This is a genomic window from Phocaeicola faecium, assembly GCF_014837055.1.
In the GTDB taxonomy this organism is placed as follows: domain Bacteria; phylum Bacteroidota; class Bacteroidia; order Bacteroidales; family Bacteroidaceae; genus Phocaeicola; species Phocaeicola gallinarum.
In genome coordinates, this window is sequence record NZ_JACSPQ010000005.1 from 128,735 (window position 1) to 186,405 (window position 57,671).

The 57,671-nt window shown below is 45.4% G+C and carries 48 protein-coding genes (1 of these 48 cut by a window edge); 26 read left to right on the top strand and 22 right to left on the bottom strand.

Annotation, left to right across the window (positions count from 1 at the left end; translation table 11 throughout):
* Nucleotides 1-231 precede the first annotated feature (231 nt).
* Nucleotides 232-1,371 carry a hypothetical protein gene (locus H9626_RS07310; protein WP_191710073.1) on the top strand — a complete coding sequence of 380 codons (1,140 nt, stop codon included), beginning with the start codon at nucleotides 232-234 and terminating at the stop codon, nucleotides 1,369-1,371.
* A gap of 21 nt (nucleotides 1,372-1,392) precedes the next feature.
* On the opposite strand, the gene H9626_RS07315 is transcribed toward H9626_RS07310, so the two are convergent.
* Nucleotides 1,393-2,592: an MFS transporter gene (locus tag H9626_RS07315; RefSeq protein WP_178257609.1), complete on the bottom strand. Its 1,200-nt coding sequence runs from the start codon at nucleotides 2,590-2,592 to the stop codon at nucleotides 1,393-1,395.
* A gap of 65 nt (nucleotides 2,593-2,657) precedes the next feature.
* Nucleotides 2,658-3,677: a phenylalanine--tRNA ligase subunit alpha gene (gene pheS, locus H9626_RS07320; RefSeq protein WP_178257608.1), complete on the bottom strand. Its 1,020-nt coding sequence runs from the start codon at nucleotides 3,675-3,677 to the stop codon at nucleotides 2,658-2,660.
* Between the two features lie 147 nt (nucleotides 3,678-3,824).
* On the opposite strand from pheS, the gene H9626_RS07325 reads away from it, so the two are divergent.
* From H9626_RS07325 to H9626_RS07335, 3 genes are read left to right on the top strand one after another with little or no spacing between them, the layout of a single operon-like run.
* On the top strand, nucleotides 3,825-4,691 hold the full coding sequence (locus tag H9626_RS07325; RefSeq protein ID WP_178257607.1) for a DUF4348 domain-containing protein: 867 nt from the start codon (nucleotides 3,825-3,827) through the stop codon (nucleotides 4,689-4,691).
* 11 nt (nucleotides 4,692-4,702) lie between these two features.
* Entirely contained in the window at nucleotides 4,703-5,716 is a 1,014-nt protein-coding gene (gene murB / locus H9626_RS07330; protein WP_191710074.1) for a UDP-N-acetylmuramate dehydrogenase, read from the top strand.
* The gene (locus H9626_RS07335) at nucleotides 5,713-6,489 is read left to right on the top strand and encodes an MBL fold metallo-hydrolase (protein WP_191710075.1); all 777 of its coding nucleotides are present in this window, start codon (nucleotides 5,713-5,715) and stop codon (nucleotides 6,487-6,489) included. The genes murB and H9626_RS07335 overlap by 4 nt, the downstream gene beginning before the upstream one ends.
* A gap of 5 nt (nucleotides 6,490-6,494) precedes the next feature.
* Here the strand turns inward: H9626_RS07335 and crcB are convergent, their stop codons facing one another.
* The 3 genes from crcB to H9626_RS07350 all read right to left on the bottom strand — a co-directional run bounded on the left by crcB (nucleotide 6,495) and on the right by H9626_RS07350 (nucleotide 9,144).
* Entirely contained in the window at nucleotides 6,495-6,857 is a 363-nt protein-coding gene (gene crcB, locus H9626_RS07340; protein WP_178257604.1) for a fluoride efflux transporter CrcB, read from the bottom strand.
* Nucleotides 6,858-6,868: 11 nt separating this feature from the next.
* Nucleotides 6,869-7,765 (bottom strand): helix-turn-helix domain-containing protein, encoded by an 897-nt coding sequence (locus H9626_RS07345; protein WP_191710076.1) that lies wholly within the window; start codon nucleotides 7,763-7,765, stop codon nucleotides 6,869-6,871.
* 479 nt (nucleotides 7,766-8,244) lie between these two features.
* Nucleotides 8,245-9,144: a helix-turn-helix domain-containing protein gene (locus H9626_RS07350; RefSeq protein ID WP_191710077.1), complete on the bottom strand. Its 900-nt coding sequence runs from the start codon at nucleotides 9,142-9,144 to the stop codon at nucleotides 8,245-8,247.
* Between the two features lie 135 nt (nucleotides 9,145-9,279).
* Here H9626_RS07350 and H9626_RS07355 point away from each other — a divergent pair, with 135 nt between their 5' ends.
* Genes H9626_RS07355 through H9626_RS07365 form a run of 3 tightly spaced genes read left to right on the top strand, consistent with a single transcriptional unit; the run spans nucleotide 9,280 to nucleotide 11,593 of the window.
* A complete protein-coding gene (locus H9626_RS07355) occupies nucleotides 9,280-10,056 on the top strand; it encodes an MBL fold metallo-hydrolase (RefSeq protein ID WP_191710078.1) in 777 nt (258 codons plus the stop codon).
* On the top strand, nucleotides 10,053-10,721 hold the full coding sequence (locus H9626_RS07360; RefSeq protein ID WP_087428939.1) for a radical SAM mobile pair protein A: 669 nt from the start codon (nucleotides 10,053-10,055) through the stop codon (nucleotides 10,719-10,721). Before H9626_RS07355 ends, H9626_RS07360 begins: the two co-directional genes overlap by 4 nt.
* The gene (locus H9626_RS07365; protein WP_021847023.1) at nucleotides 10,718-11,593 is read left to right on the top strand and encodes a radical SAM mobile pair protein B; all 876 of its coding nucleotides are present in this window, start codon (nucleotides 10,718-10,720) and stop codon (nucleotides 11,591-11,593) included. Before H9626_RS07360 ends, H9626_RS07365 begins: the two co-directional genes overlap by 4 nt.
* A 742-nt stretch (nucleotides 11,594-12,335) precedes the next feature.
* Here H9626_RS07365 and H9626_RS07375 read toward each other — a convergent pair.
* Nucleotides 12,336-12,698, bottom strand: a complete 363-nt coding sequence (locus H9626_RS07375) for a virulence RhuM family protein (protein ID WP_149942414.1) — start codon at nucleotides 12,696-12,698, stop codon at nucleotides 12,336-12,338.
* A gap of 10 nt (nucleotides 12,699-12,708) precedes the next feature.
* On the bottom strand, nucleotides 12,709-13,920 hold the full coding sequence (locus tag H9626_RS07380) for a site-specific integrase (protein ID WP_191710106.1): 1,212 nt from the start codon (nucleotides 13,918-13,920) through the stop codon (nucleotides 12,709-12,711).
* 386 nt (nucleotides 13,921-14,306) lie between these two features.
* Here H9626_RS07380 and H9626_RS07385 point away from each other — a divergent pair, with 386 nt between their 5' ends.
* From H9626_RS07385 to rprY, 7 genes are all read left to right on the top strand, one after another.
* Complete coding sequence (locus H9626_RS07385; RefSeq protein WP_225230920.1) at nucleotides 14,307-15,731, top strand: MATE family efflux transporter; 1,425 nt, start codon at nucleotides 14,307-14,309, stop codon at nucleotides 15,729-15,731.
* A gap of 136 nt (nucleotides 15,732-15,867) precedes the next feature.
* A complete protein-coding gene (locus H9626_RS07390) occupies nucleotides 15,868-16,716 on the top strand; it encodes a DUF3737 family protein (protein ID WP_178257428.1) in 849 nt (282 codons plus the stop codon).
* A gap of 16 nt (nucleotides 16,717-16,732) precedes the next feature.
* The gene (locus H9626_RS07395; protein WP_191710079.1) at nucleotides 16,733-17,896 is read left to right on the top strand and encodes a MalY/PatB family protein; all 1,164 of its coding nucleotides are present in this window, start codon (nucleotides 16,733-16,735) and stop codon (nucleotides 17,894-17,896) included.
* Nucleotides 17,897-17,993: 97 nt separating this feature from the next.
* Nucleotides 17,994-18,779 (top strand): DnaJ domain-containing protein, encoded by a 786-nt coding sequence (locus H9626_RS07400; RefSeq protein ID WP_191710080.1) that lies wholly within the window; start codon nucleotides 17,994-17,996, stop codon nucleotides 18,777-18,779.
* Between the two features lie 323 nt (nucleotides 18,780-19,102).
* The gene (gene fusA2, locus H9626_RS07405) at nucleotides 19,103-21,262 is read left to right on the top strand and encodes an elongation factor G2 (RefSeq protein WP_178257431.1); all 2,160 of its coding nucleotides are present in this window, start codon (nucleotides 19,103-19,105) and stop codon (nucleotides 21,260-21,262) included.
* Between the two features lie 349 nt (nucleotides 21,263-21,611).
* The gene (locus H9626_RS07410) at nucleotides 21,612-23,159 is read left to right on the top strand and encodes a sensor histidine kinase (protein WP_178257432.1); all 1,548 of its coding nucleotides are present in this window, start codon (nucleotides 21,612-21,614) and stop codon (nucleotides 23,157-23,159) included.
* Between the two features lies 1 nt (nucleotide 23,160).
* Nucleotides 23,161-23,856: a response regulator transcription factor RprY gene (gene rprY / locus H9626_RS07415; protein ID WP_178257433.1), complete on the top strand. Its 696-nt coding sequence runs from the start codon at nucleotides 23,161-23,163 to the stop codon at nucleotides 23,854-23,856.
* 87 nt (nucleotides 23,857-23,943) lie between these two features.
* On the opposite strand, the gene H9626_RS07420 is transcribed toward rprY, so the two are convergent.
* Both H9626_RS07420 and H9626_RS07425 read right to left on the bottom strand, forming a co-directional pair.
* Nucleotides 23,944-24,120, bottom strand: coding sequence for a hypothetical protein (locus H9626_RS07420; RefSeq protein WP_178257434.1), 177 nt, complete (start codon nucleotides 24,118-24,120; stop codon nucleotides 23,944-23,946).
* A 546-nt stretch (nucleotides 24,121-24,666) separates the two neighbouring features.
* A complete protein-coding gene (locus H9626_RS07425) occupies nucleotides 24,667-25,113 on the bottom strand; it encodes a MarR family winged helix-turn-helix transcriptional regulator (protein WP_178257435.1) in 447 nt (148 codons plus the stop codon).
* A gap of 171 nt (nucleotides 25,114-25,284) precedes the next feature.
* Here H9626_RS07425 and rpsF point away from each other — a divergent pair, with 171 nt between their 5' ends.
* From rpsF to rplI, 3 genes are read left to right on the top strand one after another with little or no spacing between them, the layout of a single operon-like run.
* Complete coding sequence (gene rpsF, locus H9626_RS07430; RefSeq protein ID WP_178257436.1) at nucleotides 25,285-25,632, top strand: 30S ribosomal protein S6; 348 nt, start codon at nucleotides 25,285-25,287, stop codon at nucleotides 25,630-25,632.
* Between the two features lie 2 nt (nucleotides 25,633-25,634).
* Complete coding sequence (gene rpsR, locus H9626_RS07435; RefSeq protein WP_191710081.1) at nucleotides 25,635-25,904, top strand: 30S ribosomal protein S18; 270 nt, start codon at nucleotides 25,635-25,637, stop codon at nucleotides 25,902-25,904.
* 19 nt (nucleotides 25,905-25,923) lie between these two features.
* Nucleotides 25,924-26,373, top strand: coding sequence for a 50S ribosomal protein L9 (gene rplI / locus H9626_RS07440; protein WP_191710082.1), 450 nt, complete (start codon nucleotides 25,924-25,926; stop codon nucleotides 26,371-26,373).
* A 248-nt stretch (nucleotides 26,374-26,621) separates the two neighbouring features.
* Here rplI and H9626_RS07445 read toward each other — a convergent pair whose 3' ends face one another.
* On the bottom strand, nucleotides 26,622-26,813 hold the full coding sequence (locus H9626_RS07445) for a PG1828 family lipoprotein (protein WP_178257672.1): 192 nt from the start codon (nucleotides 26,811-26,813) through the stop codon (nucleotides 26,622-26,624).
* A 334-nt stretch (nucleotides 26,814-27,147) separates the two neighbouring features.
* Here H9626_RS07445 and mtaB point away from each other — a divergent pair, with 334 nt between their 5' ends.
* Both mtaB and H9626_RS07455 read left to right on the top strand, forming a co-directional pair.
* The gene (mtaB, locus tag H9626_RS07450) at nucleotides 27,148-28,467 is read left to right on the top strand and encodes a tRNA (N(6)-L-threonylcarbamoyladenosine(37)-C(2))-methylthiotransferase MtaB (protein WP_191710083.1); all 1,320 of its coding nucleotides are present in this window, start codon (nucleotides 27,148-27,150) and stop codon (nucleotides 28,465-28,467) included.
* On the top strand, nucleotides 28,464-29,486 hold the full coding sequence (locus H9626_RS07455) for a glycosyltransferase family 2 protein (RefSeq protein WP_178257670.1): 1,023 nt from the start codon (nucleotides 28,464-28,466) through the stop codon (nucleotides 29,484-29,486). The genes mtaB and H9626_RS07455 overlap by 4 nt, the downstream gene beginning before the upstream one ends.
* 151 nt (nucleotides 29,487-29,637) lie before the next feature.
* Here H9626_RS07455 and miaA read toward each other — a convergent pair whose 3' ends face one another.
* From miaA to H9626_RS07515, 12 genes are all read right to left on the bottom strand, one after another.
* On the bottom strand, nucleotides 29,638-30,546 hold the full coding sequence (miaA, locus tag H9626_RS07460) for a tRNA (adenosine(37)-N6)-dimethylallyltransferase MiaA (protein WP_191710084.1): 909 nt from the start codon (nucleotides 30,544-30,546) through the stop codon (nucleotides 29,638-29,640).
* A 102-nt stretch (nucleotides 30,547-30,648) separates the two neighbouring features.
* Entirely contained in the window at nucleotides 30,649-31,203 is a 555-nt protein-coding gene (locus tag H9626_RS07465; RefSeq protein WP_178257668.1) for an IS1096 element passenger TnpR family protein, read from the bottom strand.
* Nucleotides 31,204-31,255: 52 nt separating this feature from the next.
* Nucleotides 31,256-32,023 carry an acyl-ACP--UDP-N-acetylglucosamine O-acyltransferase gene (gene lpxA, locus H9626_RS07470; RefSeq protein ID WP_178257667.1) on the bottom strand — a complete coding sequence of 256 codons (768 nt, stop codon included), beginning with the start codon at nucleotides 32,021-32,023 and terminating at the stop codon, nucleotides 31,256-31,258.
* A 116-nt stretch (nucleotides 32,024-32,139) separates the two neighbouring features.
* The gene (locus tag H9626_RS07475) at nucleotides 32,140-33,525 is read right to left on the bottom strand and encodes a bifunctional UDP-3-O-[3-hydroxymyristoyl] N-acetylglucosamine deacetylase/3-hydroxyacyl-ACP dehydratase (protein WP_191710085.1); all 1,386 of its coding nucleotides are present in this window, start codon (nucleotides 33,523-33,525) and stop codon (nucleotides 32,140-32,142) included.
* A gap of 4 nt (nucleotides 33,526-33,529) precedes the next feature.
* Nucleotides 33,530-34,570, bottom strand: coding sequence for a UDP-3-O-(3-hydroxymyristoyl)glucosamine N-acyltransferase (gene lpxD / locus H9626_RS07480; RefSeq protein ID WP_191710086.1), 1,041 nt, complete (start codon nucleotides 34,568-34,570; stop codon nucleotides 33,530-33,532).
* A 180-nt stretch (nucleotides 34,571-34,750) separates the two neighbouring features.
* On the bottom strand, nucleotides 34,751-35,575 hold the full coding sequence (pyrF, locus tag H9626_RS07485) for an orotidine-5'-phosphate decarboxylase (protein WP_191710087.1): 825 nt from the start codon (nucleotides 35,573-35,575) through the stop codon (nucleotides 34,751-34,753).
* Between the two features lie 11 nt (nucleotides 35,576-35,586).
* Complete coding sequence (locus H9626_RS07490) at nucleotides 35,587-37,293, bottom strand: DUF4153 domain-containing protein (protein ID WP_191710088.1); 1,707 nt, start codon at nucleotides 37,291-37,293, stop codon at nucleotides 35,587-35,589.
* 19 nt (nucleotides 37,294-37,312) lie between these two features.
* Entirely contained in the window at nucleotides 37,313-38,422 is a 1,110-nt protein-coding gene (gene prfA / locus H9626_RS07495; RefSeq protein ID WP_178257662.1) for a peptide chain release factor 1, read from the bottom strand.
* 65 nt (nucleotides 38,423-38,487) lie between these two features.
* On the bottom strand, nucleotides 38,488-39,657 hold the full coding sequence (locus H9626_RS07500) for an AIR synthase-related protein (RefSeq protein WP_178257661.1): 1,170 nt from the start codon (nucleotides 39,655-39,657) through the stop codon (nucleotides 38,488-38,490).
* Nucleotides 39,658-39,876: 219 nt separating this feature from the next.
* Nucleotides 39,877-41,904, bottom strand: a complete 2,028-nt coding sequence (locus H9626_RS07505) for a RagB/SusD family nutrient uptake outer membrane protein (protein ID WP_191710089.1) — start codon at nucleotides 41,902-41,904, stop codon at nucleotides 39,877-39,879.
* Between the two features lie 14 nt (nucleotides 41,905-41,918).
* A complete protein-coding gene (locus H9626_RS07510; RefSeq protein ID WP_191710090.1) occupies nucleotides 41,919-45,113 on the bottom strand; it encodes a SusC/RagA family TonB-linked outer membrane protein in 3,195 nt (1,064 codons plus the stop codon).
* Nucleotides 45,114-45,490: 377 nt separating this feature from the next.
* Nucleotides 45,491-47,155, bottom strand: coding sequence for a glycoside hydrolase family 10-like protein (locus tag H9626_RS07515; RefSeq protein ID WP_191710091.1), 1,665 nt, complete (start codon nucleotides 47,153-47,155; stop codon nucleotides 45,491-45,493).
* Between the two features lie 86 nt (nucleotides 47,156-47,241).
* On the opposite strand from H9626_RS07515, the gene H9626_RS07520 reads away from it, so the two are divergent.
* The 7 genes from H9626_RS07520 to H9626_RS07550 form a co-directional block, all read left to right on the top strand.
* Nucleotides 47,242-48,483, top strand: coding sequence for a DcaP family trimeric outer membrane transporter (locus H9626_RS07520; protein ID WP_191710092.1), 1,242 nt, complete (start codon nucleotides 47,242-47,244; stop codon nucleotides 48,481-48,483).
* Between the two features lie 16 nt (nucleotides 48,484-48,499).
* Entirely contained in the window at nucleotides 48,500-50,458 is a 1,959-nt protein-coding gene (locus H9626_RS07525) for a DUF3857 domain-containing protein (protein WP_191710093.1), read from the top strand.
* A 31-nt stretch (nucleotides 50,459-50,489) separates the two neighbouring features.
* Nucleotides 50,490-52,127 (top strand): DUF3857 domain-containing protein, encoded by a 1,638-nt coding sequence (locus tag H9626_RS07530; RefSeq protein WP_191710094.1) that lies wholly within the window; start codon nucleotides 50,490-50,492, stop codon nucleotides 52,125-52,127.
* Between the two features lie 323 nt (nucleotides 52,128-52,450).
* A complete protein-coding gene (locus H9626_RS07535; protein ID WP_191710095.1) occupies nucleotides 52,451-55,024 on the top strand; it encodes a glycoside hydrolase family 2 TIM barrel-domain containing protein in 2,574 nt (857 codons plus the stop codon).
* A gap of 11 nt (nucleotides 55,025-55,035) precedes the next feature.
* Entirely contained in the window at nucleotides 55,036-55,596 is a 561-nt protein-coding gene (locus H9626_RS07540; protein ID WP_191710096.1) for a flavin reductase family protein, read from the top strand.
* A gap of 53 nt (nucleotides 55,597-55,649) precedes the next feature.
* Complete coding sequence (locus H9626_RS07545; protein WP_178257652.1) at nucleotides 55,650-56,144, top strand: 3'-5' exonuclease; 495 nt, start codon at nucleotides 55,650-55,652, stop codon at nucleotides 56,142-56,144.
* A 117-nt stretch (nucleotides 56,145-56,261) separates the two neighbouring features.
* Nucleotides 56,262-57,671 carry the 5' portion of a TonB-dependent receptor gene (locus H9626_RS07550; RefSeq protein WP_191710108.1) on the top strand. It continues 813 nt past the right edge of the window, so only the first 1,410 of its 2,223 coding nucleotides appear in the window; the start codon lies at nucleotides 56,262-56,264; its stop codon lies beyond the right edge, outside the window.

Genomic DNA, 57,671 nt, shown 5'->3' on the forward strand with positions numbered 1-57,671 from the left:
CCCGAAGGAGAGGAATTTCAGCGATGAATTCCTCTTTTTTTGTTGTAATCATTTCGTGTTTTCCAGCGGCTTTGCAAGAACCGTGAGACATCTTTGAAAACAATCGTCACACCCCAACGGAGAGATATTTGAACAAGCAAATCTTTCGAGAAGAGAAGACGAATAAATGTATTGTTTTTTTGTATTATTTAAAAAGAATTTGCTATATTTGCATCAAATACTTCTGATGACATGAAATTTCGCACGGTGGCAAAGTTGGGTATCATTCTTTCCGTTATTCTGTTTTGTATCGGAATAGGGCTTTATGGCTTTGCCCAATTAAGTGCTACGGATAAGGGACAAGATGTAGATGTACTGTCGTTTGTTCCGCAAAATAGCGTAGGAGTGCTTGAAACCGATAATCTGGAATTTTTTATGAATGAAATCCCGCAGACTGCATACGCCTCCCAGATGGATACGTTAAGTAGGGCGGGGATAACAGACGCCATATTCAGCGACTTGAGCAGGTATGCTGTTCGTAGTGCACACGGCTTGAGCGGACAAATGAACCACGTACTGATAAGTTTTCATGCACCCAGTACGGCCCAAGACATCGTGGTTTATTTCCGTGTAGGCAAAGGCGGCAAGGAAAAAGTGGTAGATGCTATTTGTGAGAAATACGGAGTAAACTTTACACCGAAGAAAGAAACTTACCGGGGCGAGAAAATAGAAATATATCCGATAGGCGCATCGAATTTTGTTGCCGTTTATGAAGAAAGCGGTTTCTTGGCGGTAAGTTACCAAAAACGTTTGATTGAAGACGTTATTGATGCAAAGCGAGACAATCTTTCTTTGCGCAACGATTCGATTTTTAATGCAGTTTATCGGGATAAGTCGACTAATTTCATGACTTTATACGGGCGTGTGCCTTCGCTTCCGTTACTTGCTTCTGCTGAAGACAGACAGCACTGCTGGAGTGAGTTCGATATTCATCTTAACAGTGATGTGTTTTATTTGAGCGGGGGAATGTATGAGCCTGATTCCTGCATACAGAAATCGGTTGATTTATTGCATGGCATCAATGAAATAAAAGAAGATAGTTTATTGGTTCTGTCAGGAACAGATAAAATAGCTTCTTATATATCCGGAGTGATAGCTTTGCCTTCTCACTCGCTGTTTGACGAATGCGTGTCTAACTTGTCGCGTGATGCCTCTTTTATTATGGTGGCGGATATGGATAAAGTATCTCGTTCGCCCGAACTTTATAGTGCTTATTTATCTCCATTTATATTGGCTCACCCTAATTTATTCCGTTCTTTCATCTTGTCTGTACAAATAACCGAAGTAGAAAACAGGTTATCTCATATTTTTGTTTTTACTTATAAAGATTGATGTCGGATAAGGCTAAGTCACTTATCTTAGTTTATACTTTTGAAAATGTGGAGTCACTTTCAAATGAAAGTATAACAGTGAAACAACCGTAAGGGTTGCTCCGAACATATAGGCAATGCGGAATGATGCTATTTCGGCAATATATCCTCCGGTTAACATTCCTATACCGATGCCTACATCCCATGAAGTCAGGTAAGTGCTGGTAGCTGTGCCGCGTTGGTTATTGGGAGCAAGGTTGACAAACAAGGTGTTGTAAGCCGGAAACATAGTCCCGAATCCTATTCCGAGCAAGAGGGCGATTGCGAAGAAAGAGCAGGTAGTAAAACTGTAACTCCAATCAATCAGCCACCCACATGCCGTTAGTCCGAAATAACAGAAGCACACCAAGTAAAGTCCGGCAGCGATAACCTGCGTAACCATGCCCTTGTCTACCAAACGTCCGCTGAATAATCGGCTGATAGCCATACCCATTGCCATACAAGTGAAAAAGAATCCGGTTTCGGCAGTGATGCCGATCTGCCGGGCATACATGGCTACATAATTGGTTGTCATTCCGTAAGGGATGGAAAGCAGCAACAAACTGAATCCGGCAGGAAGTCCTTTTAGTAAAATAAAGCGGTCGAGAGAAATCGGTTCGCGCTTTACCGGAGGTTTATATGGCGTTTTTACCAAGCAAGCGCAAAGAAATCCCAATACGCAAGAGCCTAACGCATAAGAGAAGATAGTAATATACGAAGCCCCTCCGCTGTGTAAGAATAATCCGAACATAGGGCCGATAGACATGGCTATGTTGTTTGCCAATCCGTAATACCCCAATCCCTCTCCGCGTCGTGAAGACGGCATGATGTCGATTACAATGGTATTCCCGCCCACGGTAACCATTCCGAACGAAATACCATGTATGATGCGGAAGATGATAAACATCGTCAGCATACCTGCCACCATATAGCCGGCGAATATCAGTGTGAATGTGAAATAAGCCAGCAGGTAAAGAGGTTTTCGTGCAAAAGCATCGAGCAGATAGCCGGAAAAAGGCCGGATACACAACGATGAAATGGTGTAACAAGACAGTACGATACCTATCGTAGTGTTGGACGAATGAAATATTTCAGATAAATAAAAAGGAAGTACAGGGGTAAGTAGCCAGAATCCAAAGTATAGTAAGAAATTGGCTGCCAGAATAAAGCAGTAGCTTGGAGTGACAAGTCTATCTTTTCTCATGGCGCAAAATAGTTTAAATGCGGATTAACACCGTTTTCTATTCTGTGTTAATCCGCATTTTGTTATTAATTTGCTGATTCGAATTCTTTCAGGAAGCGAGTGTCGTTTTCAGAGAACATACGCAAATCTTTTACTTTGTATTTCAGATTTGTAATACGTTCTACACCCATTCCGAAAGCATATCCGGTATAAACTTTGCTGTCGATACCGTTGGCTTCGAGTACGGCGGGGTCAACCATTCCGCAACCTAAGATTTCCACCCAGCCGGTATATTTACAGAAAGCACAACCCTTTCCGCCGCAAATGTCGCAACTGATGTCCATTTCTGCGCTCGGTTCGGTAAACGGGAAATAAGACGGGCGCAAGCGAATTTTGGTTTCAGGGCCGAACATCTCTTGTGCAAATTGAAGCAACACTTGTTTGAGGTCGGTAAACGATACATTTTTATCAATGTATAATCCTTCCACCTGATGGAAGAAACAGTGGGCACGGTAACTGATGGCTTCGTTTCGGTAAACACGTCCCGGACAAATAACGCGGATGGGAGGCTGTGAAACTTCCATGACACGGCTTTGCACAGACGAAGTGTGTGTACGAAGAATAATATCGGGATGGCTTTCGATGAAAAAAGTATCTTGCATGTCGCGTGCCGGATGGTCTTCTGCAAAGTTCATAGACGAGAAAACATGCCAGTCATCTTCTACTTCCGGACCGTCGGCAATGGTGAATCCCATTCGGCCGAATATGTCAATAATTTCGTTACGAACGATGTTCAGAGGATGGCGAGTTCCCAATTCGATCGGGTAAGCCGTGCGTGTCAAATCCAATTCTGCCGCTCCGGTATCTTTGCTGTCGAAAGCATCTTTAAGTTCGGCAATACGCTCTTGTGCGCGATTTTTCAATTCATTCAGTTTCATACCCACTTCTTTCTTTTGTTCGGCGGGTACATTGCGGAAATCTGCCATCAGCGCATTAATGGCTCCCTTTTTGCTCAAATATTTGATGCGCAAAGCTTCCAGTTCATCGGCGTTGCTGGCAGTGATATTCTCTACCTCTTGAAGCAGTTGTTCTATTTTTGCTAACATATTTCTTGTGTTTATTATCGTTAGGTGCAAAGGTAAGGATTAAAACCGAAATATCTTGTTTTTTGTTAGATAAAAAAGAAAACTTGTATTTTATGGCATAGCGAAACGAAAAAAACGGTATTTTTGCTCCGAATTATTCAGTAAGAAATGAGAGAATTAATCATCGGGTGTCTTTTGCTTGTGCTAATGGCATCCTGTGGGGGTAAGAAAAAGCAAGTTGACCCCTTTGAGACGTTGACAGAGCAAATTGATTCGGCAATGACGATACATTCGGATTCGGTTTGTGAAAAGGTAGATGCGGAAGAAGAAGCTGTCCCTGTCGCCGCTGACGAGAGTTTTGCCGATTTCTTTTATAATTTTGCTTCGGATGAAAGTTTCCAGCGTAAGCGTGTGGTGTTTCCTTGTCCATTTTATGTGGGCGAGGTGGTGAAGCGTATTGCCCGCGATGAATGGAAATATGACCCCTTGTTCAGTTGCGAACCTGTCTATACGGTTTTGTTCGATAGTGAAGAAGAAATGGAGGTAGAAAAAGATACTTCTATCCACAGTGTGCAGGTCGATTGGATTTATTTGTCGGAAGAGAAAGTCCAACGCTATTATTTCGAGCGTAAAGACAATCGCTGGTATCTGGAAGCTGTGGATATTCACCATTCAAAGGCTGTAAGTAAAGACAGTACGAAAGAAGATTTCCTTACGTTTTATGAGAACTTCTCCCGCGATTCGGTGTTCCAGCGCAGCCGTTTGCATAATCCGTTGACGTTTGTGACTTCCGATCCGGAAGATGAATTCCAGATTCTTGAAACAACTCTTGATGAAGGTCAGTGGTTTGCTTTTCGTCCTCCGATGATGAAAGACCGATTGACGAATGTGCATTACGGTCAGTCAGAGAATAAAGATTCGGATACAAAGATTGTTGAGTTCAAAGGGTTCGGCAATGGCTTCAATAATACATTATATTTTAAACGTCGTCATGGCATTTGGAAGTTAATGGAATTTGAAGATTTGAGCGATTGAAAAACAAGATTATGAAAGAATATAATAACTATTCTCTGCTTCCTTATAATACATTTGGGATAAATGTTCAGGCTGCCCGGTTCGTGGAATATGTTTCGGTAGACGAACTGGTAGCTTTTCTTTCGGCTAATGAGAAAGAGCGTTCTTCTTTTTTGCAGATAGGAGGGGGCAGTAATTTGCTTTTTACATCAGATTATTCAGGTACTATTCTTCATTCTGCCATCAAAGGGTATGAAATAACCGGGCAGACTAAAGACTATGTGGAAGTTTGCGTTGGTGCCAGTGAGGTCTGGGACGACTTTGTATCTTATGCCGTGTCGTGCGGATGGTATGGAGCCGAAAATCTTTCTTTGATACCGGGCGAGGTTGGTGCGTCGGCTGTTCAGAATATCGGTGCATACGGCGTGGAAGTAAAAGATTTAATCCGTTTTGTTGATGCGGTTTGCATTGAGACCGGAGACGTAAGACGTTTCAGTGCTGAAGAATGTCAGTATGCCTATCGTTCAAGTGTGTTTAAGAAAGAACTGAAAAACAAATATATCGTTACTCATGTAACTTATCGGTTAAGCAAGCATCCTTTATACCGGTTGGATTACGGGAATATCCGTACAGAGCTGGAAAAGGAAAAGTGTGAGCTGACGCTCGATAATATTCGCCGGCTGATTATAAAGATTCGCGAAGCAAAATTACCCGATCCGAAACGGATAGGCAATGCCGGAAGTTTCTTCATGAATCCCTTTATTGAGAAATCGCAGTACGAAGTATTGTTGAAGGCTTATCCCGATATGCCCTGCTATCCGGCTGCCGACGGACTTGTTAAGGTTCCGGCGGGGTGGCTGATAGAACGTTGCGGGTGGAAAGGTAAATCGCTCGGGCGTGCTGGTGTATATGAGAAACAGGCTTTGGTGTTAGTGAACAGGGGAGGAGCGACAGGAGAAGAAATTGTTCGGTTGGCAAAAGAAATCATCCGTTCCGTGGAAGAAAAATTTGGTATCACAATAAAACCTGAGGTCAATATTATATGAAGATTACAATATTAGGAAGTGGTACATCGGTAGGGGTTCCGCAGATAGGTTGTACTTGTAAGGTCTGCACGAGTAGCGACCCGTGCGACAAGCGGTTGCGCTGTTCGGGACTGGTGGAAACAAACGGTGTGCGTGTATTGATAGACTGCGGACCTGATTTTCGTGAACAGATGCTTCGGCTGAATGATTTCCGCCCCATCGACGGTGTACTGGTTACTCACGAGCACTACGACCATGTGGGTGGTCTGGATGATTTGCGCCCTTTCTGTTCGTTCCGTGAAATACCTGTTTGCGCCGAAGATTACGTAGCCGACCGTCTGCAAAGCCGTATGCCCTATTGTTTTGTCAAGCATCCCTATCCGGGGATTCCTCATATTCCTTTGACCCGCTTGCGTGCAGGCGAATCTTTTGCGTTGTCGAACGGCGAGGGGCGACGGGTAGAGATTATGCCTTTCCGCGTACTGCATGGCCAGCTTCCCATATTGGGTTATCGTATCGGGCAGATGGCTTGGATTACGGACATGCTTACCCTGCCCGAAGAATCCTATTCTTATTTGCAAGGGCTGGATTGCTTGATAATGAACGCACTTCGTTTTGAGAAACATTGGACGCACCAATCTTTGTCCGAGGCATTGGAAAAGGCAAAACGGATCGGGGCACGTGAAACCTATTTTATTCACATGAGCCATGATATAGGCTTACACGCTGAAACGTCGGCATTGCTTCCTGACCACATTCATTTGGCTTACGACGGTATGGAAATCATGCTGTAATCGGGCTATTTCAAGAATTTCCCGCCGATGTAAAGTCCGAGTCCTACGAAAATCAGCGCACATATTACGCTGGCGGCGATGTATATAATCCCCTCTATGCGCTGTCCGTTTTGAAACAGTTGTATGGTTTGGGCGGAAAAGGTAGAAAATGTGGTAAAGCCTCCGCAAAATCCGATGGCAGCGAAAAGATAAACTTCTCCTTTGGTACTTGCAATTAGCAGCCCGATTATGAACGAGCCGATAACATTTGCAGTGAAAGTTGCTATTTCGGATGCTATGGCAAGGTGTGCCGACAGTAAGGTCAACAGATACCTTGCTATGCTTCCCGTAGCCCCTCCAAGAGCTACTAAAAGACATTCTTTTATCATATTCAGGTAGTTTAGTTTTGTGAAACCTTATAAACGTTAGGCGTGAATCCTGTTATTTTCTTAAACCAGACATTAAATTGTTGTACGTTGGCAAATCCCAGCAGGGCAGCTACCGAAGCCGGAGTGCTTTCTTTTTCCAATAAAATTCTTTTTGCGGTTTCCAGCAGTTTTATTTGAAAAAATTCTTTTAGCGTTTTTCCGGTTTCAAACTTCAGCAAATCCTCAAAATAACAAGGAGACAGTTTTAATAAGTCAGCGCAATAGTCGGTTGTAGGATAATTTCCCCGCCGAAGCATTCCTGAACTTATGTATTTGTCTAATATTGCATCGGTTTGTTTTATTATCAGTTTGTTCTTGTTTTCCCGCGTGATAAATTGGCGTTCGTAAAACCGTGTACAATAGTCTAACAGTAGTTCTATATATCTTACTATTAAAGTTTGGCTATGCCGGTCTATCGGGTGATGCAGTTCGGCATCCATTTCTTGTAAACACTCGGTTATTTTATTTTTTTCTTTGACAGACAGGTGCAATGCTTCTTCTTTGCGGTATTGGAAAAAAGTATAACGTTTGATACCCTCTTTTAAGTGTGTACCGCACAGTAAGTCGGGGTGAAAGGCAAGCAGCCATCCCTGTTGAGGTAAAACTCGTTTATACGTCATGTCGAAAGTTTGTTCGGGCGGTAAAAACACCATCGTGGCATACGAAAAATCGTAAGGTTTGCGGCCACAGCAACAAATGTGTTCTTTCTCATTTTCTATCAGTAAAATGGCATAGAAATCGAAACGGACGCCATGTTCTTTCACGTCCGTATTGTCCAGCCGGATAACGCTTGCTAACGGATGGAGCGTTTGACAGCCGAGACATCTGTTACATTGATGCACCGTTTTGATGTCCAGAATTTCTTTCATGAAGTTAATTTGTGTTTACGGATGCAAAGGTAAGAATAAAATTAGTACCTTGTTTGCTCCGTTTATATGAATCTGTAATTTGGGTTATTATCTCTGTAATTAAGGTAAAGCGGGAGGTGAGTAAAGGTGCTGAATATCCGTGGTTTAGGTGCCTTTTTGAATCATTCAAGGCTTGCTTCCGAAGCATGGGAAAATTCTACCCGTAGCGTAGGTGTGTCTTCCGAATAGAACCGGTCAACTTATCCGCATGAAATGACCAACGCTAACGGTAGTGTTTTCAAATAAAATTCGATACACAAATAAGAATCTGTTAGAAACAAGCTATTTATAAGCTTTTCTCAAAGAGTGAGGTAATGACTTGGCAACGGTTGCTAATTCTGTGATATGCGGTGTATTTCCACCTAAAAACTCTCGCCGACTGCAAAAATACAAAAAAAAGAGGATAGGAGTGCAAGTCTTATAAAGTTTTTTCTTGCTTTTCATTCGTATATTCCATTTTGGTAGTCCGTGATATATTGCGTAAACGTCTTTCCCGTCTGTTGCTTGAAGAAACGCATCAGATGGCTGGGGTCGGAAAAGTGGAACTCGTCCGCCAACTGGCTCACGTTGCGGTCGGAGAACAACAACTCGTTTTTCAATTCCTCCAACAGGCGTTGTTTGAGCAAATGGGTGGCGGACACGCCGAACTGCGCCACGACGGAGTTGTTCAGCGTGATGCGACTCACACGGAGCATATCGGCATATTCCTGAACACGCTGCACGGTGCGGATATGCTTTTCGAGCAAGTCCTTGAACTGGAATGCATAATTGTTCTTCGGCACTTCGACCGGCAGACGGTAAGTTTTGGCGTATGCCCGGTTGATAACCACCAACAGATAGTAAAGCACAGATACGATAAGGTTGTAAGTGTCTGCCACAGGATGCAGCAGCTCCTGTTTTATCTTCCCCAAGAGGCGCATATATTCCGCCAGTTCTTCCGGCGCGGCAAACAGGTACGGTGGCGTGTCGGTCTGATAATAATACAGCAGGCGATAGACGAAGAACTTGTCGGCGATGAACGTGTGCATAAAGTCCTCGCGGAAGATAAGGAAAGTGTAGTCCAGTTCCGCTTCATCCACGTGCCATTCCTGTTGCTGGTGCGGCGACAGGAGGAGCACCATATCGTCCCGTAACTCTATTTTGCGGAAGTTTAACAGCACATAGCCATTGGCGCGGCGAAAGAAATAGAAACTGAAAAAATCCGTCTTGAACGTCCGGTGCTCGGTCAAGACACCACAGATGTCCTTGCTCTCGCCTGTGTTGATGTAGAAGTCCACGCCGCAACGTGTCTTGCTGAACGGGACGCTGACCAGTCTTTCGGGGTTGGTTATCGTTTTCATCGCTCTTGTTCTTTGCTTTCTGCAAATATACATCATTCTTTTATCAAAATGGCATATATTCCTCTTTTTAAGGCATAGAGGCATCAGGGGAATCTTCCGAACTTTGCACCCGACAAATCATAAAAGCGTAACATTATGAACGAGAAAGCTATTATCCGGTTGGTGCGCAGCGCCACCTTGAAAATCAATTATGCAGGACACACCATCCTTGTTGACCCCGTATTTGCCGACAAAGGAACCCTGCAATCCGCTCTCGGCGTGTATAAAAGTCCGAGGGTGCATCTGGTAATGCCCATCAGCGAAATCACCGAGGGCGTGGATATGGTACTGCTCACACACAACCACATTGACCATTATGAACCGAGCGTGAAACAACATTTGCCGAAAGACATCCCTTTCTACACCCAGCCGCAAGACAAGGAAACCCTCGTGCAAGATGGTTTTACAAATGTAGAAGCAATTGAAAAGAGCAAGATAATAGGCAACCTGACCATCCACCGCACCACGGGTCATCACGGTTTCGGTCAGATAGGCCAGATGATGGGACCCGTGTCGGGCTATGTGCTGATGGCGGAGGGACTTCCGACCATTTATATAATGGGCGACTGCAAATGGGAACCGTGCATCCTTGAAACCGTGGAAAAATACCGCCCTGATTATATCGTTGTAAACAGCGGCGGTGCGGTGTTCCCCGAATTTTCCAAGACAGACGGCTGCATCATCCCCGACGAACAGGAAGTGATGGCGATGCTCGACACGCTCCCCGCACAAATCAAACTGATAGCCGTACACATGGATGCTATTGACCATTGCCAGACAACACGCGAAATCCTGCGAAACGAAGCCCGCCACCACGGAGTGGATATGAACCGACTGATTATGCCGGGAGATGGGGAGAGCATTACGTTATGAGTGTTTGCATCAAATCGCTGATAAAGAATATGAACATAGTGATAGGCTGCTCAATAGGGTGCAGCTACTGCTATGCCCGTAATAACTGTCGCCGCTTCCATATCACGGACGATTTTTCTGTACCCGAATATATGGGGCGCAAGCTACACATCATCGACACTCCAAAACCTCACGTATGGCTGATGACCGGAATGAGCGACTTCTCCGATTGGAAGCCTGAATGGAACGCGGAGATTTTCGGAAGAATGAAAAGCAATCCGCAACACGCTTATATCTTTCTTACGAAACGTCCGGATAAGGTCTGTTTTTCTACGGATGACGAAAATGTCTGGATGGGCGTGACCGTCACGCGCAGTTCCGAGAAAAAAAGGTTAGAAGATTTGAAAAGAAATATCAAGGCCAAACATTACCACGTCACCTTTGAACCTATCTTTGACGAAATCGGAGAGATAGACTTCGCGGGTATCGATTGGGTTGTCATAGGCACGGAAACGGGACATCGGAAAGGCAAAGTGGATTCCCGTCTCGAATGGGTGCTTCACATTGCCGACCAAGCCAAAGCGCAAGGAATCCCCGTATTTATGAAAGAGGATTTGCTGCTTATAATGGGTGAAGAAAGGATGATTCAGGAACTGCCGGAACAATTTATCAAACGCATACAATGAATACTGAAACAATCAAGGAAATAGACGTACAGAGCGTTATGACCAAATCCGCACTGCCAGTCGGAGGATATTCGGTCAATCCTTACGTGGGATGCCCTCACGCCTGCAAGTATTGCTACGCATCGTTTATGAAACGCTTCACCGGGCATACAGAACCGTGGGGCGCGTTTCTGGACGTGAAGAACTGGAAACCGATAGCCAATCCGCACAAATATGACGGTGAGCGCATCGTGATAGGTTCCGTGACGGACGGTTACAACCCCTATGAGGAACAATTCCGCCGTACCCGCAGGCTGCTCGAAGAACTGCGCGGAAGCAACGCCGAGATTATGGTATGTACGAAGTCCGACCTCGTCCTTCGCGACCTCGACCTGTTGAAACGTTTTCCCAAAGTAACAGTGTCTTGGTCAATCAATACGCTTAACGAACAGTTTCGTGCGGATATGGACAACGCCGTGAGCATAGAACGCCGCCTGAAAGCAATGCGCCAAGTCTATGAGGCAGGCATCCGTACCGTGTGTTTCGTTTCGCCCATATTTCCGGGAATAACCGATGTAAAGACGATTATCAAGGAAGTGAAAGGATATGCCGATTTGATATGGCTTGAAAATCTGAACCTGCGCGGACAATTCAAAGGAGAGATAATGGCATATATCCGTGAGAAGCATCCCGAACTCTTCCCATTATACGATGAGATTTACAACAAGAAAAGGCTTGATTACTGGCAGGCATTGGAGCAGGACATATCCCAATATGCACAGACGCAAGGATTTCCCTATCGGGTGAACGATTTGCCCTACGGACGCTCGGAAAAAGGAAAGCCGGTCATCGTAAATTATTTCTATCACGAAAAAATCAGGCTCAAAAAATAAGATGTATATAAATTCCCGCTATGGGATGATAGCAAACAGCTTCGGTATGCCCGAAACACAAACTTGCTACCATAAAAACAGAGTTCAGACTTTAAAACAACTCATAAACTTTGGGCAACTCAAAGGACTGCTCGCAGCTTCTTTCGGAAGCAAACGGGGGCGTTCAGGGGGCAACCCCACTGGCTCATTGGGGAGTTTTTAGCATGAGCGTCAGCGGTGCGTGAAGAAAACGCCATAATGAGCTATGGCTTTTGTTCCCAAAAGCCTGCGGCGGTGTCGGTTTTCCCTTGTCGGTCGGCAGAACGGAAGTCCGTCTGGCCAGCCTGCGGATGGCGATACTCACCTCCGTTGCTTCCACAGCAGGCTTGATGATGAATGAAAATCCGATGAATTGATGAATGGGCGACTTAACATACTAAAAGTCATAGCGATACATGCTCAACATTCTTTCATCAAACCGCTTGTCAAAAGAAAAGCGATGAGTAAGGCTGTGTCCGTTTTCTCTTTTCATCAGCCATATCCTTTTGTTGAGAGTTTGATGAGGATGTAAACCGCTGTTATTCTTTATGTTTATATATACTTTCATCAATTCATCAAAATAATAAATAGCACTCATGCAAATTACCATGCCGTATTCCGGCAGACTTGCAGGCAAGTCTGAAAGTTTTGAATTATTGAGAAGTGAAGATAACGCATTGATGTTCTGTAAGATACGACCTAAACAACTGTTCAACAAACCCGTTCACAAAACATTTGGCGACGAAAAGAAAAATAGCACTTGTCTGTCTTTTCGCAAGCACAGCCTTTCCAACAGGGCGTTGCGTACCCTTGCGGCATTGGGTGTGTTGATACGGAAAGCGATTGCCACGACCATTGGTAGGGCATACGCCTCCGCACAATAACCGTTGGGAAGCCTGATGCGCCTTTCCACATCGCAAGGCTTCAGCACTCCGCTTTTGTACACGGCTCGGATGGCGGCACGGAGTGTCGGGGCGATTACATCGAACAGCCTTACCAACTCCATTTCGTTCATCCACACGTTGGCGGCATCGGACGGCACGGCAATCCTGCCGCACCCGTCCATCGTGATTGTTGTCCGTTCCATAGACTGTGCGTTATAGGACGAAACGTCCGCTTATCTTGCTCTCAAAGGCGGATATGTCGTTTTCAAGTTTAGCGTTGGTCACCTTCGCGTAAATTTGCGTGGTGGTTATATTCGTATGCCCCAAAATCTTGCTCACGCTCTCTATCGGCATACCGTAATTCAATGCCAAAACAGCGAATGAATGGCGGCTCAAATGGAATGAAACCGGCTTTTCTATCCCGCATTTCTTCGCCACAGCTTTGATGCGTTTGTTCACCATGTCAAGCGAGCCGATGTTGAAAAGTCGCTTGTCTCTTCTGAACGGCTCGTAACGCCTGATTATCTGCATGGGGATGTCCATCAGCTTGATTTGGAACGGTACGCCCGTCTTTTGGCGTTTCGACACAATCCATGATGCGCCATTCATCTCAACGATGTTGTCGGTGGTCAGGTTCTTGATGTCCGTGAACGAGATGCCAGTCCAGCAACCGAACAGGAACAAATCCCTCGCCAATGCGAAGTTGGGATTGTCCAAACTGATTGTACTCAACGCCTGAATTTCATCTTCCGTGAGAAAGCCTCGTTCCTTGTGGTCGGGGTCAACGTGGTACATCGCAAACGGGTTTCTCGGTATCTTGCCATTGTAGTGCGCCGTGGTGACGATGTGTTTCAACGGTATGGAGTATATCCACACGGACGATTGCGCCAGCCCGACCTCGTTTCGCAGGTACAGGCAGTAGTCACGGATGAAATCCTCCGTCAATTCGTTCATCGCCATGTCCGTCCGCTTGTACTGCCTCTTAATAAACTCCGCTACGTATTTGCGGACGGTCAGGTACTTCTGGTACGTACGCTTGGAGCGGTCTTTGCCCACCCGCTTGGCAAACGCCTCATTCTCCTTGTCAAGGGCCCGTAACAATGTTTCATACTCCGTGCCGATGCCTTGATAGGCGTTGCGTACCATTTCAGCCGTGACAAATGCCTCACGGTCGGAAAGCCGCTGGTAGTGCTTCGTTATCTGCGCCTTGATGTTGTCAAGCGCATAGTTCACCGTCACCGCCTCGCGGCTCTTGCCTTTCGCCCTGTTGCCTTTAGCATCCCACAAATCCTTGGAGATACGCTGCTTGCAACTGAACTGTGCGATAGTCCCGTTGATTGTAACCCGTCCCATGATGGGGACAATTCCATTCTTTTCCTTGCTTCCGTTTACATAGAAGACGGTCTTGAAAGTACTTCTCATAATCCTTGCTTTTTGTTTGGTGCAAAATTAGTTTATGGGAGTTGTAAAGGCAGAATGTAAACCTACGCAGAACGCAGAAATAGAGACCGTTAGTGTTAAATGTGCATCAGGTGTTGGGTAATGATTTGGAAGTGCATCTATTGCTGTAATCCGCCCAAATCCGTTTTTCCGCCCTTATGTCATTCCGTGCCACCCGAAGCCAAACCCTCTGACCGTCAGTGAGAATGCTCAAATTCGCTTTATTCTGCGTTTTATCCTATTATTTTCAAGAATAAACCGGCTGTGTTTGGAAGGGATGTTTTTTGTTGATTCGGAAAACTTAAACAGGAATTTAGGTTATCGGAATTTCTTTTTTCGTTTTTATCTTTGCAGCCTGTAATTATGATGATATGGAAGGCAGAGAAAAAACTAATACAGACTTATTATTGGCGTTGATACGCGAGGGGCGTCCGATGACGCTCGGACAACAATTAAAACTGACCATACAGCTTAGTATTCCGGCCGTGGTTGCACAGTTTTCTTCCATCGCGATGCAATATATCGATGCTGCGATGGTGGGGAGCTTGGGTGCTGAGGCTTCGGCTTCCATCGGCTTGGTGTCGACTACTACATGGTTGTTCAGCGGGCTTTGTGTGGCGTGTGCCACGGGGTTTTCTGTCCAAGTGGCACACGCCATCGGTGCAGGTGATATGCGTCTGGCGCGTGCTGTGCTTCGTCAGTCATTCGTGGCTACACAGGTTTTTGTTTGCCTGTTGGCTGCTGCCGGTATGCTGATCAGCGGTTCGTTGCCCCGCTGGTTAGGCGGAGAAGATGAAATTTGCGGTGATTCGTCCCTATACTTCTTCATTTATGCGGCTTTCTTACCCATGCTTCAACTCAATTTCCTTTCGGGCAGTATGTTGCGGTGTAGCGGAAACATGCGCGTGCCCAGCATGTTGAGCATGTTGATGTGTCTGCTCGATGTGATATTTAATTTCTTTCTTATTTTCCCTTCCCGTGAAGTGAGTTGGTTCGGGCTGTCGTTCTTTATGCCGGGAGCCGGAATGGAAGTGGCGGGAGCTGCGCTCGGTACCGGATTGGCAGAAATGGTAACCGCCGGTTTGGTTACGTGGTATCTTTGTACACGGTCCTCTAACTTAAAGTTATCCGGCGAGCGGGGCAGTTTCCGTATCAAGTCTGCCACCCTGAAAAAAGCGCTTCGCATCGGGCTGCCCATGGGGATAGAACATGCCGTGATATGTGGCGCTCAGATTATGACCACCGTTATCGTCGCCCCGTTGGGTATTTTCTCGATTGCAGCCAATTCGTTTGCCATTACAGCCGAAAGTCTGTGTTACATGCCCGGTTATGGTATAGCCGATGCCGCCACCACGCTGGTAGGACAGAGTTTGGGTGCGGGACGTAAAGATTTGACCCGCCGTTTTGCCCGGATAACGGTATTCATGGGCATGGCGATAATGGGTGTCATGGGAGTGATAATGTATGTGGCAGCTCCTCTTATTATCGGTTCGATGACCCCGGATGCCGAAGTGCTCTCATTGGGAGTAATGGCATTGCGCATCGAAGCGTTTGCCGAACCCATGTTTGCCGCCGCCATTGTAGCCTACGGTGTTTTTGTAGGGGCAGGAAGCACGATAATCCCTTGTTTAATGAACTTCTTCAGCATCTGGGCTGTTAGGTTGACGCTGGCTGCTGCTTTGGCTCCTTTGATGGGCTTGAAAGGGGTCTGGCTGGCAATGTGCATCGAACTGTGTTTCCGGGGAATCATATTCTTGTTCCGGATGGAAAAAGGAAATTGGATGAATAAGATATAGCAAAAGTATTGCCGGGCAGTGAATCCGTAATCAAGGTAATAACGTCAGTAATTTATGCACATCTGCATTAGGGTGAACGGTATATCTTTGCAACATGATAAAAAGGTAAGATTAATAATTTAAAAGTAAAGATTTTATGGAACATATATCAGGAAAAGAATACGGAGGCGAACGCCCCTTGTTTGCATCTCATGACTTGTATTTGGAAAACGTAACCATCCATGCCGGTGAATCTGCATTAAAAGAATGTACGAACATTGAGGCAGTAGGATGTCGGTTTGAAGGGAAATATCCTTTTTGGCACGTTGACGGCTTTGTGGTGAAAAACTGTTTGTTTACCGAAGGCGCCCGTGCCGCTCTGTGGTATTCGCGTAATCTGGAAATGACAGATACTTTGGTTGAAGCGCCGAAAATGTTTCGTGAAATGGATGGTATCCGGCTGGAGCGGGTACGCATTCCGGATGCACAGGAAACGCTTTGGCACTGCCGGAACGTGGAATTGAAAAACGTGGAAGTGGCCCATGCAGACTATCTGTTTATGCACAGCGAAAATATACGTATCGAAGATTATCGCCAGCAGGGAAACTATTCTTTCCAGTATTGTAAGAATGTAGAAATACGTAATGCCGTAATCGACTCGAAAGATGCGTTCTGGAATACCGAAAATGTAACCGTTTACGATTCGGAACTGGAGGGTGAATACTTGGGATGGCATTCTAAGAATTTGCGTTTGGTTAATTGTAAGATTTCAGGGACGCAACCCTTGTGTTATGCCCATAACCTGATATTGGAGAACTGTACGATGGCAGACGACTGCGATTTGGCTTTTGAGTACAGCAGTGTGGAGGCAAGTGTAAAAAGTCCGGTCCGCAGCGTGAAAAACCCGCGTACGGGAAGCATTACGGCAGAAAGTTATGGTGAAATTATCTTGGACGAAAACATCAAAGCTCCTGCCGACTGCAAGATAAAAGTATGGAACGAATAAATTCGGATGTATTAAAATGAAGTATGATTTCGATGAAGTGATTTCCCGCCGGGGGACGCTTTCTTATAAATGGGACAGTGCGACGGACGCAGAGGTATTGCCCCTGTGGGTGGCTGATATGGATTTCCGTACGTCGCCTGCCATCATCGAGGCTTTGCAGCGGCGTGTTGCTCACGGTATATTCGGATATACGCGCGTTCCGGATGCTTATTATCAGGCGGTGACGAACTGGTTTGCTCGGCGTCACGGATGGAACATACAGCGTGAGTGGATGATTTATACCTCAGGGGTAGTGCCGGCTGTGTCGGCAGTAATTAAAGCATTGACCGTTCCCGGTGATAAGGTACTGGTACAGACACCGGTGTATAACTGTTTCTTTTCTTCTATCCGTAATAATGGATGTACGTTGGCAGCTAGTCCCTTGCTCCGTGTCGGTAATACGTGGCAGATGGACTTTGAGGATCTGGAACGGAAAGCGTCCGATCCGGATGTAAAAGTCTTCTTGCTCTGTAATCCCCACAATCCGGTGGGACGGGTTTGGACGCGCGAAGAATTACTGAAAGCAGGAGAAATCTGTTCCCGTCACGGCGTAACGGTTGTGTCGGACGAGATTCATTGCGAATTGGTTTATCCGGGACATGCATATACTCCTTTTGCTTCCATATCCGATGACTTCTCTGCACGCGCTATCGTCTGCATCTCGCCCAGCAAGGCGTTTAACATAGCCGGATTACAGATTGCAAACATCGTAGTTCCGGACGAAGAAGTCCGGCGGAAAATAGATAAGGCGATAAACATCAATGAGGTGTGCGATGTAAATCCTTTCGGTGTAACGGCTACCATCGCTGCTTATACCGAAGGTGAGGAATGGTTGAACCAGTTGCTCGTTTACCTTCAGGCTAATTATAAATGGATGCAAGATTATTGTCGTACCCATTTGCCTGATTTCCCGATAAGCGATTTGGAAGGCACGTATTTGGTATGGATGGATTGTTCGATACTCCATAAGACCTCTGACGTGCTGGAACAAGAACTGCTGGACGAAAGTAAGCTGTGGCTGAATGCCGGAACCATGTACGGGGCAGAGGGCGAAGGGTTCATGCGGTGGAATATAGCTTGTCCGCGCTCGGTATTGGCAGAGGGGCTGGAGCGATTCCGCAGTTATGTGTATGGCAAATAGTTCTTAACTGTTGGTTTTGAAGCAGAATGCCTCTTGTGTTGATTTGCTTTTTTAGAAGGGATTCTTTATTTTTGCTGCAAATTAAATAAAGATAGTTATGGGATTTGGAAAATGGATTGGCGGAATCATGGGATTTATGGCTGGAGGCCCTTTAGGTGCGTTGGCGGGCTTTGCCTTAGGTTCTTGGTTTGATAAAGCAACCGACCTTTCCGGGCAGGCTGCCGAAGGGACGGGCAATAACAACGGTTATGGAGGATACGCCGGACAGCGGAACAGTTTCCTTTTTTCGATGTTGGTGATGGCTTCATATATTATCCGTGCCGACGGGCGTGTAATGCACAGCGAAATGGAGTTTGTCCGACAGTTTTTACGGGTGAACTTCGGTGAAGCTGCCGTGGCGGAAGGCGAGCAAATCTTATTAAACCTTTTTGAAGAGCGTAAACGCATAGAACAGACCGATGCGATGGCGTTTAAGAGAACCATTCGCGATTGCGGGGCTCAGATTGCAGCCAACCTGACTTACGAAGAACGCTTGCAGTTGTTAGGCTTTTTGGTGAAGATAGCCCAAAGTGATGGAAACGTCTGTCAGGCAGAAATCGATGCACTGAAAGAAGTAACGCTGGCGATAGGACTTTCGCTGAAAGAGGTTGAATCGATGCTCAGTTTAAGAGGCGATTCGCTGGAGGATGCTTACAAAGTTCTTGAAATTGAACCTACAGCAACGAACGACGAGGTGCGTGCCGCTTATCGTCGCTTGGCGCTGAAACATCATCCTGACCGCGTGGCTACACTTGGAGAAGATATCCGTAAGGCGGCAGAAGAGAAATTCCAGCTAATCAACAATGCTAAAGAACGGATTTACAAGGCAAGAGGCATGAAGTGACAGTTACATGCCGGATAACGGAATTTATAGCCCGTATACTTTGAAAGATAAAAGCTGTTGTTTCAAAGTATATGGGCATTTTTATGTACACCCGTCGGTAAAAACCGTGCTACGTCCGGTGTTCAGCCAATCATATCCCATAGAAGAATCGTTTCTGTTGATAACTTTTTTAGACAGGATATAGAATGTTTCTGCCTAAAAACATAGTTTAGTAACACGAAACTTTTTGTTGCTTTTCCCGATTATAATCCTTAATTTGCGCCTCGTTAAATTTGAGATATGAAAAGCATATCCTTTCGTTACTAACTAATTTATGAAATACCATGAAAGTATATCAAACCAATGAAATTAAAAACATTGCCCTTCTCGGTAATGATGGCGCAGGTAAAACCACCCTCACAGAGGCTTTACTCTATGAGAGTGGTATTATAAAACGTCGCGGCAGAATTACTGCCAAAAATACGGTAAGCGATTATTTCCCGGTAGAACAAGAATATGGTTACTCGGTTTTTTCTACGGTTTATCATGTAGAGTGGAACGGTAAAAAACTGAACATTATCGACTGTCCGGGAAGTGACGATTTTGTGGGAGCGGCTATTACGGCGCTGAACGTTACGGATACTGCCATTTTGTTGCTTAATGGTCAGTATGGTCCGGAAGTCGGTACTCAAAATCATTTCCGATATACAGAGAAATTGGGTAAACCGGTTATTTTCCTTGTTAACCAGTTGGATAGCGAGAAGTGTGACTTCGATAATGTGCTTGAACGGTTAAAAGAAAATTACGGTTCTAAAGTTGTTCCGGTTCAGTATCCGCTGGCTACGGGTCCGGACTTCAATTCATTGATTGATGTACTTTTGATGAAAAAATATTCATGGGGTCCCGAAGGAGGTGCTCCTACCATCGAACCGGTTCCGGAAGAGGAAATGGAAAAAGCACAGGCTTGGCATAAAGTGCTTGTTGAAGCTGCTGCCGAACACGATGAAACGCTGATGGAGAAATTCTTCGAATCAGAATCGCTTACCGAAGATGAAATGCGCGAAGGAATCCGTAAAGGGCTGGCTGCGCGCGGTATGTTCCCCGTATTCTGCGTGTGTGCAGGCAAGGATATGGGTGTTCGCCGGTTGATGGAATTTTTAGGCAATGTGGTTCCGTTTGTCGATGAGATGCCTACGGTTTTCAATACACGCGGTATCCCCGTTCCGCCTGATGCCAACGGACCTACTTCGCTGTATTTCTTCAAAACAGCGGTTGAACCGCATATCGGCGATGTTCAGTATTTCAAGGTGATGAGTGGAACTGTTCACGAAGGGGACGATTTGACTAATGCCGATAGAGGTTCGAAGGAACGCATGGCACAGCTTTATGTATGCGCCGGAGCTAATCGTGAAAAAGTAGACGAACTGCGTGCCGGAGACATCGGTTGTACAGTGAAGCTGAAAGACGTAAAAACAGGAAATACCCTGAACGGAAAAGATTGCGATAACCGTTTCAACTTTATTAAATATCCTAACTCGAAATATACTCGCGCAATCAAACCAGTCAATGAAGCCGATACGGAAAAGATGATGGCGGTATTGAACCGTATGCGTGAGGAAGACCCGACGTGGGTAGTAGAACAATCAAAAGAACTGAAGCAGATTTTAGTTCACGGACAGGGAGAATTCCACTTGCGTACTTTGAAATGGCGTTTGGAAAACAATGAAAAGTTGCAAGTACAGTTCTATGAACCCAAAATCCCTTATCGTGAAACAATTACCAAAGCAGCACGTGCAGACTATCGTCATAAGAAACAGTCGGGAGGTGCAGGACAGTTCGGCGAAGTTCATCTTATTGTAGAACCTTACTACGAAGGAATGCCCGCTCCGGAAGTATATAAGTTTAATGGACAGGAATTTAAGATGAACGTAAAAAGTACCGAAACCATTGATTTGGAATGGGGCGGCAAGTTGGTATTTGTTAACAGTGTAGTAGGTGGAGCCATTGATACACGCTTTATGCCGGCTATCCTGAAAGGTATTATGAGCCGCATGGAGCAAGGTCCGCTTACCGGTTCGTATGCCCGCGATGTTCGCGTAATCGTTTACGACGGAAAGATGCACCCCGTAGACTCTAACGAAATTTCGTTCATGCTGGCAGGTCGTCATGCTTTCAGTGATGCCTTTAAAAACGCAGGACCGAAGATTCTGGAACCGATTTACGATGTGGAAGTGTTCTGTCCGAGCGACAAGTTGGGCGATGTAATGAGCGATATGCAAGGACGCCGAGGCATGATTATGGGTATGAGCAGCGAAAAAGGCTATGAAAAGCTGGTTGCAAAAGTTCCGTTGAAAGAAATGTCTAATTATTCAACGTCATTAAGCTCACTCACAGGAGGCCGTGCATCTTTCATTATGAAATTTGCCAGCTACGAACTTGTTCCGGCAGACGTTCAGGCTAAACTGATAAAAGAGTTTGAAGAACAAGAAAAAGAAGAAGCATGATTTAGAAAAATTATATCTGTCAGATTAGTTTGAGAAAAAGGTATTGTCGTACGCAGTCAAACGGCAATACCTTTATTTGCTATATATAGAGCTGGCATTTGAAAGAATAAGGGCGTGTTAATTTGTGGTCAGGACAGAACATATCTTGTTTAACCGATCTTAAACAAATGCGCCATTCTTTTGCTTTTGTTTAATTTTTTATTATTTTTGCACGAAAACAAGGCTGTGAGGACTTTTAAGTTTGTAAAATCTAATGTTAGAAGGAATATTCAGTTAATATTAGAAAATCGTGGATTAAAACTTGTTAAGTCCGGTATCAGTTAGGAATTAGGCTGTTAATTTTGCCTGCATGAAAAAGTCTACTATTTGGATATTAGGAATTGTAATGGGACTGTCTTTTCTCAGTTTGCTTTACTTGCAAGTGAGTTATATTGAAGAGATGGTCAAAATGCGGCGTGGACAGTTCGAAGAGAATGTAAACCGTAGTTTAGGAAAGGCTGTACATAATCTGGAACTGGTAGAAACAAAGAAGTATTTAGAGAAAGACGTGGCTGCTCAAGAAAGAGCAATGCAACTGTCACAACAGTTGGAACAGCAGAGTAACAATCGGGTGATTGAACACCGGCAATATACCGTAACTTCTCCCGACGGAACAATGCTCTCTTCTTTCGAAATGAAAACAGTAACCAACAGCCGTCCTTCTAACGTGCCGAAAGTAACATTTTCGACAGGGAAAAATATAGCACAGACTTCACGTGCCTTGCAAGAGATACTGAAAGAACGTTATGTGTACCAACGCGCGTTGCTCGATGAAGTCGTATATAACATTCTTTATACAGCAAGCGATAAGCCCTTGAAAGAACGCATTAACTTTAAGCAGTTAGACCATTTCCTGAAATCGGAACTGTTTAATAACGGGATAGACCTTCCTTATCATTTCTCGGTGACCGACCGCGATGGAAAAGAAGTATACCGCTGTTCGGATTACATTTATAATGATGAAAAGGTTTATTCACGTTTGCTGTTCGAAAAAGACCCACCGGCAAAAATGGGGTTTGTGAACATCTTCTTTCCCACGATGGATGATTATATCTTCAGCTCGGTTCGGTTTATGATTCCGTCTTTGATTTTTACATTGGTGTTATTGGTAACGTTTATCTTTACCATTTATATTATTTTCCGTCAGAAGAAGCTGACCGAAATAAAAAACGATTTCATCAATAACATGACACATGAGTTTAAGACTCCTATATCTACAATATCTTTGGCAGCTCAGATGTTGAACGACCCCGCTGTGGCAAAGTCGCCGGTGATGTTTAAACACATTTCGGGCGTGATAAATGACGAAACAAAACGTTTGCGCTTTCAGGTAGAAAAAGTATTGCAGATGTCGATGTTTGAACGGCAGAGTGTGACCCTGAAGAAAAAAGAAGTCGACGCCAATGAGTTGATAAATGGGGTAGTAAATACATTCCGTTTGAAAGTTGAAAAATGCGGAGGAACACTTGAAGCCGAACTAAATGCCGAAGATCCTGTTATCTTTGTAGACGAAATGCATTTTACAAACGTTATATTTAATTTGCTGGATAACGCGGTAAAATACAAAAAGCCGGAGGGCGATATAGCCTTGAAGGTGAAAACATGGAATGAATCAGGCAAACTGTACATAAGTATAGAAGATAACGGAATCGGTATCAAGAAAGAAAACCTGAAAAAGATATTTGATAAGTTCTACCGTGTTCATACCGGAAACCGTCACGATGTGAAAGGATTCGGACTTGGACTGGCGTATGTGAAGAAAATCATTACAGACCACAAAGGTACGATTCGCGCCGAGAGTGAGCTGAATGTAGGAACTAAGTTTATTATTGTATTACCTTTATTTAAAGACGAATAGTATGGACGAAAAATTACGTATTTTATTATGCGAAGACGATGAAAATCTTGGCATGTTATTGAGAGAATATTTGCAGGCAAAGGGGTATGCTGCCGACCTTTGTCCGGATGGGGAAGTGGGCTATAAAACTTTCTTGAAGAACAAATATGATTTGTGTGTGCTTGATGTAATGATGCCGCGCAAAGACGGCTTTACGCTGGCTCAGGAAATCCGTCAGGCAAATGCGGAAATTCCTATTATTTTCCTGACGGCAAAAACGCTGAAAGAAGATATTCTGGAAGGTTTTAAAATCGGTGCAGACGATTACATCACGAAACCATTCAGTATGGAAGAGCTGACTTTCCGTATCGAAGCTATTCTGCGCCGTGTACGTGGAAAACGGAACAAGGAAAGCAACATTTATAAGATAGGACGTTTCACGTTTGATACACAAAAACAGATTCTTTCTATCGGCGATAAGCAGACCAAGTTGACAACAAAAGAATCAGAATTGTTAGGACTGTTGTGTGCACATGCAAACGAAATCTTGCAGCGCGACTTTGCCTTGAAAACCATTTGGATTGACGACAATTACTTCAATGCAAGAAGTATGGATGTGTATATCACTAAACTGCGTAAGCATTTGAAAGAAGATGATTCAATCGAAATCATCAATATTCACGGAAAGGGATATAAGTTGATTACTCCCGAAGAATAATGGATTTCTGGCTGTAAGCGGAAATAAAAAAGCCCGGTACACGAACATACCGGGCTTTTTTATTGCTCTGAAACTTTACTTGATAAGTTACTCTGTAATGCGTTTATTGATAATGATATGAGCAAGTAATCCGACAACAACTAATAACAGCGATGTGCCCAACGTTGTATTGTCATTAACATTACCATTAACGAAGCAGAGGATCAGGATGATTGCACCCACTATCACCAAAATCACTCCTAAATTCTTTAACAAGGTTTTCATGTGTGTTTTCTATTTTATGGTTTAATTTATTCATTATTACAAATTAAAGCATAATTCTTTAATGAACGAAATTATTTCATGAAAAAAACAGAATATTAAGCAAATATCTTTCTTCTGAAACGATCTTCTGTAAGAGTCTGCTTAAAATTTCCGGCTAAATTTCAAGGGGAGGAGGCATAAACTCCTCCGTCTGCCATGAAAAAATGCAACATCGGCTTTATTGTTTCAATCCGGTGCGTCGCCCGATATGATTCGGGAGGATTGTTCGTTTATGCCGCTTGCTCAAACGTTGTGCGCCTTGTTCGGAAGCCTGAAAACACTACCCGAAAAGCGGGTCGGTTCTATGGGTAGAACCGGGCAACTCATCCGTTAGAAATGACCAACACTAACGGTAGCGTTTGGACCGGCATAACAGAAGGGATTTTCTCCCCTGTGTTTCCGCAAACAAGAGGCATTATGGAGTTCCGGTGTCCGACATAAAGCGGATGGAGTGAAATAAGTACAGATAAAGATACTTAATCGGAAAATTTAAACAGGCTCTAAGTTTTATTCTTTTGTGTTGGTAAATATTTTGCGTAGAACTTCTTGGCTGACTTTCAGTTCTTCAATCGTTAATCCGTGTAACGCCTCCCGCAGGGTTTTGTTGGCAATGTGGCGCGCTTTCCCCTCCAGTCCTTTCCCTTTTTGGGTCAAATGGATTTTGTTGGTACGCCGGTCTTTGGGATTTGCCGTGCGCACCACCAACTGTTGGCGTTCCATGTTGTCAATAAGTCGAGTCATGCTCGGCTTGTCTTTAAACGTGGCATTACATAACTCTTGCTGGGGAACGCCATCTTTTTCCCATAAATAAAGTAAAACAGTCCATTGTTCAGGGGTAATGTCAAGTCCGTTTTGGCGGAAGTTGCGGTTTAGTTTTCGGTTGATAGCAGCAGAGACCTTGCCATTAAGGATGGCGAAAATAAGCTGTATGTCGAAATTGAATTGTTCAATCATTCGTCTTTGTCATTTAAATAATTACAAAGATACATATCTTTCATAAAAGCCCCCTTGTTTTAAGATTCTTTTTGCATAAAAAGTGGATAAAGGTTTGTTTGTTAGAGAAAAAGTCGTACCTTTGCGCCGCAAATAAAATTTTAATATTAATAATTTAATTAACGAATAAGTATGAATCAATACGAAACCGTTTTCATTTTAACTCCCGTTTTGTCTGACGCTCAGATGAAGGAAGCGGTAGAGAAGTTCAAAGCAATCCTGACTCAGGAAGGTGCTGAGATCATCAATGAAGAAAACTGGGGATTGAAGAAGTTGGCTTATCCTATCCAGAAGAAAACTACCGGTTTTTATCAACTGATTGAGTTTAAGGCAGAACCGTCTGTTATTGCAAAATTGGAAGTAAACTTCCGTCGTGACGAACGTGTAATCCGTTTCTTGACATTCAGAATGGATAAGTACGCTGCAGAATATGCTGCTAAGAGAAGAAATGTAAAATCAACTAAAAAGGAGGAAAACTAATCATGGCACAGCAACAATCAGAAATCAGATATTTAACTCCGCCCTCAGTAGACGTTAAAAAGAAGAAATACTGCCGTTTTAAAAAGAACGGTATCAAGTATATCGATTATAAAGATCCTGAATTCTTGAAGAAATTCTTGAATGAACAAGGTAAAATCCTTCCGCGCCGTATTACCGGTACTTCATTGAAGTTCCAACGTCGTATTGCGCAAGCTGTGAAGAGAGCACGTCACTTGGCGTTGCTGCCTTACGTAACTGATATGATGAAATAATTAAAGGAGGAATAAGAGTATGGAAATTATTTTGAAAGAAGACGTAGTTAACTTGGGCTACAAGAATGATATTGTAACCGTTAAGTCTGGTTATGGTCGTAACTATCTTATTCCGACGGGAAAAGCAGTTATCGCATCTCCGGCTGCCAAGAAAATGTTGGCTGAAGAATTGAAGCAACGCGCACACAAGTTGGAAAAAATTAAGAAAGATGCTGAAGCAGTGGCTGAATCACTGAAAGGCGTTTCTTTGAAAATTGCTACCAAAGTTAGTGCAACAGGCGTTATCTATGGTTCTGTAAGCAATATCCAAATTGCTGACGAATTGGCTAAATTGGGTCACAACATCGATCGTAAGATTATCGTTGTGAAAGGTCAAGTGAAGGAAGTTGGTCAATACACCGCAACCGTTAAACTTCATAAGGAAGTTTCTGTTGAAATTCCGTTTGAAGTTGTTGCAGAAGAAGCTTAATTTGCTATCTGTAAATACTTGATAAAAAATCCCGATCGGAAATCATATTTCGGTCGGGATTCTTTTTTTTGTCTCTATGTGCAGGTGAAATCTGGACCTGAATCTTTTATGTGATGAATGGAGATAACGTTTGCCGGTTGCCGGTTCTTGGTTTGTTTTATTCAATTAGGGGGAGACGTACGGACATAAAAAAAAGTCTGGCAGTGCTTTCGCACCCAGACTTTCAATTCTCTCTAATGTTCGTTAGATTATTCAGCTACAACAGCAGAGTCAGTAGCTGCTGAATCAACAACTGCTGCTGAGTCAGTTGCAACCGGAGCAACTTCTTCTACAGTAGTTGCAGTTGAATCTACGTTAGCTTCAGTGTTAGCTGCTTGGTTACCGCAAGATGCGAAAGAAATAGCAGCAAATGCTACGAACAAAAATACTAATTTTTTCATTTTCTTTGCTTTTTTAAATCTGTAATACTTATGTTGTTCTCTTAAAACGTTGCAAAGATACAGACTTTTAGAATACGTTGTTCTTTTAAAGCCTACTTTTTTTCAAAAAAATATGTTTTTAAATATAAATTTCTTTATCTCTGCCGTTTGGACGCAAGTAAATGCGTATGTAAAGCCGTATAGGGCGGTTTGTTGACGGATGGTTTTGTGGCATGGATAAAAGGATTATTTAATAATTATTGAGTATTAATGCAGGGAGTAGGTGCTTAACGCGGGAGAATCCGATAAAAATGTGTAACTTTGTAGCATCTACCAATCGAGACTAAAATTATATATGATAGATACAAATGTTTTTCAGGATAAAAAAGCTGTTTATTACACTTTAGGATGTAAACTGAATTTCGCAGAAACTTCTTCTATCGGAAAGACTTTGAAAGAAGCCGGTATCCGTACCGTTCGAAAAGGAGAAAAAGCTGATATTTGCGTGATAAATACCTGTTCGGTTACCGAAGTGGCAGATAAGAAATGCAGGCAGGCGATTCATCGTTTGTCGAAGGAACATCCCGGAGCGTTCATCGTTGTAACAGGATGTTATGCCCAGTTGAAACCGGAACAGATTGCTGATATAGAAGGGGTAGACCTTGTATTGGGGGCAGAACAGAAAGGGGAGTTGATTAATTATTTGGGCGATTTGAAGAAACGTGAACACGGAGAGGCTGTGACGACTGTTACTAAAGATATCCGTGCCTTTTCTCCGTCGTGTTCCCGCGGAGACCGTACGCGCTATTTCTTGAAAGTGCAAGATGGTTGTGACTATTTCTGCTCATACTGTACGATACCTTTCGCACGCGGAAGAAGCCGTAACGGAAAGATTGAAGACCTTGTGGCTCAGGCGCGTCAGAGTGCGCTTGAAGGAGGAAAGGAGATTGTGCTTACCGGAGTAAACATTGGCGATTTCGGAAAAAGTACAGGCGAGAATTTTTATGATTTGGTAAAGGCACTCGATGAAGTAGAAGGCATTGAGCGTTTCCGTATATCGTCTATTGAACCCAATTTGTTGACGGACGAAATTATCGAATACGTTGCTCGTTCAAAGCGGTTTATGCCTCATTTCCATATCCCTTTGCAGTCCGGATGCGATGAAGTGCTGAAGTTGATGCGCCGGCGATACGATACGGCTTTGTTTGCTTCTAAAATCCATAAAATAAAAGAATTAATCCCCGATGCCTTTATCGGTGTGGATGTTATTGTGGGTACGCGCGGTGAAATACCTGAATATTTTGACCGTGCTTACGAGTTTATAAAGAGTCTGGACGTTACTCAGCTCCACGTGTTCAGCTATTCCGAACGCCCCGGAACACAAGCCCTGAATATTGATTATGTGGTTTCGGCGGATGAAAAACATCGCAGAAGCCAGCAGCTTTTGGCGCTTTCGGAAGAAAAGACGCGGGCTTTCTATGCGCGTCATATCGGGAAAGAAGCTGTGGTATTGATGGAGAAATCGAAAGCCGGAGCTCCGATGCATGGTTTTACGGACAATTATATCCGGGTAGAACTGCCGCACGATGATTCGCTCGATAATCAGTTGGTGCGTGTGCGGTTAGGAGAGTTTAATGAAGAAGGTACGGCACTGAAAGGGACAATTCTGGCATGAAAAAAGTATCGGTAGTCATATTAAATTGGAATGGGGCTGACATGCTTCGTCGTTTCTTGCCCTCGGTATTAGCTTGCTCACAGGCAGAAGGCGTAGAGGTATGTGTGGCAGATAACGGTTCGACGGACGATTCTTGCGAAATTATCAAATGGGAGTTTCCCGATGTGCGGCTGATTCGTTTGGCAGAAAACTATGGTTTTGCCGAAGGGTATAACAAGGCTTTGAAGCAGGTGGAGGCAGAGTATGTGGTTCTGCTGAATAGCGATGTTGAGGTTACTCCGGATTGGCTCACTCCAATGGTCGATTACATGGATACCCACCCCGATGTGGCTGCCTGTCAGCCTAAAATATTAAGTTATCATGAGCGGAATAGCTTTGAATATGCTGGTGCGGCAGGCGGATTTATAGACTGTTACGGCTATCCGTTTTGCCGGGGACGTATCTTTGAATCGGTGGAGGAAGATAGAGGGCAGTATGACAAGGTTGTTTCTGTTTTTTGGGCAACGGGGGCTGCGTTACTGATTCGGCTGAAAGTTTATCAGGAAGTGGGCGGGCTGGACGGACGTTTCTTTGCCCACATGGAGGAGATAGACCTTTGTTGGCGTTTGCGCAGTCGCGGTCACAATGTGGTTTGCTTGCCTTCAAGTAGCGTATATCACGTAGGGGGAGCCACGCTGAAAAAGGATAACCCGCACAAAACGTTCTTGAATTTTCGCAATAACTTGCTGATGCTCTACAAAAATTTGCCCGAAAAAGAACTTCGTCGGGTGATGTGCGTGCGCGCCTGTTTAGATTATGTAGCGGCCGCTTTTTTCTTTCTGAAGGCAGATTTTCATAATGCTCATGCCGTAATCGAAGCGCGTAAGGAGTACCTCCGTTTGCGCCCGCAGTTCGTTGACGACCGGCGTAAGAACCTTGCTTCTACACAGTTGACAGACATCCCCGAACGTTTTCGTTTCAGTATCTTGTGGCAGGCAAAAGTGCGCGGGCGCAAGGTCTTTACAGCATTGTTCCGTTGATGTGGAAGCCGGAATACAGCGTTGACTCAAACTTTATCCGGCTTTTTCGGTAGCTTGAAAACACTAACGGTTAGACCGATTGGTTCTATGGGTAGAAACGGTGAGTTCTACCGCTTAGGATGACCAACACTAACGGTAGTGTTTGAGAGCTTTATCCGGCGATGTTTTCTTGGATATATGCTTCTATTTTATCTGTTTCATCGGGGTGGAACCATGCGATGTCTGCATCGCGCTTAAACCATGTCATTTGTTTGCGTGAATAAATGCGCGAGTTTTGCTTGATTTTTTCGATGGCGAACGGTAGCGTCCATGTTCCGTCGAGGTAATTAAATATTTCTTTATACCCCACGGTGTTCAGCGAATTCAGGTGGCGATACGGATAAACGCTCCGCGCTTCTTCCACTAATCCTTCGTCTATCATTTGGTCTACCCGCCGGTTGATTCGTTCGTACAATTCTTCACGGTCTCGTTTCAAGCCTATTTTCAGTATGTGGAACGGGCGTTTTTTGTTACTGCGTGTGCGGAACGACGTATACGTTTTTCCGGTCATGTAGCAAATTTCCAAAGCATGAACCACCCGCTTCGGATTCTTTAAATCTACGATGTTGTAATATTCAGGATCGAGCAGTTTCAGTTCGGCGCATAATCGTTCCAGCCCTTCCGTTTCGTAGCGGTGAATCATCAGTTCGCGTGTTTCCCTGTCTACGGTAGGGATGTCGTCTATACCCTTACATACGGCATCGACGTACATCATCGAGCCTCCGGTGAGTAAAACAACGGGATGGATTTGGAAAAGCTGATTTAATGTGTTTAACACATCAGCTTCGTATTGGGCTGCGCTGTAATAATCGGTAAGTTGCAGTGTTCCCACGAAATGATGGCGCACGCGCTCCAGTTGTTCTCTGGTAGGAGCTGCCGTTCCTATTTTCAAGTCCGCATAAAGTTGCCGCGAGTCGGCAGAGATGATTTCTGTGTGGTAATTCTCAGCTATTTTCAAACTGAGTTCCGTTTTCCCGACACCTGTCGGGCCGATTAGTACGATAAGTGTGGGAGTTTGCATAGAGAATGATTAAAAAAGAAGCACGAATTACACATGAATACGCAGCTTGGTCTTTATCCTGCCGCTTAGCTTTGTGTAATTCGTGCCGTGTTAAAGGGATGTTTAATATTTATCTTCGTCGTAAGGATTACCTCCTTCATTCATGTCGAACCCTTCGGGGTCGAAGTCTTCCAAATCAAATTCTTGGTCACCGTAAAAGTTTTCATCAAGGTCGAGTGCAGCATTCGTATTCATTTGCTCATCGAAATCAATGGTTTGCTGGGGTGCTTCTCCCTCTTTCCGTGAACAAACAGCCTTGTCTAAGTCTTTACCTGTGATGATTTCTGATAATTCAATGAAGAACACACGTTCTGCCAGCGGGTCGAATACGTATAACAGTTTTTGTTTTTCGTCCTCAAGTAGTTCGCTCAAGCGAGTGTCGCGCATTACGTATGTATCTTCTTCCGAGCTTCCTCCGCCCATGTCCTCCAGTGTGACTTCTGTTTCTTTTTCCCAATCGTCGTCGCAGATGAAAAAAGAAGTCATTTGGTCGTCTTTATAGCCGACAGATTTCAATATTGCTTCGTGGAGATCGTAAAACGAAGCATCAGAGTCGATTTTTATTTCTCTAAAGAAACCATCGACTTCGTCTGATATGATTCTAAACTTATATACCATTGTTACTTTTGTTTTAGTCGTTTATTGACGAGGTAAAGTTACAAAAATCTTTTCAGCGTATGATTCCTCGCTGTGAATTTTCAACAAACGAAATGATATATTCTATTTCTTTGCTCATAGGTATTTCGTTTCGGATTTGCTCTAACGCATCGCTTACTATTTTTCCGCTGTTGTAGATGATGCGGTAAGCGTTATGGATATTTTCAATCAGCTCGTTTGAAAATTCCCTGCGTCGCAATCCTACGATATTGATGCCGCAGTAGGCTATCGGGTCTCGTCCGGCGATGATGAAAGGCGGAATGTCTTTGCTGAAACGGCATCCTCCTTGAATCATTACGTAGCCTCCCACGTGACAGAACTGGTGCATTAATACGCCTCCGCTGACGATGGCGTTGTCATCAACTATAACTTCTCCTGCTATTTTGGTTGCATTTCCGATGATACAGTTGCTTCCTACGTGTGTGTCGTGAGCCACGTGTACCCCTTCCATCAGTAAGTTATTGTTTCCTACAATGGTTTTTCCTTTCGATGCAGTTCCTCGGTTGATTGTTACGTTTTCGCGGATGGTGTTATTGTCTCCTATTTCGGCGGTTGTTTCTTCCCCCCTGAATTTCAGGTCTTGCGGAATGGCCCCAATGACTGCTCCCGGAAAAATGCGGTTTCCGTTGCCGATTCGTGCGCCGTATAAAATATTCGCGTTCGGCATAATAACATTGTTATCTCCGATAACCACATTTTTATCGATGAAAACGAACGGACCTATTTCCACATTTTCTCCTATTTGGGCTTCAGGATGTATGTATGCTAACGGACTTATCATAGCTGTATATTAAGAATAAACAAAGAAATTGCATCAAAATATTGTAGTTGTAAATCGGTTGATATTGTTGTGTTCAAGCGGTTGTTTCTTATTTTGATGCAATTCTTCATTATATATTATTTGTTTTTTACGATTTGTGCCATAAATTCGGCTTCACAGACAATTTTTTCTCCTACGAATACGTATCCTTTCATAGTAGATATGCCACGTCGGATAGGAGCTGTTAACTCAACACGGAAGATTAATGTGTCTCCCGGAACTACTTTCTGACGGAACTTTACGTTGTCTATTTTCAGGAAATAGGTGGAATATCTTTCCGGTTCGTCAACAGAGTTGAGAACCAATAGTCCGCCTACTTGTGCCATAGCTTCTATTTGAAGTACACCCGGCATGACCGGTTCTTGAGGGAAATGTCCTTGAAAGAACGGTTCATTGGATGTAACGTTTTTCACTCCCACGATATGGTTTGCCCCGATAGCGATTACTTTGTCGACCAACTGGAATGGATAGCGGTGAGGAAGTAACTCACGAATGCGGTTTACATCCATCAAGGGCTTTTCGTTGCAGTTATAAATCGGTGCCTGTATTTCGTGTAAGCGGATTTCTTTTCTTAGCTGGCGCGCAAACTTATTATTGATTGTATGTCCCGGACGGGTAGCAATGATACGTCCCTTTATAGGTTTCCCTGTCAGTGCAAGGTCGCCGATAATATCAAGCAATTTATGACGTGCCGGTTCGTTGGGCCATACCAAAGGGATATGGTTTATATATCCCAGATGGCTTGCATCCATGTGTGGAACACCCATTACATCTGCAAGTTTGTCGAAGTTATCTTGCGTCATTTGTTTTTCGTAGATAACGATAGCGTTATCTAAATCGCCTCCTTTGATAAGTCCGGCATTTAATAGCGGTTCAATTTCACGGACGAAAACGAATGTACGTGCCGATGCGATTTCATTTGGAAAGTCATTCATGTTTTCCAAAGTCGCGTATTGATTATTCAATATGTTCGAGTCGTAGGAAATCAATACATTGAGGCTGAACTTATCGTCTGGCAATACAATGATGGAAGAACCGGTTTCTTCGTCGCGGAATTCAATTTTCGACTTGATGATATAATAGTCTTTCGGAGCGGCTTGTTCTTCGATGCCAACACGTTTTATACATTCTACATACGCTTTTGCACTGCCGTCCAAAATTGGGAATTCAGGTCCGTTTACTTGAATAAGACAGTTGTCGATACCTGCTGCATAGAGTGCAGCTAAAGCATGTTCAACGGTACTGACTTTCACCCCGTTTTTCCCTAAAACAGTACCACGTGTCGTATCTACAACGTTTTCTGCCACGGCATCCAATATAGGTTGGTCATCGAGGTCTATGCGTTGTATTTTATACCCGTGATGCTCTGGGGCAGGATTGAATGTAACAGTCAATTTGACTCCTGTATGAAGTCCCTTGCCGTTCAAGGAAAAACTGCCTTTTAAGGTTTGTTGTTTCAACATGGGTTTATTTATTAAGTTGTTTTTTCAGTTCTTCTATTTCTCTTTTTAGGCATCCCAATTCGGTATACATATCCGGCAATTTCTTGTAAATTACAGCCGAACGTGCGAATTGTTTGGGGTCGATAGCGGGATATCCCATCAGCGTAGTTCCCGACTTTGTGTTTCCCGGTATACCCGATTGTGCCCCCACTGTTACATGGTCGCCTATTGTTATGTGTCCTGCTACTCCTACTTGTCCGGCAAAAGTACATCGCTCTCCGATCTTTGTAGAACCGGCAATTCCTACTTGTGATGCCATGACAGTATGACTGCCTACTTCTACGTTATGTGCTATTTGAATCAGATTATCCAACTTAACTCCTTTACGGATGATGGTGGCACCCATTGTAGCGCGGTCAACGCAGGTGTTTGCTCCTATTTCTACGTCATCCTCCAGAATAGCGATTCCTATCTGGGGGATTTTTTCATAGCCATTTTCAGTAGGAGCAAACCCGAATCCGTCAGCACCTATCACCGAACCGGCATGAAGGATGCAATTATTCCCTACGCGGCAGTCATGATATATCGTAACGTTCGGATAAAGAATCGTATTGGCTCCCACTTTTGCGTTACACCCTACGGTTACGTGCGGATGGATGTAGGTATTGTCTCCAATCTCGGCACCTTCTTCAATACATGCAAAAGCTCCAATGTATACATTGTTACCTATCTTGGCGTTTGTTGCCACCGAAGCTAAGGGGTCAATACCTTGTTTTTTAGGCAGGCTCGCTTCGTACAGCATCATAAGTTTTGCCAGACTTTCGTACGCATTGTCCACTTTGATAAGAGTGGCTTTTATTTCATGCTCCGGCTCAAAATCTTTATTTACCAGTACAATGGAGGATTGCGTATTATAAATATAATGAGTGTATTTGGGGTTGGAGAGAAAAGACAATGCACCTGCAATGCCTTCTTCTATTTTGGCAAAAGTGTGTACCGTTGCGTTTTCGTCTCCAATAATGGTTCCGTGGATGTATTCCGCAATTTGTTTAGCTGAGAACTCCATAATATTTTTTTGTTCTTTTATTCCTTTTGTTCCTTTATACCTTTTGGTTAATAACTGCCTAAATTGGCATACTCATCAGATAATTATGCAAATTACGTGTTTTTTTTTCAGAAATCCGTGAAAAATGTCATTTTTTTCTCCTTGCACGCTTGAAAATCTTTGAACAGACGGCTTTTCCGGTTAGAAGATGCCTTTGAGTTGTTCCTCCATTTGGAGTTGGACTTTGTGAGCTTCTTCTCCGGCAGCTTTGGCGAAATTTTCGGTTTTGTCTGCATAGATGATCGCACGGCTGGAGTTGACGATAAGTCCACACTCGCTATTCATGCCGTATTTGCAGACTTCTTCCAAAGACCCTCCTTGTGCTCCGACACCCGGTACCAACAAGAAATGGTTAGGTACGATTTTGCGAATATCTTCGAACATCCGTCCTTGAGTTGCACCTACTACATACATCATGTTCTGGTCGTTTGCCCATTCTTGTGATTTGCGTAATACTTTTTCAAAAAGTCGTTCTCCGTTAGTGTCGGTAGTTAATTGAAAGTCGTGAGAACCTTTGTTTGATGTCAGTGCCAATAAGATAACCCATTTGCCTTCATAAGTAAGAAACGGCGTTACGCTGTCTTCTCCCATATATGGGGCAACGGTCACTGAATCAATGTCCAGCTCTTCGAAGAATGTGCGGGCATACATGGCAGAGGTATTTCCGATGTCTCCACGCTTGGCATCTGCGATGATGAATTGGTCCGGATAGTTTTTCTTGATGTAATCCACTGTCTTTTCGAATGCTATCCAGCCTTTTACACCCATGCTTTCATAAAAGGCGAGGTTCGGTTTGTAAGCTATACAGTAAGGAGCGGTAGCGTCAATGATGGCTTTGTTGAAAGCAAAGATAGGGTCTTCCTCATTTAGCAGGTGTTCCGGGATTTTCTTGATGTCAGTGTCCAGTCCTACACAAAGGAATGATTTCTTGCGTCTGATGTTTTCAAAAAGTTCTTGTTTGTTCATATTGCTGTATTTTAATTGTTTTTTATAAATAGATAACCTGATAAGTTGACCGAAGTGTGCCCTTCGTTGGCAAACCGTGTGACGTTTATATAGGTTGAAATAAATAAGTGTTCGTTTAATTTGCACTTGATTCGCTGCGGAGGCGTATCCTCACGAGGATACTTGTCGGCAAGAGAGCCGAGTGCCTTTAAATCCAGATAAACCGTGTCTGTAATGCCCTTGTCTTTATCGTTGACAGGCACGGGCAGTATACCATCCGATATATTCTTGTTGGATATATCCTCTATCTGGGAAACCTCTATAAAGTGGCCATATCCTTTCGGAATCTCAATGGTAGTTTTTGCAGACGTTCGTTGTTCTATCAGGATGTCTTTGTCCGCATTCGTTGTCAGAACTGCGTTGATTCGTTCTGAGAATAAGTCGCTGAGGCTTTCCTCGCCAAAATAACTGTGCAGGTACATTATTTTGTCATTGATTGAGCGAGCTTTTTCCGGGGGGAGTGTGTTGACCCATGCCGTGTACTCTTTTTCGGAGAGCGGCATATCATAAGCATGTAATTTCAGCTCTTTCAAAATATCATTGCGGAGCGTATTACGGGTGATGCTGCTGTAATTAACCGGCAGTACGGAGGTTAGAAGGAAAATAACCGCAAACGATATGGGAATCCAGTTGATGCGTTTTGCCTTCGTGATAAACAGTCCGATGCAGACCATGTAACACCATGCGTTGAATGTTATCAGGTAAAGACGGTTTATCGTGATACCGTAATCGTTGAAACGGCGGGCAATGCCTATCGTCATCAGTATCAGCAGCGGAAGTATCAGTACAGGAAGGTAACGCGCTATGCGGTTATCTGCCTTCTTTACATTTGCCATTCGCGACGGGTAAAGCCCGAACTCAACGGCAATACATCCTGCCATCAGCGTTGTAACGAGCCATGAAACCCACCCGATGGGTAGCTCCCATTTTACCAATATGCGGGCAGCATAAATGTAAAGTACGATAAGATAACCGCTTAACAGCGGGATAAACAGGTAATGGATAACCGTATTCAGAAAACTTTTCGACAAGGGGGTACGGTCATGTTTGACAGCTCCTTGGGGTAGTAGTCCCAAGAAAAGGAATATGGCAAGCAAAATATTACATACCACGGTAATGTAGATATACCATTTCGAGTCGATGTTCCAGTCGAATAGTTGATGGAGAGAAAAGACCAGCAAGTTGATTCCTCCGCTCATGATGCTGCCTATCGCACAAGCTGTTACGAAGTATGTGAGGCTCGACAGGGTGAAGTTCCAGCTAGCTATGTCGTTTTTTTCCTTCGTAAACGACAGGAAGAATATTGAAATCCCTAAGGCGAATATGCCGGCTCCGTGGGCAATCGTGATTTCGGTAAGCGACTCTTCGGGCGAAAGGTAATACAGAAATACGGAATCGGCGATTAATAAAACGTGGGCGACGGCTTGGGTAATGATTCGCGCAGACGGTTTCTTTATTTCCTCACACCACAGGTGGAGAGTTAGCGAAAGCAGTGTTCCGATAGAGAGGTAGTAGGCTATGATAAAAAACAGCCGCTCTTCTTTTTCTATTGTTACCCAATAAATTAAATATCCGGTAAGGGCTATCGCAAAACATACGGTAATCGGAAAACGTTTCAAGCAATTTTGAAACGCTTCGGTTAATGTGGAAAATGTTTTTGTCAGAAAAGTTCTTACCATGATATTTATTCAGATACTGTTACAATTCGCTTTCTTTTAATCTTTCTGCGTTTTCGGCTACTATCAAGTGGTCGATACAGTCTTGAATATCTCCGTCCATAAAGGCAGCCAAGTTATAGATGGTGTAATTGATGCGGTGGTCGGTGATACGTCCTTGCGGGTAATTGTAAGTACGTATCTTTGCCGAGCGGTCTCCCGTGCTCACCATCGTTTTCCGTTTCGAAGCGATGTCGTCGATGTACTTCTGATGCTCCTTGTCATAGATAAATGTACGCAGGCGCGACAAAGCACGTTCTTTGTTTTTGGGTTGGTCGCGGGTTTCGGTACATTCGATGAGGATTTCTTCCACTACTCCCGTATTCGGATTCTTCCAGTTGTAGCGCAGGCGCACGCCCGATTCTACTTTATTTACGTTCTGTCCGCCGGCTCCGCCGCTTCGGAATGTGTCCCACTTTATTTCTCCTTCATTGATTTCCACATCAAAGGGTTCGGCTTCAGGCAGGACGGCTACCGATGCCGCAGAGGTGTGTACGCGCCCCTGCGTTTCCGTGGCAGGTACACGCTGTACGCGGTGAACGCCCGATTCGTATTTCAACGTTCCGTAAACCTTTTCACCTGTAACCGAACAGATGATTTCTTTAAATCCGCCGGCAGCTCCCTCGTTGGCGCTCGAAACTTCCAATTTCCAGCCCTTCGATTCGCAATATTTTGAATACATACGGAATAAGTCGCCGGCAAAAATGGCAGCCTCGTCGCCCCCTGTTCCTCCGCGTATTTCAAGAATGGCATTGCGGTCATCTTGCGGGTCGGCAGGAACAAGCAACAGTTTGATTTCTTCTTCCAGTTCGGGGATGCGTGCTTCGCAGGCAGCCGCTTCTTCGCGTGCCATTTCCTTCATTTCGGGGTCGCTTTCTGCCATCATCATCTTGGCTTCTTCCAGCCCGTTCAGGCATTGCAGGTATTCTTTGCGTGCCTCCATGATGTCGCCCAGCTCTTTATACTCTTTGGTCAGCTTTACGTACCGCTTTTGGTCGGCAATCACCGAAGGGTCGGTGATGAGTGTCGAAACTTCCTCGAAGCGCGAAACCAGTCCGTCTAACTTTTCTAATAATGTATTGTTGTCTGTCATTGTTTTGAAGATTTTAAGTTTGTGGGCAAGTCAGCCGTTTGAAGCCCACAAACTTAAACAGAATATTAATATTTAAATTCGCCGAATTCGCTGCGGATAATCAGTTCCTTGTGGTCGCTTTCCTCAATGCGTCCGATGATTTGCGCATCGATGTTAAACGATTTGCTGATGGCGATGACTTCTTCGGCATGTTCGGGCGATAAGTACACTTCCAAGCGGTGACCCATGTTGAACACTTTGTACATTTCGTCCCAGTCAGTTCCGCTCTGTTCTTTGATGGTGCGGAACAACGGAGGTACGGGGAACAGGTTGTCTTTGATTACGCGGCAGTTGTCTCCCACGAAGTGAAGCACTTTGGTCTGTGCGCCGCCCGAACAGTGCACCATGCCGTGAATCTGCGGTCGCAGCGCATCCAGCAATTTTTTTACCACAGGGGCATACGTGCGGGTAGGAGACAGTACCAGTTTTCCGGCATCAAGCGGTGAGCCTTCCACAGCGTCGGTCAGCTTTAACTGTCCGCTATAAACCAGTTCTTCGGGTACGGCATGGTCGTAACTTTCCGGATATTTTTCGGCAAGATATTTGGCGAATACATCATGACGTGCGCTGGTCAGACCGTTGCTGCCCATGCCGCCGTTATACTCTTTTTCGTAAGTGGCTTGTCCGTACGAAGCCAATCCCACGATAACGTCGCCCGGACGGATGTTGGCATTATCAATCACATCGCTGCGCTTCATGCGACAGGTTACCGTACTGTCGACGATGATGGTACGTACCAAGTCGCCCACATCGGCAGTCTCACCTCCCGTGGCATAAACGCCCACGCCCATTTCGCGCAGTTCGGCAAGGAGTTCGTCTGTGCCGTTGATGATGGCAGAGATAACCTCGCCCGGAACCAACAGCTTGTTGCGTCCGATGGTAGACGAAACCAAGATATTATCCACTGCTCCCACGCAGAGCAAATCGTCGATATTCATAATCAGCGCATCCTGAGCGATGCCTTTCCACACCGACAGGTCGCCGGTTTCTTTCCAGTAAAGGTAAGCTAACGAAGACTTCGTGCCCGCTCCGTCGGCGTGCATGATGTTACAGTACTCAGGGTCTCCGCCCAAAATGTCGGGGATAATTTTGCAGAATGCTTTCGGAAAAATACCCTTGTCGATATTCTTTATAGCGTTATGTACATCTTCTTTTGATGCGGAAACGCCGCGTTGCATGTATCGTTGGTTGCTCATGAGTATAATAGGATATATATGTTTGTTTTAATCAAATATGCAAATTTAGCTATAATTCTGCGTATATCCATAAAGTTGGCGATTTTTAATGCGATTTATACTTTTAAACATCATCGTGATGTCTGCATAAAAAAAGTCCCTTCCCTCCTCACGGAGGAAAGAGACTACATAGATGATTAACCTTTGGTAGGTCTCAGCTTAATTGTTTTCTGTATGTTTTTATTCGAGCGCCAATCCTGCAGTTTCTGAACTCCAGTAGGGGTTCTGATACATTTGCGGTGCCAAAGTCAGTTCCTGTATTCCGATGGGTGTCAGGTAGTAAGCCTTCATCCATGTGTATCCGTCGTACAGGTCGTTGTTTGTTTGTGTACGCTGATAGGGGCGCAAATATTTGCTTACCGATTCAGGCGATGCGTTGGCATTGGTTGTTCCGTCTGCTACCAATACGCCGTTTCCGGTTCCGGCCGTTTCAGCTGTATAGTTCTGGTAAGCCTGATCCCAGAGATTGAATCCTTCGGGGATGTACGGATGTTCGAACAGTCTGTCCCAAGAACGCCAGCGTTTCAAGTCATCCCAGCGCATTCCTTCGCCGATAAATTCACAGCGGCGTTCGCGGCGGATGTTGAAGATTGTTGCGTTTACCGGACCGTCACCTGACCATGCACTCAGGTCTTGCAGTTCCAGTTCCTTGTTGATGTCGGTAGCAGCGATGGTTTTGTTATAATCTTCGTCTACACCGGCACGGCGGCGGAGTGCACGCCAATATCCGTCGGCTTTCGTGTCAATCTGTCCTGTGCGTTCGTAGCAAGCCTCGATGTAGTTGAGGTAAGCCTCTGCCACGCGGAAAATGGGGCAAGCATTGGTTCCCAACAATTCATCGCTGGTAGATTGGGTATAGTCATACGTATAATGTTTGCGCTGACGGTAACCCGTGCGGTCCAAGTTCTGGGTGGCACTGTTGGTGATGAGCGGCTTTTCGAAAAGTTCAACTTCGCCCGATTCGGCAATACCCTGTTCGGTGGGGTCGGATTTCAGCACGGTGCTTTCCGCCCATACGAAAAGTTGCAGACGCTCATCGCGGTTGGCAAATTCTTTGTCCAGTGTTTCATCGCCCTGATAGTTGGAGCTGGCGTAGAACGGCAGACCGTCTTTCATCAGGAACGAAGTAATGAAACTGCGGGTAATACCGTCGTTGTCTCCTACTTTCAGGCGGTTGGGGGCATCGTGGCTGATGCTGAGCGATTTGTTGTATTCTTTCCAGAACAATACTTCGGGAACGCTGCTCAACGAAGGTTGGCTGAACATTTCAAAATAAGGATTCCAGCCGTAAATCTCTCCGTATTCGGGATTGATGACATGGCTGTTTTCGGTCAGTGTCAGTCCGGAGTAATCAGCTACGGCGCTGGCCGCTGCCATTGCTTGGTCAAAGAAGAAATTGATTTCATCTTGGATGTTACCTTCGAATGTACCTCCCGGCCAATTTGAGTCGCCCGGCACGCGCCCTGTTCCCTGATGGTATTTTTCAAATGTACCTTCAAACAGAGCCACTCTCGATTTAAACAGTTGAGCCGTTTGCTTGTTGATGCGCTGATTATTCTGGAATCCCGCATCATTCAGTCGCTTGATAGCCTCATCCAAGTCCGACAAGATGAAGCGAGCCACTTCGTTACGCGGAGCACGCACGGAATTTTCTTGCAAGTAGCCTTCTTCATTAGGCAAAACTTCAGTGATGATGGGCAGGTCGCCGAACTTCACCAATGCGTTGTAGTAAGCCATGGCGCGGAAAAAGTATGCTTCGCCGAGGTAATGAGTCAGGTTGCCATCATCGTCCTGTATGCTTTCTAATTTGGGTTCAATCGTTGTGATGAGGTAATTCCATACACGGATGCGCCCGTAGTCTGTTATCAGGTTTTGTCCGGCTGAGGATTCCCATTGCCCGTTGAAGTACGCCAAGTTACTTCCGTTTGACACATCGCCTTCTACAAAATTGTCAGTGTATTGGTCGTTATTGGCGATACCCGCGTTCCAAGCTGTCCCGTGGTATAATGACTGTCCTTGCGAATTTTGCAAGTAGTCATTGTAATAATTGTTTACGTATGCTCCCACTTGGCTTGCCGTGGTGAAATAGGCTTCGGGAGTCACGCTGGTAATGGGTTGACGGTCCAGAAAATCTTCGCAAGAGGTCAACGCCGCTCCGCTCAAACAAAGGAGCGAATAGAGAGATATGTTTTTTATATTTAGTTTCATACTGTTTCTTTTATTTAGAAGTTAACATTCAGACCGAACGACCACGTACGTTGCAACGGATAAAGTTTACCCGAACCCCAGTCTCCGCCTAACAGTTCAGGGTCGTATACACCACTAATTTGGCTGACGGTAAATACGTTGTCGGCAGAGAAGTAAAGGCGGAGAGATTCAACACCGATTTTGTCCATCCATTTCTTCGGGAATGTATAACCCACCTGCACGTTCTTCAAGCGTAAATAAGCTGCATTTTGCAGATAACCGGTTGAGGTCTGCTGGTTTTTAGTCGTATTGAAGTAAGGACGCGGATAGTAAGCATCGCGATTATCTTCTGTCCAGTAATCCAAGTGTTGTGTGAATCCGCACGACTGCCACATACCTCCCTGAGCTCCCCAGAAATAAGTATCGCCTAACCAGTAGTCGCGTTTCATTACACCTTGGAAGAATAACGAGAAGTCGAATCCTCTCCATTGTCCGTCCAGTGTCAAACCGAACTTGTAGCGCGGAGTGTTGTTACCGATAATGCTCAAGTCTCCATGTTTATCCAGCGTTTGCGATTCGCTGTTAACGATGCCGTCGCCATTCAGGTCTTTGTACATTACGTCACCTGCCTGCCAGCCGCTTCCCCAGTTCGGGCGGTTGTTCTCTAAGTGAGCATCCATTTCTTCTTGGCTTTGCGCGATTCCTACGGTGGTGTAACCCCAGATTTCACCTATCTTTTCGCCAACGTAATACGAGTTCAAATCGCCTGTCGGGTTATAATATTTCGTAATTTTCTGTTGGTTGTCGTCCAATACGAAACGTATACCGTAATTGAAATCTGCGATGCGGTCTCTCCATGATACCTCGATTTCCCAACCGTATGACTTCAAGTCGGCATTATTCATTTTGGGAGAGCTGGCACCGAGGATACCCGGGAGGGGAGGAGCGGCTGCCACCATGTCTTTGGTTATACGGTTGTAGTAGCTGAACGAACCAGTAAAGCGGTTGTCGAATGCTCCCCAGTCGAAACCGATATCCCAGCTTTCAATGGTTTCCCATGTAAAGAGGCTGTTTACGATGCCCGGCAAACCGGCTGCATTCAGTTTTTGACCGTTGATGAGCCATGACGTGCTGTTGACACCGGTAGGCATAGACTGATAGAAAGGATAGTAGTTATCCAGTTCGTTGTTACCTAATTGTCCCCATGAACCTCTCAGTTTAAAGGTGTTAATCCATTTGTTCAAAGGTTCGAAGAACGGTTCGCGTGCCATGTTCCAACCGGCAGAGAAAGATGGGAACAGTCCCCAACGTTTGTCACCGAGAAAACGAGACGAACCATCGTAACGAAGGTTTGCTTCTAAGATGTAACGTTCGTTCCAGTTATAGTTGATACGTCCGAAGAATCCGGCAAGTGCTAATTCGTTGGCGCCGTTGCTGGTTTCTTGGTTGGCTTGTGTGGTGCTGAGTTGCGGCACGGTAGGTGTGATAAGGTCCGTTCCGAAACCGCTCAAATTGTTTCCACGGTAAAGTTCGGCGTTGAAACCTGCCAACACTTTAAAGTAGTGTCCGTTGATGGTTTTTGAATAGTCCGTATAAAGGTTGGTAGAGAAGTAGTCTTCAGCTTCGCGTACTTCCTGTGCTTCGCTGTATCCGGCAGCGCCACCGTTCCATGAAAGCAAGTAAGGTTCGTTAGAAGCATCGTAACCGTAGATAGGCAATACAGCCCAACCGTATGCACGGTGATACTGACGCATACTTCCTTCCAAATTGATGTGCCAGTCTTTGATAGGTTCGATTACTACCTGCAACTGGTTGGTACTCCAGTTCTTCTGGTCGTTCTGTTTACCACCTTCTTCCAACTGGATGATTTCCATATCGGCAGCGTAATGTCCGTGAGGGTCTATTACGAAACAGGTCGGCCAGCGGCGTGCAATGTTGTGATAGAACAAAGCCGTCAGGTAGGTGGGGCGGTCGTAATCCTCGCGTGTCCATTTCGTTGTATAGTTCACAGTCAACCAGTCTGTAATCTTGAAGTTGAACTTACCATTCAATGTGTAGCGGTTAAACTTATCTTCGCCGTGGCGCAGCAAACCAAGTTGGTTCAAGAAGTTACCGCTCAGCATGTAAGTCATTTTGTCTGAACCGCCGCTGATGCTCAAGTTATGCTCATGAGCAGGGGCATTCTTACGATAAAACTCTTGGAACCAGTCGGTGTTGGCAAACGCACCGTCGTAGTTGCGGTAGCGGTTGGTTTGCGGGTTGATGGTTGTACCGTAATATTCCGGTTGGGTAGGATCGGTGAATCCGCCTGACAGATAAGTCTTAATATTGTTCATGGCTTCTTCATTGAACACCGGGGCACTACCGTCGTTGGTGGCAGCCGCATTGAAATAGTTGGCAAAATCCAACGAGTTCATCATTTCAGGTACTTGGATGGCAGTAGAGAAACGCACGTTACCTGTGTAGTTGACACGGGTTTTACCAGACTGTCCGTTTTTGGTGGTAATCAAGATTACACCGAATGCCGCACGCGCACCGTAGATAGAAGCCGAAGAAGCGTCTTTCAATACAGATACGCTGGCAATATCGTTCGGGTTAACCGTATTCATGTTTCCTTCGATACCGTCGATAAGTACCAACGGGCTACCGCTTGAACCTGTGCCGATAGTACCGCTACCACGGATACTGAAATTTAATTCGCTATCCAGCGTACCTCCGCTGTTTCCTACGCTCATCGTCAAGCCCGGAATTTGACCTTGCAAAGCCTGAGCCACGTTTTGTACAGGGCGCGACTCAAATACTTTGTCGTCTACCATTGAGACAGCACCCGTTACGTTTACTTTCTTCTGGGTTCCGTAACCTACTACCACAACTTCGTCCAGCAACTCTGAATCTTGTGTCAGAGTAACGGTCAGCGGAGAGCCTTCCCATGTTACTTCCATGGGCTTATATCCCACGTAAGAAATAACCAACACATCACCACGCTTTACGTTTGGGATTGAGAACTTACCATCGAGGTCGGTTACCGAACCGGTAGTTTTGTTGTTTTTAATCACTACGGATGCACCAATGACACCCATGCCTGTCTCGTCCAAGACTGTACCTGTGCAGGTGCTTGTTTGCTGAACAGACCTTACACTGTGTTCTTCATTAGATGTCGCAAATGCTGTCCCGTTGATAAGGAATGAACCCACGAGCAGCGCTGCGAAAGGTTTACAATGCTTTAGCATAGTTAAAAGAGTTTTAGATAAAACAAAATAAATCGTGTCAAATTTATTAATATTTTTATAGATGCGCAACTAATTCTTTTAAAAAAAAAGAATGAACTCATATTTTTTTCGCTAAATTTGTTTTTGCACTCCTCATAAATAAATGTATAAAGATATTTTGGGAACCGGCGGAGCATTGCAGACTGAATAAGGGTGCTGTGTAAATTGTTGAAAAACAGACTTATATATTTGTCTGCCTATGACGGAAAACGCAACCGCATGTTTTGGTTGACTCTACCGCATGTGTTACTCGGTTCTTCCCATAGAAAAGCCTGACTTTCCGAATAGAATTTTTGTCTTCGGTAAGTCAGGCTTTTTATCTTATGAAAAGTAAAATATTATCTTACGCAGATACCGATGAATCGGGTTTCCCCGTCGGGCATAAGCAGGGTGAGGCGGAAGAATCCTTTCCCCAGCGTGTCGGGCAGTTGGGTGGCAGAAGAGGGCAGACGCATCAGTTCTTCGCCGGTGGCATCGGTCACGATGAGCGTGGCGCCCGGAGGAATGGCAGGCAGGAGGTTTGAAAAGATTTGCGGACTGTTTTCGCGGGGCGCGTTGAACGACAGCGGGAGGCTCTCGTTGCCGAAGCGGTCGACGGCAGTCACTGCCCAATACATGCGTTGCTGCCACGGAAATGCGGGAGCGTGAACATAGCGGGTGCTGTCAATGCGGCTTGCTATCAGGTTTTGGGGCAGATTCGTATCTACCGGATAACAGTCGGAAGCATAGATTCGGTAGTAAACGCCACCCGCCGTATTGTCTGTCGATACCCCCCATTCCATTGTAGCCTTCTTGCTATCTATATTAAATGTATAACAAGTGGGAACAGACGGGGCGATGCTGTCTCCCCACGTCATGGGAGGAACAACTGCGGGGTAGATGTAAATTCTTTCTTTTAGCTCGTCGAACAGTCCTTTGGTGTTGTCCAGCAGGTATCGTGTACGGAAGTAAGCCTGTCCGTCCAATCGGTTTTCCCGCGTGAACGCTATTTGCCGGCACACTTCATCGAGCGCCCAGTTCTGTTCGCCGGGATGCAGAAAATAAATACCCAGTCCGGGCACTACCCAGCGTTGGTTTTTATGCTCGTTCCAATCGAGCGCAAACGGATAAAATCCGTTTTTCTGAAAATACATCATCGGGAATATCAGGTCGTGAATACCCTCTGCCATCCATTTCTGTGCGTCTTGGTAAACCGTCTGGTAAGCGTTCCATCCCCTTGAAGAATAGCGTGGCGTATCTTTGTATTTCCCTATCGGCGAACTGCTTACCTTGACCCACGGTTTCAGCCTTTTGGTTTCGGTGTAAAGCCGTCGTACGATGTAAGTAATGTTGTCGCGCCTCCATTGTTCCAGTGATTTCCCTTTTCCGTACTTGCGAAACGTAGGCCGGTCGGGGAACGATTGGGCATCTTCAGGGTAACGGATGTAGTCCAAGTGGATTCCATCAATATCGTAACGCGACACAATCTCACGCACAATTCCCGCCAAATAGTCGGCCGTGGCAGGATTTCCGGGGTCAAGATACCACGCTTTCTTATACTGCTTGCAGAGTTCGGGGTGTTTCTTTACTACCGAATTCTTGCCTTGCAGTTTCACTTGGCGCAAGTTTCCCACCGGGATGGCTACTATCCAAGCGTGCAGTTCCATTCCCCGCTTATGACACTCCTCGACAGCAAAGTCCAACAAGTCGTATTGCGGATTTCCACCGGTATGCCCGGTAAGCGATTCGGCGAATCCCTCGAAAGCCGAAGGATAGATAACATCTCCGCGCAGGCGGGTTTGAAGCAGAATCGTATTGAAGTTTGCCCGCTTCAGTTCGTCCAATATATTACATAATTCCTGTTTTTGTCGGCGGATACCTTGAGGCGAACCGGCTTTGTGACTCGGAAAATCCAATGCGCCTATGGTAGTAAGCCATGCGGCACGGATTTCGAATTTAGACTGAGAGCGCATCGGCAAGATGGCAAAAATTCCCATTAATATAATCGCTATAAGTCTGCGCATGAGGTTTATTTTTTCCGGGCAAAGATATAAAGTATTTGGCGGATTTATTACTTTTGTGCGATTCTAAATACTTATTAACTAAAGATATGAAAAAACAGATACTTCTACTTGCTGCGCTTGCTGCCGTGTCATCCGGGGTTACGGCACAGAAAAAAGACTTCGGTTACAAATTTTATGGTCAGGTGCGTACCGATTTGTTTTATAACAGCCGTTCTAACTCGGAAACTGTCGACGGTTTGTTTTATATGTATCCGAATGACGTTGCGCCCGATGCCAACGGGGAAGACCTCAACGCCAAGCCCGACGGAAACTTCTATACGCTGTATACCCGTTTGGGACTGGACGTTAACGGACCTATGCTGGGCAAGGCAAAAACATCGGCGAAGGTAGAAGTCGACTTCCGGGGCTCCGGCACTACCTATTCGCTCTTCCGTATCCGTCACGTTTATTTCAATCTTGATTGGGGAACGTCGGCATTACTGGTGGGTCAGACTTGGCATCCGCTCTATGGCGATGTGGCTCCTGAAATATTGAATCTGAATATGGGTGCGCCTTACCAACCTTTTAGCCGCGCTCCGCAGATACGCTACCGATTTACGCAGAAACACTGGGTGCTGACCGCGGCAGCCATTTGGCAGTCGCAATATCTTTCCGTTGGTCCGAGCTCGAACCAGACAGGAAACACGGGGACACAGAAACACCAGCAGTTCATTAAAAACAGTTGCGTGCCGGAGTTTTATGTGGGAGCAGATTATAAGTCGCAAGGACTGCTTGTGGGTGCGGGCGTACACGTATCTTCCATCGCTCCCCGAAAACAGTCGGAGTATAACGATGCAGTATATAAAGTATCCGAACGCATCACGGGAGTATCCGGCGAAGCCCATGTGAAATATACTTATAACAAATTAATGGTTGCAGCAAAAACCGTACTTAGTTCGAACCTGACCCAAACGAGCACCATCGGCGGTTACGGAATAACTTCGGTAGACACTCGTACCGGGGAACAGGAATATACCCCCTTGCGCGTATCGCATACTTGGCTAAGCGTAATGTACGGAAAGAAGTGGCGCGGAGGAATCTTTGCCGGATACTTGAAAAACTTAGGTGCTAAGGATGAAGTCAGCGGAATCCTCGGTACGGGAACGAAGATAGACCAACTGGGCACTGCCACTGCAGAGCTGACTTATAACCTGCCCAACTGGAAGTTCGGTGCCGAATATTCATGGACCGGGGCAGCATACGGTACGAATACCGCCAAAGGAAGGGTAACCGACACCCATTTGGTGAAAAACAACCGTATCGTGTTTACCGCGCTTTTCCAATTCTGATAAATAAAATACGACCATGAAAAAGAAACAATTATTGACGCTTGCGTTGTTTTTCACTGCATCTGCCGCTGTGCAGGGACAATCGTGGAAAATGTACGAACAGCGCGCCGGGTCGCAAGAATATGCCGGTGCGGATTATGTGACGTTGCTCGATAGTACCCATGTTTCCGTCCGTCCCACCGGACAAGGTTCTTTCGCTGTCTGTAAGGTTATCAAAGTACAGAACCTGAAAGGCGCGTTAAGCAACCGGGTTTTGAAATACGATTACGACCCTCTGACGGCAGCCGCTGCGTTCCGTCGCGTAACCATTTGGCATTCCGACGGTACTTCTACCGAAATAGATGTGGCAAAGACATGCGATTATGTAGCTCCTGCCCGCGCCATTTACTGGGGCGCACGTCAAATCATGCTGGAGTTAGGTGCGCTTCGTCCCGGAGACGTGATAGATTATGAAGTAGAAAAGAAAGGATTTACATACGCCTTGTTAGCCGATTTGCCGACAGACGATGATTCGCGTTTCATACCTCCCATGCGCGGACAGTTTTACGATATCGTTCCTTTCTGGGCAACCGAACCCACGGTGCGCAAAGTTTATAAAGTGGTAATCCCGAAAGAAAAAGACATGCAGTATCAGTTTTATCAAGGTGCATGTACTTCATCGGTACGCTTTGAGGGAGAAGGCAAGGCTTATACGTTTGCAATGGATGGCCTGATGCCGTTTGCCAAAGAGCCGAATATGGTAGATTTCTTCGATGCAGCCCCGAAGCTGATGATGTCTACCACCCCCGATTGGCGCGAGAAATCCCGTTGGTTTAATAAGGTAAACGAAGATTACGGCAGTTTTGACGCTATTCCTGAAGCTCAGAAGAAGGTAGACGAACTGATAAAAGGGAAAAAGACAGAGATGGAAAAGATAGCCGTACTTACTCACTGGGTGGCAGACAACATCCGCTATGCCGGAGTAACGATGGGAAAAGGTGAAGGCTTTACGCTTCATAACCTGAAGATGAACTATACAGACCGGTGTGGAGTGTGCAAGGATATCGCAGGCACACTGATAGCTTTCCTTCGTATGGCTGGATTTGAAGCCTATCCCGCAATGACGATGGCGGGCAGTAGGGTAGAAACCATCCCTGCCGACCACTTTAACCATTGCGTGGCAGTGGTGCGTCTGTCGGATGGAACACTGATGCCGCTCGACCCTACGTGGGTGCCTTTCTGCCGTGAGCTGTGGAGCAGTGCCGAACAGCAACAAAACTATTTGCCCGGCATCCCCGAAGGTTCAGACCTTTGCGTTACTCCGCTTTCGGCTCCTGACAACCATTACGTGCGTATCCATGCCGATAATCAAATCGATGAAAAAGGAACGCTGAAAGGCTCGTTTACCATTACTGCCGAGGGACAAAGCGACAGCAATATCCGCCGTATCTTCACTACGGGCTTTCAGAGCGAATGGCACAACACGATGGAGCGCCAGCTTCTGAACGTTTCTCCCAAAGCCCGTCTGATAAGCGTGGATTATGGGAAAAGCCCCAAAGACTACCAGAAAGCGCCCATCCGCATTACTTTCCGCTATGAGATTCCTTCGTATGCCATGAAGGGTACTGACGAATTAGTGTTTAAACCCTTCGTGATGAATAATTTGTATACGCAGGTAATGAGCTATTTGCGCATTGATACGAGCCTTGAGACTCGTAAATATGCCTTTAAGGATGCTTGTTCGCGTTTGGTAGAGTTGGATGAAACACTCCGTATCCCGGCGGGGTATCAGTTACAGAACGAAGCGAAGAACGATGAAATATCCGGGCAGGCTGCCGATTTTGAAGGCACGCTTCGGCAGAGCGGAAACAAACTACAGTTGAATACCCGTCTGGCACTGAAGAAACGTGTTTACGAGGCATCCGATTGGGAGAACTTCCGTAATGCGGTAAATACAAGCAAGACTTACGGTGAATACCTTGTGATTAAAAAGTAAATTAAGAACAACAAACGATAATAATATACAGATGAAGACACTATCTTTTTACATCGGAATCTTTGTATTCCTGCTTTGTGCTTCTTCCGTACGGGCTGCTTCCGAGGCTGAGTTCCGCGTTTTGTCGAAACATTACACGCTTCATGCCGACGGCAGTCAGGAGCTTCGGGTTAAGAAAGAGCTGACACTCTATACACATGCGGCGATGAACGGTCTTTACGGGGAAACTTTCATTACTTACGACCCGCAGTATCAGGAGTTGAAAATACACGAATCATACACTCGACAGAAAGACGGAACCATTGTCAAAACTCCCGATAACGCTTTTGTGGGGGTGCTTCCTTCATCGGCGAAAGATGCTCCGGCATATAATCGCCTGAAAGAAATGGTAGTAGTGCATACCGGATTAGAGTTGGGGGCAACCATCGTATTGGATTATTCCATCGTCAGCCGTGCCGGATATTTGCCTGCGCTGGACGTTTGTTGTCCCGTGCGTGAGCTTAGTCCGATAAAAGAATTTACATGTACGGTGGAAGTTCCTTCGGGTGTAGAACTTCATACCGAGTTGCTGAACAGCTCCGTGCGTCCACAAAAAACGGATACGGGCAACGGCAAGGTATGCTGGCAGTGGAAGTTGAAGAACGTCGAGCCGCGTCCGTACGCTTACCCTTCATCTTATATAAAAGGTATGAGCACGGTACAACAAGTGGCAAGCGGCATGATGCCGGTTGTCGTGGCCTCTACTTATCCTTCGTACACCGATGCCTTAAAGAACCTTCGGGAACAGTTTGCTCTGGGAGATGAGGCGGCGGTAAAAGCGAAAGCAGTAGAGTTGACAAAGGATGCGGGCAATGACAGGCAGAAGAAGCGTGATGCCATCGGTCAATACATGATGCTCATGTACAGCCGTCTGGCTACGGTGGGTGTTTCTTTGCAGGAGGCAGGCTACCGTTTGCGTCCGGCTTCGGAAGTAATTCGTTCAGGATACGGTACGCAGGCAGAACTGGTAAACTTGGATGTGGCTCTGCAACGTGCCGCAGGACTGAATGCCGAGGTTGTGGTATGTCGGTTGCAGTCAGACGCTATGGGCTTGAGCGGCATTGTCTCCGTTTTTGCCAAAAGCGAATTAATGGCTTCGAAAGTTCCTCAGCAGGGATTGGAGGAGGCGGCTCTGAAAGATTATATGACCGTAACCGACCTGCAAGGCAATCCGGTTGAACTTACATCCTCTCCATCAAGCAGCATTACCTCTTATACATTTAAAGCCGACGATAAGCGCATCCGGACATTGCCCAACGGTTATCGCGTAGCAACGGCAGAAGGACGTAATCCGGCGTTTGGGATATTTTATTCGTATGCCACTAATACGTCTGTTCCAGCAAATATCTTGCTTCCCCAAAAGTATAACCACACGGTTGAAACGACAGTGGAATTGCCCGCAGGCATGACATGGATGAAGAAAACCGATAAAGAGGTTACGAACGCTTTCGGTAAAATAGCTTTTAAGTATGCGGAAGCAGACGGAAAGGTAAAAGTAACTTGTACTTTCGTTATCGACAAATTATTGGTAACTCCTGCCGATTATAAAGAATTTTATGCTTTGATGAGCGAATTGAAAGACGAGAATAACTACACGTTGGTTTTTATTTCACCGGACAGCATGGATTAAAATATGCCGGCAGCGTATGAAAGCCGTACTTTTTCGCGCGTAATCGGTATATAAAAAACGGAGCGGGAAGAGGTTTGCAGAAACTTCTTCCTGCTTTTTTTATGTGAAAAAATGTCCCGAAAAACGCAACCGTTAGCGTTACTCATTCCATGCGGATGCGTTGCCCCTTTCTACCCATAGCGTTGCCCTGTTCTACCGTTAGTTTTTTTTCAGGTTTCCTGCCAAGCCGTAAAAGGTTTAAAATTAAGTTTTAATCCATTTCTCTTTTGGGAATACGCCGCGAATAATTTAAATTTGTAGCAAATAACCTAAAAAGAAAATCTATGTTGCAACTCGGAATAAAACACGAAAAATGGATGTTGCTCATGACGGCTCTGTGGGTAGCGGTATCCTTGTCTGCACAACGCGAAATGAAAACCATCAACGACGGTTGGGAGTTCCGAAAACCTGCGGATACGGAATGGACATCAGTCAATATCCCTCACACGTTTAATCTGGATGCATACCGGCAGCCCAATTATTATCAAGGCAAAGGATTGTATCGGCGCGTTCTGACGTTACCCGAAGTAGACCCGCACCGTCGTTATTATCTGAAAATAGATGCGGCGAGTAAAGCGGCAGAGGTTACGGTCAACGGAAAGTCGGCAGGCAGTCATGCCGGTGGCTATACGGCGTTTGTTGTAGATGTGACCGATTATATCCAAAAAGAAAATATCATAGAAATAACGGTCGATAACGGTAGGAAAGACATAACGCCCATATCAGCGGATTTTACGTTTTGGGGAGGAATTTATCGGGACGTATGGTTGGTGTCTACTCCCGAACAGCATTTCCGTATGGATAATATGGGCTCGGACGGGGTGTTTGTCAGTACGCCCGAAGTGAACGGGCAGCGCGGAAAGATTCAGGTGAAAGGCGAGGTGACCAACGATGCCGAGACAGCGGTCACCCTCGAAGTGCAGAATCAGATTTACAGTCCGCAGGGAGATTTGTTGCAAACCCGAAAACAGAAAGTAAAACTGAAGGCGGGGGAAACGCGCGAGTTCGGTTACGTATCGGATGTAATTGCAAACCCGGATTTGTGGTCGCCGGAAACACCCTCGCTTTATAAGGTCAAGACACAACTCCTTAATCCGAAAACCAATGAGGTCATTGATGAAAAGACAAATAAAGTAGGGTTCCGCTGGTTTGCTTTCGATGGAAACAAAGGCTTCAGTTTGAATGGGAAACCTTACAAACTGCGTGGGGTGAATCGCCACCAAGACCAAGCTCCGGTAGGCGTAGCGTTAGACGACGAGGCACATCGCCGCGACATTCGGCTGATAAAAGAGTTAGGATGTAACTTCATCCGTATTTCGCATTATCCTCAAGATGACGCGATAGTAGAGATGTGTGATGAGCTGGGACTGCTTGCATGGGAAGAAATCCCCATCATCAATATCGTACCCGATACGCCGGGTTATGCAGATAATTGCGAACTGAATTTAAGGGAAATGATTCGCCAGCATTACAATCATCCTTCAATTATAGCATGGGGATATATGAATGAAATCCTTTTGACGGTTCCTCCGGTCGACAGTCCGGAATGGCAGCCCTGTAAAGAGCGTACCGTGGCATTGGCGCAGCGGCTTGAAGCTGCGCTGAAAGAGGAAGACTCAAGTAGGGTGAGCGTGATGGCGTTTAACATGACAAACCTATATAATGAAATAGGTCTCGACTTAGAAGACGTGGTAGGCTGGAACCTGTATCAGGGATGGTATGTCGATAAGCTGGAAGATTTTAATAAATGGTGTGAAGACCAGCATCGGCGTTACCCTCACCACCCTATGATAATCAGCGAATGGGGTGCGGGGAGCGACCGTCGCCTGCATACTACCGAAGGGCGGGCTTTCGATTTCAGTATGGAATATCAGCAGACTTACGTAGAACATTATTTGCCTTTTATCGAGGAGAAAGAATGGATAAGCGGTTGTACTTACTGGAATTTTATCGATTTTAATGTTGCTGCCCGTCAGGAATCTATGCCGAGGGTAAATAATAAAGGCTTGTTTTACAATGACCGTACCCATAAAGACGTGGCGTATTATTTCAAGTCGATGTGGCGGAAAGACATTCCGGTACTGCGGATAGCCAGTCGCGACTGGAAAGTACGTGTAGGAAAGGAAGGTGAAACTCAGCAGATAAAACTTTATTCCAATTTGCCGGAAGTAGAGTTATTTGTAAACGGTGAGTCGGCAGGAAAGCAGGCAACCGATAATTGCCATGCTGTTTTTAATGTTGTGCTTCCGGTGGGAACTTCCGTATTGACGGCACAAGGTGTCTATGGGAATAAACCGGTAGAAGATGTTATGACCATTGACTTCCGTCCGCTCCCGGATTTATCGGAAGGAGATGAACTGGCAATCAATGTGGGAAGCAACTGTTTCTTTACCTCGGCATTGAGTAACCTTACTTGGCTTCCCGATCGTCCTTATGTTCCGGGTAGCTGGGGATACGTAAGCGGTGAAGCACGCAGCACTACTTCCGAGATTGTTAATACGGTAGACGTTCCGCTTTATCAGACACGGCGCGAAGGCGAATTTACTTATAAGATTGACGCTCCGGACGGAAACTATGAAGTAGAGTTGCTGATGGCTGATGTAACTCGTCCGGCGGCGCAACTTGCCAATCTGTTGGGGAAAAATAAAAGCGAAGAAACAGCAGGAGAAACTCGTTTCAATATTGTTATTTGTGGAAGACAGGTCGAAACAAATTTTTCTCCGGCCGATGGAGGACGTTACCGTACAGCTTTTAAGCGTCGGTATATCGTATGCAATGAGGAGGGTTGTATAACCATCGCTCTGGAAGCTGTTAAGGGAAAACCATTTATATCCGGCATTAAAGTAAGAAAACTATAAATATTTTTGTTATGAGAAAGAATTTTGGAGCTAAGCCTCTGACTTATCCGCAACCGGTTTTCATCATTGCCACTTACGATGAAAACGGAACTCCCGATGCCATGAATGCGGCGTGGGGAGGTATCAGTGAAATGAACGAAATCAGTTTATGCCTGAGTGCAGGACATAAAACGGTAAAGAACCTCTTAAAGCGTGGGGCTTTTACGGTGAGTATGGCGGATGCCGAACACGTAGTGGCTTGCGACTACGTAGGGCTGGTATCGGGTAACAAGGTAGCCGATAAGTTTGCCAGAGCCGGATTTCACGCTACCCGGTCTGCTATTGTCGATGCTCCGTTGATTGATGAATTGGCAGTTGCAGTCGAATGTAAACTGAAAGATTACAATCCGGAGACTTGTATTCTGCGGGGCGAAATAGTGAATGTCAGTGTAGACGAGCGTGTGCTTGACGAGAACGGTAAGGTAGATGCGGCTAAGGTAGCGCCGATAATCTTCGACCCCTTCAATAACGCTTATCTGAAAGTAGGAGAGAAAGTAGGGAACGCTTTCTCGGATGGCAAACAGTTGAAATAGAACATCAGGTATCCTGACGGGTATGTAGGCCGATAAAGAAAGGGTAAGCAACGATGACAGATTTTGCGGCAATCGATTTTGAAACAGCTAATCGCAATCCTTCCAGCGTATGTAGCGTGGGTGTGGTAATCGTGCGGGGCGGAGAGGTGGTGGAACGTATTTACCGCCTGATACGTCCCTGTCCGAATTATTATGATTACTGGAATACCCGCGTACACGGACTAACCCGTCAGGATACCGACGATGCCGCTATCTTTCCCGATGTATGGCGATACATTGCACCCCTTATAGGCGATTTGCCGTTGGTGGCACATAACAGCCCGTTCGACGAAGGTTGTCTGAAGGCTGTGTTCCGGACTTATCAGATGGATTATCCCGATTATCTCTTTTATTGCACGTGCAGAGCCTCGCGCCGCGTATTCGGAAAGCAGTTGCCCAATCACCAGCTGCAAACCGTGGCGGCACGTTGCGGATTTGATTTGGCGAATCATCATCACGCTTTAGCAGACGCTGAGGCTTGTGCATGGATAGCGCGCCGGATTTTATAAAAGCCGGTTCAGACGTTTGGGTGGAATTATATAAACTCTATCCATAATAATGTAACGTCTGTTCCCTCCTTCCCCCTTATTTTTGTAATCGAAACGATAAATTAATGATACGTCATGATGAAGAAAAGTGTATGGTTTATGTTGCTTTTCTCCTTACTGACATTTACCGTTGTAAAAGCGGAAGAGGGGAAAAGTATTGTTAAAGGATATGTATTGGATAAGGAAGGTACTCCGCTGCCCGGAGCTTATGTATATAATGAAGACAAAAGTTCGGCTACGGTGACCGATGGGGAAGGATATTTTGAACTTCCCGTTTCCGGAGAAGTCCGTCAGTTGCGGGCCGATTACGTGGGGTTTGAAACGCTGACTTACGCCGTGGAGCGTCCTACGGATGTGCAGGTACTGGTTATGGTCTCTGATACCGAGCTGGATGAGGTGGTAGTAACCGCCGGCAGCATGGGTATGCTGAAAAACCGTACGGGAGTGATGAACGGCGAGAGTGTTACGGCGCAGGCGTTGACGAGGGCGGCTTGCTGTAACCTTTCCGAAAGTTTTGAAACGAATCCGTCGGTCGATGTGGCTTATAGCGATGCCGTGACGGGTGCCAAGCAGATTCAGCTCTTGGGACTGTCGGGCACGTATGTGCAAATGCTTACCGAGAATTTTCCGAATATGCGCGGAGCTGCTGCGGTGTATGGGCTGGATTATATTCCCGGTCCGTGGATGCAGAGCATACAGATATCTAAAGGTGCTGCTTCGGTAAAGAATGGATACGAGTCGGTTACAGGACAAATCAATATCGAATATAAGAAACCCAAGATTGCCGACCCGCTGTTTGTCAACTTGTTTGCCAGCGATGCCGGACGGTATGAGGGGAATGCCGTAGGAGCGGTGGAACTGAACGACCGCCTGTCGACCGCTCTTTTCGTGAACTATTATAACGAAGAGCGTTCGCACGACAAGAACGGCGATACGTTTTTGGATATGCCGAAGATGCACGCTTTCAGCGTGATGAACCGCTGGCATTATCAGACACCGAATTTTGTTTCCCAATCGGGCGTAAAGGTATTGACGGATAAGCGCGTGAGCGGGCAGACAGCCCATACACTGCATGGCGGTGAGGTTTTCGACCCTTATACCGTGACTAACCGCACGAGCCGGGTGGAATGGTTTACGAAAAACGGATTTATCCTGAATCCCGACCGGAATGAAAGTGTGGCGCTCATCGTGTCGGGCTCGTATCACGACCAGAAATCCGATTACGCTGCCCGGTTATATAATGTGTACGAAACCAATCTGTATGCTTCACTGCTCTACGAAACCGATTTCGGAAGCAAGCATAAGCTGGCGGCAGGAATGAATTTTAATTGGGATGATTACGTACAGCGCGGCGACGTGGTGGAGCGTTACGTACCCCAGTGGCGGAACATCGACGAAACGGTAACCGGGGCATACGCCGAATATACATGGACGCCCACCGATAAGTTTACGTTGATGGCAGGGCTGCGCGGAGATTACAGTTCGCTT

Bases quoted from the DNA above. Each gene is read 5' to 3' on its own strand.
- H9626_RS07310 (WP_191710073.1), top strand. From the start codon at position 232: ATGAAATTTCGCACGGTGGCAAAGTTGGGTATCATTCTTTCCGTTATT.
- H9626_RS07315 (WP_178257609.1), bottom strand. From the start codon at position 2,592: ATGAGAAAAGATAGACTTGTCACTCCAAGCTACTGCTTTATTCTGGCA.
- pheS (WP_178257608.1), bottom strand. From the start codon at position 3,677: ATGTTAGCAAAAATAGAACAACTGCTTCAAGAGGTAGAGAATATCACT.
- H9626_RS07325 (WP_178257607.1), top strand. From the start codon at position 3,825: ATGAGAGAATTAATCATCGGGTGTCTTTTGCTTGTGCTAATGGCATCC.
- murB (WP_191710074.1), top strand. From the start codon at position 4,703: ATGAAAGAATATAATAACTATTCTCTGCTTCCTTATAATACATTTGGG.
- H9626_RS07335 (WP_191710075.1), top strand. From the start codon at position 5,713: ATGAAGATTACAATATTAGGAAGTGGTACATCGGTAGGGGTTCCGCAG.
- crcB (WP_178257604.1), bottom strand. From the start codon at position 6,857: ATGATAAAAGAATGTCTTTTAGTAGCTCTTGGAGGGGCTACGGGAAGC.
- H9626_RS07345 (WP_191710076.1), bottom strand. From the start codon at position 7,765: ATGAAAGAAATTCTGGACATCAAAACGGTGCATCAATGTAACAGATGT.
- H9626_RS07350 (WP_191710077.1), bottom strand. From the start codon at position 9,144: ATGAAAACGATAACCAACCCCGAAAGACTGGTCAGCGTCCCGTTCAGC.
- H9626_RS07355 (WP_191710078.1), top strand. From the start codon at position 9,280: ATGAACGAGAAAGCTATTATCCGGTTGGTGCGCAGCGCCACCTTGAAA.
- H9626_RS07360 (WP_087428939.1), top strand. From the start codon at position 10,053: ATGAGTGTTTGCATCAAATCGCTGATAAAGAATATGAACATAGTGATA.
- H9626_RS07365 (WP_021847023.1), top strand. From the start codon at position 10,718: ATGAATACTGAAACAATCAAGGAAATAGACGTACAGAGCGTTATGACC.
- H9626_RS07375 (WP_149942414.1), bottom strand. From the start codon at position 12,698: ATGGAACGGACAACAATCACGATGGACGGGTGCGGCAGGATTGCCGTG.
- H9626_RS07385 (WP_225230920.1), top strand. From the start codon at position 14,307: ATGGAAGGCAGAGAAAAAACTAATACAGACTTATTATTGGCGTTGATA.
- H9626_RS07390 (WP_178257428.1), top strand. From the start codon at position 15,868: ATGGAACATATATCAGGAAAAGAATACGGAGGCGAACGCCCCTTGTTT.
- H9626_RS07395 (WP_191710079.1), top strand. From the start codon at position 16,733: ATGAAGTATGATTTCGATGAAGTGATTTCCCGCCGGGGGACGCTTTCT.
- H9626_RS07400 (WP_191710080.1), top strand. From the start codon at position 17,994: ATGGGATTTGGAAAATGGATTGGCGGAATCATGGGATTTATGGCTGGA.
- fusA2 (WP_178257431.1), top strand. From the start codon at position 19,103: ATGAAAGTATATCAAACCAATGAAATTAAAAACATTGCCCTTCTCGGT.
- H9626_RS07410 (WP_178257432.1), top strand. From the start codon at position 21,612: ATGAAAAAGTCTACTATTTGGATATTAGGAATTGTAATGGGACTGTCT.
- rprY (WP_178257433.1), top strand. From the start codon at position 23,161: ATGGACGAAAAATTACGTATTTTATTATGCGAAGACGATGAAAATCTT.
- H9626_RS07420 (WP_178257434.1), bottom strand. From the start codon at position 24,120: ATGAAAACCTTGTTAAAGAATTTAGGAGTGATTTTGGTGATAGTGGGT.
- H9626_RS07425 (WP_178257435.1), bottom strand. From the start codon at position 25,113: ATGATTGAACAATTCAATTTCGACATACAGCTTATTTTCGCCATCCTT.
- rpsF (WP_178257436.1), top strand. From the start codon at position 25,285: ATGAATCAATACGAAACCGTTTTCATTTTAACTCCCGTTTTGTCTGAC.
- rpsR (WP_191710081.1), top strand. From the start codon at position 25,635: ATGGCACAGCAACAATCAGAAATCAGATATTTAACTCCGCCCTCAGTA.
- rplI (WP_191710082.1), top strand. From the start codon at position 25,924: ATGGAAATTATTTTGAAAGAAGACGTAGTTAACTTGGGCTACAAGAAT.
- H9626_RS07445 (WP_178257672.1), bottom strand. From the start codon at position 26,813: ATGAAAAAATTAGTATTTTTGTTCGTAGCATTTGCTGCTATTTCTTTC.
- mtaB (WP_191710083.1), top strand. From the start codon at position 27,148: ATGATAGATACAAATGTTTTTCAGGATAAAAAAGCTGTTTATTACACT.
- H9626_RS07455 (WP_178257670.1), top strand. From the start codon at position 28,464: ATGAAAAAAGTATCGGTAGTCATATTAAATTGGAATGGGGCTGACATG.
- miaA (WP_191710084.1), bottom strand. From the start codon at position 30,546: ATGCAAACTCCCACACTTATCGTACTAATCGGCCCGACAGGTGTCGGG.
- H9626_RS07465 (WP_178257668.1), bottom strand. From the start codon at position 31,203: ATGGTATATAAGTTTAGAATCATATCAGACGAAGTCGATGGTTTCTTT.
- lpxA (WP_178257667.1), bottom strand. From the start codon at position 32,023: ATGATAAGTCCGTTAGCATACATACATCCTGAAGCCCAAATAGGAGAA.
- H9626_RS07475 (WP_191710085.1), bottom strand. From the start codon at position 33,525: ATGTTGAAACAACAAACCTTAAAAGGCAGTTTTTCCTTGAACGGCAAG.
- lpxD (WP_191710086.1), bottom strand. From the start codon at position 34,570: ATGGAGTTCTCAGCTAAACAAATTGCGGAATACATCCACGGAACCATT.
- pyrF (WP_191710087.1), bottom strand. From the start codon at position 35,575: ATGAACAAACAAGAACTTTTTGAAAACATCAGACGCAAGAAATCATTC.
- H9626_RS07490 (WP_191710088.1), bottom strand. From the start codon at position 37,293: ATGGTAAGAACTTTTCTGACAAAAACATTTTCCACATTAACCGAAGCG.
- prfA (WP_178257662.1), bottom strand. From the start codon at position 38,422: ATGACAGACAACAATACATTATTAGAAAAGTTAGACGGACTGGTTTCG.
- H9626_RS07500 (WP_178257661.1), bottom strand. From the start codon at position 39,657: ATGAGCAACCAACGATACATGCAACGCGGCGTTTCCGCATCAAAAGAA.
- H9626_RS07505 (WP_191710089.1), bottom strand. From the start codon at position 41,904: ATGAAACTAAATATAAAAAACATATCTCTCTATTCGCTCCTTTGTTTG.
- H9626_RS07510 (WP_191710090.1), bottom strand. From the start codon at position 45,113: ATGCTAAAGCATTGTAAACCTTTCGCAGCGCTGCTCGTGGGTTCATTC.
- H9626_RS07515 (WP_191710091.1), bottom strand. From the start codon at position 47,155: ATGCGCAGACTTATAGCGATTATATTAATGGGAATTTTTGCCATCTTG.
- H9626_RS07520 (WP_191710092.1), top strand. From the start codon at position 47,242: ATGAAAAAACAGATACTTCTACTTGCTGCGCTTGCTGCCGTGTCATCC.
- H9626_RS07525 (WP_191710093.1), top strand. From the start codon at position 48,500: ATGAAAAAGAAACAATTATTGACGCTTGCGTTGTTTTTCACTGCATCT.
- H9626_RS07530 (WP_191710094.1), top strand. From the start codon at position 50,490: ATGAAGACACTATCTTTTTACATCGGAATCTTTGTATTCCTGCTTTGT.
- H9626_RS07535 (WP_191710095.1), top strand. From the start codon at position 52,451: ATGTTGCAACTCGGAATAAAACACGAAAAATGGATGTTGCTCATGACG.
- H9626_RS07540 (WP_191710096.1), top strand. From the start codon at position 55,036: ATGAGAAAGAATTTTGGAGCTAAGCCTCTGACTTATCCGCAACCGGTT.
- H9626_RS07545 (WP_178257652.1), top strand. From the start codon at position 55,650: ATGACAGATTTTGCGGCAATCGATTTTGAAACAGCTAATCGCAATCCT.